This is a genomic window from Achromobacter sp. D10 (assembly GCF_035282245.1).
GTDB classification, from domain to species: domain Bacteria; phylum Pseudomonadota; class Gammaproteobacteria; order Burkholderiales; family Burkholderiaceae_B; genus Achromobacter; species Achromobacter insolitus.
In genome coordinates this window covers 396820-444824 of sequence record NZ_JAYJLE010000003.1, presented here as the reverse complement: position 1 = coordinate 444824, position 48005 = coordinate 396820, and the positions used below count along the sequence as shown (strand labels likewise).

The following is a 48005-nucleotide window of genomic DNA, read 5'->3' as shown; positions in this document are numbered from 1 at the left end:
CCACACTTATCGGTTGTTTAATTGTTAAAGAGCGGTACTGCTAAATTCGGTACTACTTACTGCCCACTGGCAGCGGCGCCTGCTTTCGCTAGCGCTGCGTTGTCAGCAGCAGAGAAACGAGATTATGAAGAAGTTTTTTTAGCTTGTCAAGTTAGCGTCACAACCTTCGTTTCGCTCACTTGGCTTGCAACCTCTTCAGGTCCGCCTCTCTTAGCAGCTATCGAAATATCAGGGTTAACCCTAAGTTTTCGGCAACTGCCAAGCCCAAGACTATAACACGATTTTTGCAGATTGCGCAACTGGCTTTTGCCTAACTTGCTGCAGTCCTTGCAATAACCGCTTGGCTTTCATTACTGGCCGCCTGGCGGCAGACCCGGCTGATTTCTCGTGCCCGGCCCGTTGTGCTTGCTTGGCTTCGCGGCTCAGAACTGCCCGAACTGCGAAGGAGCGAGACTATAGCACAAGTTTTGGACCGTGGGGGGCCAGTATCCGGACTTCCGTCTTCGCCCTTCGTCTCGTGCCCCCGCGTACCTATAGTGCTCGCCATGCGATCTCTATATATAGATAGTTGTCTCGCCCCGCCTGCCCTACGTTTACTATTCGCCTGTACGACGTACCCAACTGGAGACGAACACGCTATGCCCCCAGCCATCGCCCTGAGCGAAGATATCCTGATCAATGTCACCCCCTTTGAAACCCGCGTTGCGCTGGTGGAACAAGGATCGGTACAGGAACTGCACGTCGAACGCAGCATTCAGCGGGGCCATGTCGGCAACATCTACCTGGGGCGCGTGGTGCGGGTGCTGCCGGGCATGCAGAGCGCGTTCATCGATATCGGACTGGAGCGCGCCGCCTTCATCCACATCGCCGACCTGCGCGAGAACCGCGGCGAAAGAAGCCAGGGACTCACTCCCACGCCCATCGAAAAGCTGCTGTTCGAGGGACAGACCATCATGGTGCAGGTGGTCAAAGACCCGCTAGGCACCAAGGGCGCGCGGCTGTCGACCCAGATCAGCATGGCGGGCCGGATGCTTGTCTACTTGCCGCATGACCCGCATATCGGCATCTCGCAGAAAATCGATGACGAATCCGAGCGTATCCAGTTGCGCGAACGCCTGCAGGCCTTGATGCCCGCCGAGGAAAAAGGCGGATTTATCGTTCGCACGCAGGCAGAAGGCGCCAACGATGACGAACTGACGGCGGATCTGGAGTACCTGCGCAAGTTGTGGAGCAGCGTCCAGGCGGCTGCCCGCAGCCAGCCTGCCCCTGCCCTGCTGCATCAGGACCTGACGCTCGCGCAGCGCGTGCTGCGGGACATGGTCGGTCCGAACACCGGCGCCATTCTGGTGGATTCCCGCACAACCAGCGCGGCGATGCTCGAATGGGCACGGGTCTACACCCCTTCGGTAGTGGACCGGATCCAGCATTACAGCGGGGAGCGCCCCCTGTTCGACACCGCCAATGTCGACGATGAGATTGCGCGGGCGCTCTCACGCCGGGTCGACCTCAAATCCGGCGGTTACCTCATCATCGACCAGACCGAAGCGTTGACCACGGTGGACGTCAATACCGGCGGCTTCGTGGGCGGCCGCAATTTCGACGACACCATTTTCAAGACCAATCTGGAAGCGGCCCAGGCCATTGCACGCCAGCTGCGGCTGCGCAATCTTGGGGGCATCGTCATCCTGGACTTCATCGACATGGAGGAGCAGGAGCACCGCGAAACGGTCTTGGCCGAGCTGAAGAAGGCATTGTCGCGCGACCGCACCCGCATGACGGTCAACGGCTTCACGCAGCTCGGCCTGGTCGAGATGACCCGCAAGCGGACCCGCGATTCGCTGGCACATCAGCTATGCGAACCTTGCCCCATGTGCGAGGCGCGCGGCAACGTGCGTACGCCGCGCACCGTCTGCTATGAAATCCTGCGCGAGATCCTGCGCGAGGCGCGGCAATTCAATCCCAAGGAATTCCGCATCCTGGCCTCGCAAGAGGTGGTCGATCTATTCCTGGAAGAAGAAAGCCAGCATCTGGCGATGCTGGGCGACTTCGTGGGCAAACGTATATCGTTGGAAGTGGAAGGCGCGTACTCGCAAGAGCAGTACGACATCATCCTCGTCTGATTTCAGGAGATCCTGTCCGTGGTGCCGACAAATTCCAACGGGCAGTAAAAACCGCCGTGGAACTGAGCCGCGACAGGATCCTCCGGAATGTTCTGCGCCAGGATTTCGGGGGCAAACACCTCGGAGTCATCTTGCGGCGCATAGCCCAGGAACTTCGCGTTGGAATTGTCCCAGCGGTTGCGCAGGTTGTTCGACACCCCATAGACCACCGTGAAATGATAGGACTCGTGCTCCACGCAACGGGCCGCCAACTGCGCCATGTCGCGGTGGCTGATCCAGGTCAGGAGTTGCCGGGCTTCACTGGGGCGGTCCGGTGTGCGGAAGGTCCCGATCCGCAGGCAGGCGACTGACAAGCCGAACTTGTCTGCGTACATGCGGCCCAGGGCCTCGCCAAACACTTTCGACACGCCATACAGCGAGTCGGGCCTGGGCTGGACCGTGTCGTCGAGGAATCTTTCCCGCCGGTGATAGCCGATGGCGTGGTTCGAGCTCGCGAAAACCACTCGCCGCACGTTCTGGCGCCGGGCGGCCTCGAACACGTTGTAGCAACCCTCGATATTCATGGGCAGGATCTTTTCCCAGACATCGGCCCCGGGAATGCCGGCCAGATGGATGACGCAGTCGATGCCCTCCATGCAGCGCTCCAGGGACGCGATGTCCCTGACATCCATCGTGCAGACTTCCTCGTTCTCCGCTGCGGGCTCCTGCGCAGCGATGTCTGCCAAACGCAGCAAGGCGTAGCGCCCGCGCAGCTGCGAGCGCAGGCAAAGACCGATGTTGCCGGCCGCTCCGGTAATCAGCACGCGCAGATTCTCGGGTTTGTTAAAGGGTGTCATCAATCAGTCCAGTCTCTATTTAGAGTGAAGACGCGGCGGCGAGCAAAGCCGCGCGCGTCCATTACGGCTTCTGCTTGGCGGCGATCAGCGCGTCATACAGCGCCTGGCCATTGGGAGCTTCGCCGACGAGTTTTTTCACGACAGGCCGCGTGGCTTGCACCAGCGAATCAAGATTGCTGGGATAGACGATGGAGACGCCTTTCGTTTCCATCGTTTTCATGCCTTCGTCGTAGACCTTCTTGTAATAGTCACGCGCGTAGGCCATGGCTTCGTTCGCGGACTCCTTGATGATTTTCTGCTCTTCAGGCGAAAACCGGTCCCAGCGGTCCTTGGACATGAGCAGCAACGCCGGATGGATATTGACGTGCGTCATGTTGAAGTACTTGGAGACCTCAATGAATTTGTCCGAAACAAACTGGTCCGGGGTCGTTTCCCCGCCATCCAGAACCTTCTGCTGCAGAGCCAGGTAGAGTTCCGAATAGGCCATGGGCGTGGCTTGGGCCCCCAGAGCCTTATAGCTTTCGACATATCCCGGCGATTGAATGACGCGGATTTTCATGCCCTTCAGGTCTTCGGCCGAATTGACGGGTCTATTGCCGAAGACGTTGCGCTCGATTGCCGAAAACCAGCCCAGGCCGACCAGGCCGTACTTGGGAAGGACTTCCATGAATTTGTCGCCGGCAGGACCATTGAGGATCTGGTTGGCCTGCTCGACGCTATCGAACAGGAACGGCGAGTCAAACACCAGGAATTCCTTGACGATGCCGTTCAAGGTCGGCTGGCCCGTGATGACCAGATCGGTGGCGCCGGCCACGGCGCCCTGGATCATGGTCAGTTCACCACCCAGCTGCGAGTGCGGGAACACGGACACCGTGATTTTCCCGTTTGACTTGGTCTTCAGCACATCGGCGAACTTCTGCGCACCGACGTGAAAGGGACTGTCCGTCGTGAGCGTATGCCCGACGTCCATGTTCACCGCATGCGCCGGGGCGGCGCACACGAAGGCGGCCATGATGCTGGCACCCAGGATCTTCTTGAATATTTTCATTTTCCGTCTCCTCGATTTTCTAGCCGCCCCGGGGCATACGTCCCCATCGGGCAGCCGATTTATTCTTTATAAGAAAAAGGTACTTATGGCAGGCACATAAGAAATAATCAGCACATCGAGCACGAGCACGGCGAGGAATATCACCAGGTACTTCGCCAAGTGATGCATTTTCAGTTGGGCGACTTCGCACACGACGAACAGGTTTACACCGACCGGCGGGGTCACCATGCCGACCGCCAGATTGGTGATGACGATCATTCCGAAATGGATGGGATCGATGCCGAAAGCCACGCTGATGGGCGCCAGGATCGGCACGATGATCAGGATTGCCGCCAATGCCTCGATGAACATGCCGACCAGGAACAGCATGACGTTCACCAACAGCAGGAACACGATCGGATTGGTGGTCACCGAGCCAAGCATGGCGGCGACTTGCTGCGGCACCTGGTTGATCGTCAGCAGGTACGCGAACACGGCGGCGAACGCTACGATCAGCAAGATGATGGAAGACATCACTGCGGACCGCGCGAAAATGCCAAGCAGATCCTTGACCGTTATTTCCTTGTAGACAAAGAGCCCGAGCGCCAAGCCATAAAGCACCGCGATGCAGGAAGCCTCCGTTGCAGTGAATAATCCACCGTAAATGCCGCCCAGAATGATCACTGGCATCATCAACGCGAGCGTCGCATCCTTCAGGGCGATCAGGACGCCCTTCAGCCATCCCGTGAAGCTGACAGCGCTGACCTCATCGAAGCCCTGGATGCGAGCAACCAGGCAAACCGTGAGGATCAGCGAGACGGTAATCAGCAGTCCCGGCAGGATGCCCGCAAGAAATAGCGAGCCGACCGACACGTTCGCCGTCAGCGCATACACAATCATCGGAATCGATGGCGGAATGATTGCCCCCAGCTCTCCGGAAGAAGCGGCAATGGACGCCGCAAATGATCTCGGATAGCCCTTTTTCTCCATTTCCGGGATGAGCACGGAGCCGATCGCGGCGGTCGTCGCGGAGGAGGAGCCGGAGACTGTTGCGAACAACAACGACGTCAATACCGCAACCGCCCCCAGCCCGCCCCGGATCCAGCCAACGAAAGCATTCGCCAGCTGAACCAGGCGGGTGGCCACCCCGCCCGAGGACATCAGATGCCCGGCCAGGATAAAGAACGGCACCGCCATCAGGCTGAACGAATCCAGCGACTGGAACGCCATTTGCGCCACGATCAGAAGCGAACGGTCGCCCGCCTGCAAGGCGAATGCAGCGGACATGCCCAGGGCCGTGACAATGGGTGCGCCGATAATCAAGATCGCCGTAAACGATAAAAACAGGACCGGGATCACAGTGCCCCTCCTTCGCTATTCTGCATCGCCGCCGCGGCGCGCTCCGTCTCGCTACCCTCGCGAGACACCTCTACATTCGCGAGTTCCTTGACGACATGCGTGAGGGTATTCAGGCTCATCAGCACGCAGCCGATAAACATGAATACGTAGATATATGCCATGGGCATTTCCATCGCGGGCGAGGTTTGCCGCAGGCCGAGCTCTAAGAGCCTGATCGATTTCCAGGCCAGAAGGAGCGCAAGCATCAAAGTCAGCACATGCGCCACCACGCGCAGCCAGCGAGCGACCGACTCGGGCACCATTCCGATGAAAGCGTCCACGCCAATCAGGCGCAGGCGATAGGTAGCGACAGCACCGCCAAGAAAGACGCTGCCGACCATCATGAAACGGCCCAGTTCTTCCGCCCAGGGCGTGGAAAGCGGAATACCGGAATAGGTGTAAAGCAGCCGTACAAAAACAGAAATTGAAATCGCCAGAACCATTCCTATAAGAAACAGTCCGGCGCATTTTTCCGCCGCACCGTTTATCGAATTCATTATTCGCTGCAGCGTTTGAAACCTCTCGTGTGAGGCACAATACCCGGCCATGCGGAGCCCTCCCTTCTTGTCTCATTTATTTATTCACGCCTTTTTGAGCCAGGCGTTGGATAAGAAATATACTCAGCGGCATGCGATTCGTAAAATTCAAATAACGGAACATTCTTTTCAAAAAAATCGATGGCTAAGCCTTCACGCCAGGGAGCGGGGTTTCAATAATGTTGAGTGATCTCAAGCAGTTGCGCGCTTTTCTCACGATCGCCCGGCTGGGCAACTTCACCAGGACCGCGCATGAACTGAACATTTCGCAGTCGGCATTGACCATCCAGATCCAGCAACTCGAGTCCCATCTGCGCACGCGGTTGTTCGACCGGAACCACCGGAGCGTCAGCCTGACACCGCGGGGCCAGGAGCTCTACCCTCGGATCGAAAAACTGGTGGCCGAAATCGAGGATTTGGTCACCTACGCCCGGGACACCAGCGATCGCGAACGCGGCACCGTCACGGTCGCCGTCCTACCCTCCCTGGCAGCTGGCCTGCTTCCCCAGGCCATTCACCGGCTGAACCGCGACTACCCCGGCATCACCGTCTGTGTGCGGGACACAGTTGCCTCGCGTGTCAACGACATGACCCGCAGCGGAGAGGTCGATTTCGGAATAGGCAGTCCGATCAAGCGCGATCAGGAGCTGGTGTGGGAGCAACTGGTGACTGACCGCTTTTGCGCCTACATGGCCCATGACTATCCCTGGGCCGCGCCGGACTCGGTGACGCTCAAGGATTTGGCCGAACATCCGCTCATATTGCCGGTGCGGGAAAGCAGCATCCGCACCCACATCGAAGCAGCGGCAGACAAATTGAAGATTTCGCTGCCTGCAGCGTATGAAGTCGTCTACAACTCGACTGTTTTGGCGATGGCGGCGCAGGGCCTCGGCGTGGCCATTCTCTCTGAGCTGGCGGCCCGGGAAGGCGACACCAACCGCCTGCGTTGCGTTTCGATCAATACGCCGCCGCTATACCGCCATATTGGCATCTTGCGGCGGGCCGGCCGGTCACTGTCGCGTTCCGCTGAATTGCTGACAGCAGCATTGCGGGAAATCGCGACCCAGGAATGACCTATGCCCCTAGCAGGTGGCAAATGGAATTTCACTTCATTATGTGCGAATAATGTGACTTAATAATTCGATTGCAATCATTTCTGAAAGCGATGGCGGCAGAGAGGATGACCCGATAAGCTGCGGGCGCCTTCAGGGTATACCCTGACCATTTCTTTCGTTTCTCGGAGATTGATGCAATGAAGTCCCTATTCCGTCCGTTCCTGATACTGGCCGCAGCCCTGCCCCTGGTGCTGGCCGCTTGCGGCAACAAGGAACCTGAACAGCGTGCCGCGTTCACGCAGTTCCTGCAGACCCGCATCGTCGACAAGCCCGGCGTGCGTGTCCCGCAGTTGACGGAGGAAGAAAAGAAATCCTTTGGCGACTATGCGGCGCAATATGCAGTGATCACCGACTTCAACGCCGGCATGGACGCATCGGTCAAACCCTTGTCCGGCATCATGCAGAAAGGCTCCATGCGCTCGCTGAACGATATTGTGGCCCGCCGCGATGACCTGAAGGCCGTCCAGGCCTCGCTCAATGACATGGGAGCAGCGCTGAAGGAACAACAGGCCAAGGCTGATGCCGCGCGCGCTCAGCTCAAGCAACCGGAAGACCTGAAGGCGGTGTACGACAAAGCTTATGAGAAGACGGTCAGCCTCCCGGCCGACACCTTCCGCGATGTGCTGCCGCAATTGAACGCAACCTTCGACAGCAGCCTGAAGATCGCCGATTACGTCGCCGCGCACGCCGCGCAGATCGACATTTCCGGCCCCATCGTCAAGGTGCAGGATCCCGCCGTGCAGGCCGAATTGAACAAGCTGCTGCAGGATCTGAATGCGCAGGCCAAGAACGTGCAGCAGGCGCAGACCCGCATGCAAGCCGTCATGGTCGGCCGCTAACCGAAGCCTGGCAAAAAAGCCCCGCCGTGCTCATCGCGCGGCGGGGCTTTTTTTGCCGCCGGGCCGCCCCAAGGCAAAAAACGCCCCCTCGGGGGGCAGCAAGCCGAAGGCGCAGCGTGGGGGCCGTTCTTTTCAGCGATGAATCAGGCCTCGGCCACCGCCACACGGTTGCGCCCGGCCTTCTTGGCCCGATACACGGCGGCATCGGCCGCCTCGACGAGGCTCTCAGCGGTGCCGTCGGCCTGAGGAACTGCAGTTGCGACACCAACGCTTATCGTGACGACTCCGCCGTCGGCGCCTTCGTGCGGCATTTTCAGGGCGGCAACCGTCCGCCGGATGTTCTCGGCGATCTCCGCGGCGCGCTGGCGGCTGGTGTTGGGCAGCAGCACGACGAACTCCTCGCCTCCGTAACGCGCGACCAGATCGCGCGGGCGCCGCACCTTTTTCTTGAGCGAGAGCGCCAGCCGCTTGAGCAACTGGTCCCCTTCTTGATGGCCGTAGCGGTCGTTGTAGCGCTTGAAATGGTCTGCATCCAGGAACAGCAGCGATAACGGCGAGCGTTCGCGGCGCGCATTCTGCCACTCGCGCTGCAGCGCTTCGTCGAACGCGCGACGGTTGGCCAGCCCGGTCAAGCCGTCCGTATGGGCCTGTATCGCCAATTGCGTCTCGACCGCCTTTCGCAGAGTCATTTCCCGTCTGAACAGTACGATCAGCGCGACGACCGACAGCAACAATGCCGTGGTCACCGGGATGATGAACCACGCGCGGCGATTCCAGGGTTCAAGCAGTTCATCCACGTCCATGGCCACGTCGATGATGAGCGGCGTGTCCTCGATGCTTGCGAACGTGTAATAGCGGTTCACGCCGTCCGGAGACAACGCGCCCACGAACGAGCCCTCACGACGGATCAGGAATTGTTGGAATTCCAGCGCCATGCCGATGTCGCTACCCAGGTCATTCAAGGAGTATGGCGCTCGCAGCAGGACCAGGCCGTCATTGCGAAAGACGCTGATCTCGTCGCGCTCGCCGATCGACAACGCGGCGAAGCGGTCACGGAAATAGGCCAGGCGCAGCGAACCCGCGACCACGCCAGCGAAACTGCCGTCCGGGTTGGACAGCCGCCGGCTGATGGCGATGCTTTCATCGCCGTCGCGCAGGCGGCTGCGATAAGGCTTGCTGACGTACATGCCGACGTCGTCCGCATCGCGATGCACCTGGAAGAAATCCCGGTCGGCGAAACTTCCTGCTGGCGCATCCACGGAGCCCGAGTGATAGCGGATATTGCCCTCCTTATCCAGCACCACGACAGCGCCGAGGTACTCGGCCGCCGAGGGCCGGTCGAACAGGAAGCGGTACAGCGTTTCGGGCGCAAGCCGGTCCAGGCCGGGTTCACGCAGACGCTCGGCCATGCCTTGCAGCGACAAATCATAGACATGCAGGGTACGACTGATATCCGCGGACAGCACCCCGGTAATGTTGCGTGCCGAGGCTTGCGCGGCGTCCCAGGTGGCGCGCCGGTCGATCCAGAGCAGCGCGACCGCCGCCGCGCAGATACCGAGTGCGACGAGCACCGCCAATGCATACAGCGCGCGATGCATAAGCCCGCGAGACTTCAATACGGCGCTCCTGCACAAGAAATATCGGGAGTGGCTGCGCTCAGGTTACCGCTGCCGTGGCGATGCGGAACGGAAAGGCCTTCGCGCCCCGCACTTTGTCGGTCTCGCGGTGCGCGCTGATCGACCAAGCGGGGCCCGATCCGCCCGTGTGCGATACCAGCTGGCGCATGGAGCCCGCCGAGAACCCGCAGCGCAAGGCCGAGGCCTGCCGCCGGGCCAGTTCTACGCAAACAGCTTGCGGCGTCGTGGAAATCCGATCCGATTGCAGCATGGCAGCCCCCTGGCATATGCGCGTCAAAAAAGAAAAGTCTGTGCGGATAAATCTACCTTAGCCATCGGGGCTTGAGCATGAAATGATGCGAAAAGTAATGCAAAAATGACGAAATACTTGGTTACGCAGTTGGGCTGGCGGCGGCGCTCTCGGTTTCCCGGTCGGGTTTGTCGTTCTTGCCGTCCGGTGCGCTGGTCATGTTGCCGTACAGGAGCGAACGGCCAGCGAACAAGCCGCCTGCGACCTCCAGATCAAACCGTTCCGTGTCGCGCCTGCGGACGTCCTGCACGACTTCCGCGGCCTCGTCGGGGGGAACACCGATCACGCGCAGCGCAGCTTCGCCAAAAGCCAGCGCCGATTCCAGCGTTTCACGCACCTGGTAGTCCACCCCTTCCTTGGCCAGCGCCAGCGAATGAATGCGGTCGTAGGCGCGCACCACGACCCGCACCAGCGGAAACTCCGCCTTGATCAGCTTGACCATATGGTTGACCGCTTTCGGGTCGTCTATACAGATCAGGATGGCGCAGGCATTCTCGGCGCCGGCGGTGCGCAGCATGTCGATGCGGGTGCCGTCGCCGTAATAGACCTTGACACCCCACTTGGCGGCCGCCCGGATTGCATCGGTGTCGGTATCCAGGATGGAGACCGTCAGGTCGCGGGCAAGCATCGCCTGGGTCACGATCTGGCCGAAGCGTCCAAAGCCCACGATGAGCGCACAGCCCTCGAGGTCCTTGGCCACGTCCACGCCTTCCATCGAGGGCGCTTCCTTGGGCAGCAGCCAGCGCAGCGCCAGCACGCACAACGGCGTAAGCGCCATGGAAATTATGACGACCGCGGTCAGCACTGCGCCGGTATGGGCGTCGAAGATACCTGCGGCGGCGGCCGCCCCATACAGCACGAAGGCAAATTCGCCGCCCTGCGCCAGCAAGGCCGCGCGCGTCATGGCCTCGGCGTGCGAGGCTCGCAGCACCCGGGCCACCACATATACGCCCACCGACTTCACCAGCATGAACACCACCACCGCCGCCAGGATCAGCGGCCACTCGCGTACCACTGCCGACAGGTCCAGCGACATGCCGACGCCCAGGAAAAACAGGCCCAGCAAGATGCCGCGAAAAGGCTCGACTTCCGCCTCCAACTGGTGGCGGAAGGTAGATTCCGACAACAGCACGCCTGCCAGGAAGGCGCCCATGGCCATGGACAGGCCGCCCAGTTCCATCAGCAGGGCCGCCCCCAGCACCACCAGTAAGGCGGCAGCGGTCATAACCTCGCGCGCATGGGCGGCCGCCAGTAGCCGAAATAGCGGGTTGAGCAGCCAGCGACCGGCGGCCAGGAGGGCCAGGATGCAGGCCACCGCGATGGCCGACTGCGTCCATGGGTCGCCATGACTGGAAGCGTCCACCGGCGCGAGCAGGGTCGCCAGGGCCAACAAGGGCACGATGGCAAGATCTTCCAGCAGCAGGATGGAAACGATGCGTTGGCCCTGAGCACTGGCTGTTTCCCCCCGCTCGGCCAGGATCTGCATGACGATTGCGGTGGACGACAGCACAAAACCCATTGCCGCCATGAAGGCCGCAGGACCCGAGAGCCCGGCCAGCAGGCCGACCACCGTCAGCAGCGCGCCGCAGGCCAGCACTTGCGCCACCCCCAGCCCGAAGATCTCGCCGCGCAGCTTCCACAAGCGGGACGGCTGCATTTCCAGGCCGATGATGAACAGGAACATCACCACGCCCAGTTCGGCCACATGCAGGATGGATTTGGGATCGGAAAACAGGCCGATGCCGAATGGGCCGATTACCAGGCCTGCGGCCAGATATCCCAGGACGGATCCCAAGCCCAGGCGCTTGAACAGCGGAACCGCGACAACCGCAGCCCCCAGCAGGACGACGACATTGACTAGCTGATTGCCTTCGGAAGGCAGGGACATGGGGCGCTCCTGAGCACGGCGGAACAAAGCGCCTCGAGGCGCCCCCCGCGCAACAGGCGGGGCCGGGCCTGCCGTCAGGCCCGGCTCCATTTTCCGGCAATCCGGACACTTGGCAATCCGGAAATGCGACAGGAAGAGACAACCGGCAGGCGACCCGCTCCGGGCGCCCAGCGGCAGCAGATCAATCCTCGCGGAATTGCATCTTGTAGAGCGATGCGTACAAGCCGTTGGCGGCCAGCAGCTCGGCATGAGGGCCTTGCTCGACGATTTTGCCGGCGTCCAGCACGATGATGCGGTCGGCGTTCTGCACGGTCGACAGGCGGTGGGCGATGACCAGCGTCGTACGGCCCTTCATCAGGCGCTCCAGCGAAGCCTGGACCTGGCGCTCGGATTCGTTGTCGAGCGCGGACGTGGCTTCGTCCAGGATCAGGATGGGTGCGTTCTTGATCAATGCGCGGGCAATCGCCAGGCGCTGGCGCTGGCCCCCGGAAAGGCGAGCGGCATTTTCGCCCACCGGGGTATTGAGGCCCTGCGGCAACCCTTCGACGAATTCCAGCAGGTTGGCTGCGGCCAAGGCATCGCGCACCTTCTGTTCGCTGGACTTGCCCAGCGCGCCATAGCCGACGTTGGCGGCGATGGTGTCGTCGAACAGCACCACATCCTGGCTGACCAGCGATAGATGCGAGCGCAGGCTGCGCAGCGTCAGCTCGTCGATCGGCGTGTCGTCCACCAGGATGGAACCGCTGTCGGCCAGCACGAAGCGCGGCAACATATTGACCAAGGTGGTCTTGCCGCTGCCGGACCGCCCCACCAGGGCCACGGTCTGCCCAGGTTCCACGGTGAAGGAAATGTTATTGACGGTATCGCGGTCGGCGTCCGGGAAGCGGTGCGTGACGCCGCGAAATTCCACTTTGCCTCGCACGGGCTCGGCCAGTTCCTTGGTGCCAGTATCGTTTTCGGGCTTCTGGTCGATCAAGGTGAACACGCTTTCCGCCGATACCAGCATCTTCTGCATGCGGGCGGCCACGTTGGTCAGACGCTTGATGGGGTCGAAGATCTGGGCCAGGGCCGCCATGAAGGAAGCGAAACTGCCCACGGTCAGCGCCCCATGGTTAGCCTGGCTGAGCGCCACGGCAATGACCGCGCCGACCGAGATCGAAATGCAGACCTGGGTAAGCGGCGTCAGGGCAGCATCCGCCGTGGCGGTGCGCATGGCGAAACGGCGCAGGCGGCGGCTGACGAAATCAAAACGGCCGCGTTCGACTTCATAGCCGTCAAACAGCTTGATGACGCGTTGGCCGTCGATGCCTTCGCCGACGACGCGGGTCAACTCGGCGTTCATGTTCACGGTTTCGCGGTTGATGCGGCGCAGACGCTTGATGAAAAAGCGCGAGATCAGCACCGACACCGGCAGCATGATCAGGATGATCAGCGTCAGCACCCAGGACATGTACAACAGCACGCAGATCAGGGCGACCACCACCAGGGTTTCACGCACCAGCACCGTGATCACGTCGGTGGCGTAACCGGTGACGTTGCCCGCGTCGATGGTAAAGCGGTTGAGCAAGCGGCCGGTGTCGCCCTGTTTGAAGTCGGCGTCGGGCAGCCCGAGCAGTCGCTCGAACATGTCCTTGCGCATGCCCAGCAGCACGTTGTTGGCCACCCAGGCCAGCAGATAATCGCTGAAGAAGTTGCAGATGCCACGCAGCAGGATCAGCCCCACCACCGCCAACGGCAAAGCCCAGACGTAGTACGGTTTGGCGCCCGAAAAGCCCCCGTCCAGCAGAGGCTTCATGATGACGGCCAGCACCGGCTGGGTAGCCGCCGCACCGGCCATCAGCAGGACGGCAAGCAACAATCCCTTCCAGTAGGAGCCCACGCGGCTGTATATCCGACTCCAGAGTTCAGCTTTGACGGGTTGGGAACTCGCGGGCGCGTTGCGTGCGGCAGAATTCAAAGGGATCACTCGCTTTTATACAATCGTGGCGAGAATTGTACCGGCTGCGCGACAAGTCGCCCTCCGAGTCATGCCCCTTCAGCCCTAACGCGCCTAGCGCCCTTCCATGTCCGATATCAGCTGCCTGTACGTCCGGTTACCCAATTGGGTGGGCGATGTTTGCATGAGCCTGCCCAGCCTGCGCGCCTTGCACGCCAGCGGCCTGCCCCTGGTGATCTGCGCCCGCCCCTGGGCCCGCGACCTGCTCGACGGCGTGGCCAAGCAAGACTTCATACCCATGCGCGGCAAGGTCGGTCCCGACCGGGCGGCCGTCAGCGCGCACCGCCGCGGCCTGGGCGTCCAGGGACGCCGCGCCCGGGGACTGCTGCTGCCGGACTCCTTGTCCAGCGCGCTGGTGTTCCGGCTGGCGGGACTGCCTTCGGCCGGCTATCGCGACGACGGTCGCAGCTTTCTCTTGCGCTGGCCGTTTGCCAAGCCCAGCGACGCGCTGCACGCGGTCCAGTCCTGGCATCACCTGACCCGCGAGGCCCTGGCCCGCTGGGGCTTGCCCAGCGGCCCGGCCGAACCTGGCCCGACCCTGGATCTCCCCCTGACGTCCGCCCATCAGGGCGCCGCCGACCTGGCGATCGAAGCCGCCGGGCTGGCGGGGCAGCGTTTTGTGCTGATCGCGCCCACCGCCACGGGGCTGCACAAAGGCAAGATCAAAGTCTGGCCTGGATTCGATACACTTACCCGCGCCCTGCAGGCTCGCGGCCATACCGTGGTAATGTGCCCCCCTCCGGCCGAAACCGAGGAGGCGCTGCGCAATGCTCCCACGGCGCTGCTGCTGCCTCCCCTGTCCCTGGGCGCATTCGCGGCGCTGACGGCGCGGGCGGCGCTGGTGATTTGTAACGACTCCGGCGTCTCGCACGTGGCTGCGGCAGCCAATGCCCGCGAATTGACCCTGTTCGGCGTCACGCGTCCAGGACGAACCGGCCCGTGGTCGCCGCGTGCGGTATGCGTCGGCTCGGAGCATGCATGGCCGTCCGCCGAGGAAGTTGAGCAGCAAGCCAACCTCCTGCTGGACGAGACGCAGTAATCAGGATTTTTTTAAGATGCCTTTGTCCAGCTATCTCGCGAATCTGATCATTCCTTACAACTTATGCCTGACCCTGGTCGTTATCGGACTGGTGTTGGGACTGTTCCGCCTGCGCAAGACCGGCGGCGCCCTTATTGCCGCCGGCTTGCTCTGGGCGCTGGCCTGGTCGCTACCCGTCACCTCGCTGTGGCTGGGCGGCGCGCTGGAATCCCGCTATCCGCACCTTGCCCCGTCGGAATCCCCAACGGCGGATGCCATCGTGGTGCTGGGCGGCAATACCGCCAATGGCCGCGCCAACTGGTTCCTGCCCTACGACAAGGACACGGCAGTGGTGCGCGTGGATACTGCCGCGCAGCTCTATCTGGCCGGGCGCGCGCCCAAGGTCGTGCTGTCGGGCGGAGCGCTGGAAGGCGACGTCAGCGAAGCCCGCGGCATGGCACATGCCATCCGCCAGCAGGGCGTGCCGGAAACCGCGCTGATCCTCGAAAACGCCAGCCGAACCACCTATGAAAACGCGGCCCTGACCGAGGACCAGCTCAAGTCCCGCGGAATCGGCAAGGTCCTGCTGGTGACCTCGGCGCTGCATATGCCGCGCGCCATGGCGGCCTTCTCCAAGCAAGGCGTGGAGGCCATCGCCGCCCCGGCGCCCCCGCAAATCGTGGCACCCACGGATGGTTCGCTGCCCCTGTGGCTCCCTGACCAGCGCACCTTCGACGCCAGCCGCTCCATCATCAAGGAATACGCCGGCCTGTTCGTCTACTGGCTGCGTGGATGGGTCTGAACCAGCAGCCGGCGGCCGCACTGGCTTGCAGGCCCGGCTGCGGCGCCTGCTGTATCGCGCCGTCGATCACCCAACCGATTCCCGGCATGCCGCAGGGCAAGCCGGCGGGCGTGCCCTGCATCCAGCTCTTGCCGGACATGCGCTGCGCGATTTTCGGCCAGCCGTCGCGGCCGGATTTCTGTGGCGGGTTGCAACCGCAGGCCGAGATGTGCGGCACCGGCCGCGAGCATGCGATCCGTTGGCTGGGCGAGCTTGAGCAGGCGACGGCGCCAGGCCATTGAAACCGGCGGCGCAACCGAGCCGGCCCCCGATTCAGCCCCGCTCTTGCAGCACCTTGTCGTATAGCGCTTCGTAGCGCGCCGCCACCGTCTCCCAGCTCTGCTCGCGGGCGATCGCCAGGCCGCGTTCGGTCAAGGCCGCCCGCAGTTCGGGTTCGGAGCCCAGGCGCTCCAAGGCCTGCGCCAACTGAGCACCGTCACGCGGATCCTGCAGGATCAACGCGTCCTTGCCAGCCGACAGATACTGCGCAAAACCGCAATACGCCGGAGAACTCACCACCACGGGCAGCCCGTGCGACATGGCTTCCAAGGGCGCCATGCCGTAGCTGTCGTTGAGCGTCGGATGCGCGTAAATGTCGGCCGCGCTGAAGTAGCGGGCGACATCAGGCGTGGGGTCGATCAGGGTGACGCGGCTGGCGATGGCGCCGGACGCGCGCACGCGTTCACGGGTGGCATCGTCCGCACCGACCACCAGCAACCGGTACTGCGGCGGCAATTGCGCCAGCGCGTCCAATAACGCGGGCAATCCCTTGCGCAAGGGATTGCGGGCGACCAGCAGACAGCCTATGGTGCCGGCGTCCCAGCCCAGGCTGGCGCGAGTCGCCTCGCGCCCTTCCCTTTGCGCGGCAGTCGGCAGCTTGACTCCGGGCGCGATGATGTCGACCGGCAACTGGGGGCCATAGCTGCGGTGCAGCTGGTCCATGATAAGACCGGATACGGCCACTACCCGCCGCGCAGGCGCCTGACGCACGCGCAGCTTCTCCAGGAGAAGGTAGGTGGCCAGGCGCGGACTAAGCCAGGCGGTCAGGCGCTGCAAGGGCTTGACGCGAGTCAGCCGGTTGTAGCGCACGGGCGTCACATGCATGACCTGGATTTCGCCAGCCCAACCGTTCATGTGCGAATGCACGATGTCGTAACGGCCGCGGGTAAGGCGGTCGGCCCGCCAGGCGAAGTACAGCACCCGCATCCAGCTGGGCAGCCAGCCTGGAAAGCGCACGGGCAAAAATGGAAAAGGCAGATCGCTGTCGAAATCGCGCGCCACGACGGATACGTCATGGCGCTGGCCAAGCACCCGCATCAGTTCCACGCCGTAGGCTTCGGCGCCGCCAAACCGGTTGCCGAAGCGATCGACCAGCAGCGCGATGCGCAGCCGCCGCTCAACCGCGCCGGCGGGAGTCTTCATACCGGGTCAGGCACTTCTGCAGGAAACGGATGATATTGGTGGAACGCGACACCGTCACTCTCGGCAGCCCGAAAGGATCGTCGGTAGCGGCCGCCAGCCCGCGCTGGGTAAGCGTGGCATTGTCGTAGCCGGCCTCGCGCGCCATCGCCCGGTGTTCCGGGCCGTGATCGCCGTAGGGATAGCAAAAAGCGGTGACGGACGCGCCCAGGGCCTGCTCAAGCTCGTCCTTGGACTGGACGATCTGGCGGCGGGCCTCGTCGGGCGACATCTGGGGCAAATGCACGTGATCCAGCGTGTGCGAACCGACTTCGTTGCCGGCCTGCGCCCATTCCCGCATTTCGTTTACGGTCATCAGCGCCGAAAAAGGAATTCCCTTTTCCAGGTCCCATACGTTGCCGCCATCGAACTGGTGCGCAACAAAATAGTTGGTGGCGGTGAAGCCCAGTTCGCTCAGTACCGGCATGGCATTGTGGTGCACATTGCGGTAACCGTCGTCGAACGTAATGCCGAAAACCTTGCCTTGGCGTTCCCCGCGCACGTACGGCATGACGTCGCGCATGGACAGACCGCGATAGCCCAGCCTGCGCATCCAGCGCATCTGCCGGGCAAAGCTGTCGGGGTGCACCGTCAGCCCGCGAAACGGCGTGCCTTTGGGGTTGGGCTCGCCGATCTGGTGGTACATGAGTATGGGGATAGACATAGGGACAGATTATAAAGCCCGGTCTTGCCCCAGCGTGCGTCGGTATACGTCCAGTGTGGCGGCGGCGAAACGTTCCAGATTGAAGTCCCGCAGGCTGGTCTCCCGGGCCTTGGCCCCCATGGCGCGCACGGCGTCGGGATGGTCCAGCATGAAACGCAGCTTGGCGGTAATGGCGGGCACGTCGCGCGCCGGCACGATCCAGCCGTCGACGCCGTCGGTCACGTTCTCGGGCAGGCCGCCTGCGTCGCTGACCAGGGCGGGCAGACCCAGCCCCATGATTTCGCGGCAGGCAAACGACAGCGCTTCGCGATAGGACAGCACGAAGCCTGCGTGGCAGGATGCCAGCGCCGCCCGCACGTCGTCGAGCAGGCCGGGAAACCGGACTTGGTCGGTCATGCCCAGTTCGCGCACCCGCGCAAGCTTGGCCTCGTTGGGCGGATCGCCGGCCACCATCAGCAGCACGCGCGCGCGATCCTCGGGCGGCAAGGCGGCAGCCGCCGCCACCAGGTCCAGCCAGCCCTTGTCGTAGTCGGTGCCGCCAGCGCTGCCCAGCAACAGCTTGCCCTGCCAATCGGGCCCGAAGAAGATGGCGCGCAGCTTGTCCAGGCTTTCCGGCGGCGGCGGCGCGAAGAAATTGGTGTCGATGCCGTGGCGGATGGTGGTGATGGGACGCTTGCCGTAAGGCGACTGCTGCATCAGGCGGTGGACGTAATCGCTGACCGCGATGGCATGGTCGGTGGCCAGCGCCACCCGCAACTTGTGGCCGAAGCTGGTCAGCGGATGATCGTTGTGCTTGGTGAAAACGATGCGCGGCCGCTTGCGCATGCCCAGCGTGGCCAGCATGACCTGCTTATGGTCCGCAGACCCATTGGCGTGGATGATGTCGAAGCCGCCGGACTTGATCAGGCGGCGCAGCTGCGCGCGGTCCTTGAACCAGGACGACGGCCGTGTCGTGTACTGCATGTCCTCCACCCTCACGCCCGGAATCGCCTTGGCATAGCGGTGCAGGCGGCTGGTGGCCGGCGCGGCGACGGTGATCTGGTGGTCCTTGGACAAAGCCTTGGCCAGGTTGATGATGTAGGTGACGTGCCCCCCGCCATTGCCGGCGTGGAAGTTGGTGTAGAGGATTTTCACTTCTTCTTCTCGGCCAGGAACATCAGCTTCGAATAACGGAAGAAACTGCCGGCCGCGGCAGTAACGGCCAACACCAAGCCGTGCCTGCCATCCAGGAATCCGCGCCGGATCAGGTAGATGCGCACGAAGGTCCAGAAGCCGTGGCCCAGCGCGCCAAAAACGGACGTGCGCCGGCCCTTGGCGTACATCATGGCGGCGGCATCGGACGAATAGCGGTTGACCTTGGTGATCAGCGCATCCAGATTGTCGTAGGGATAGTGGTGGAAATAGCCACGCATCTGCAAGGGCTTGCCGTTGGCCGGCACCACCCGTTCGTGCACGGCGGCGTCCGAGAAGCGCGCCGTGCCGCGCTTGAACAGGCGCAGCACGTAATCTGGCCACCAGCCGCTGTGACGGATATCGCGGCCGCAGAAATTAGACAGGCGCGCGATTTCATACGTGTCCGACTGCGGCGCGCGCAGCACTTCCTGGATTTCCCGGGCCAGTTCCGGGGTGACGCGTTCGTCAGCGTCGATGGACAGGACCCAATCGCCCGTGGCGAGATCCAGCGCGCGGTTCTTCTGGGGACCGAAACCGGGCCAGTCCGCAGTGACTTCCACCCGCGCACCCAAGGCGCGGGCAACTTCAACCGTGCCGTCGGTGCTGCCCGAGTCCACGACGATGAATTCGTCGGCGAACGCCACGGACTTGAGGCAGGCGGCGATGTTGGCCGCCTCGTTCTTGGTAATGATGATGACAGATAGCTTCATCCGCGATTCCTGAGACGCTTTTTCCAGGCCTTCCAGGCATGAAAGCGCGGCCCCCAGAAGGGGTCGCGCGACAGCCAGATGCGCCGGTTCAGCCAGGAGCCCGCCTGGTTGCGCGCCGCGAAACGATAAATATGTTCGGGATCGGCGCCGGGGGTGTTCTGGCCAAAAGGGTCGGTAGTGTACAAGTGCCGGAACCCGGCCTCGCGCGCCGCGGCGACGTAGTCCGCATCGAAGTACCCTTGCGGCCAGCAGAGGTGGTCGCTGGCGGCTCCGAGGCGGCGGGTCAGGGTGTCGCGCGACTCCTGCAATTCCTGGGCGATATGGGCGCGCTTGGCGTCGACATCGGCGCCGCAAACCTTGTCCCAGCGGGTATGCGTATGCGTGTGGGAATGGAATTCGAAGGTGCCCGCCGCCTGCATGGCTTCGATCTCGCTCCAGCGCAGCATGGCCTCGTCGGCCCGGCCCTCCGCCACCAGCCGCTTGCAAGCGTCGTGGTCGGGGGTGGCCGGCAAGGCGCCGCCCTGGCCCGCATGCGGTCGCACCGGCCCGTCGCCAATCCAGCCGGTGATGGTAAACAACACCGCGCGCATGCCATGGCGCGCCAGCACCGGATGCGCATGCACCCAATTGTTCAGGTAGCCGTCGTCGAACGTGATCAGCACCGAACGCTCGGGCACCGCGCCACCGGCCAGATAGGCCGCGAACTCCCCAGCGGACAAAGACTGGTAACCGGCGCGGGCGAGGCGCGAAATCTGCGCCTCGAACACGTCGGGCGTGGCCGCGATCATGCCGCCCGCCGGCGTGACGTGGTGATACATCAGCACCGGGACGTTGGGCGCATTCATCCCGCGCGCTCCGCCAGCCACTTGGCATAGACGGCTTCGGTGGTTTCCGCCAGGCGGGCGGGCGAGAACACGCCTTCATCCCAGACCATTTTGCGGCCCGCTTCGCCCATGCGCTGCCGCAAGCCGGCGTCGTCGATCAAGCGCACCAGGGCGGCGCTCAGCGCCTCGGGATCCTTGGGCGGGACCAGGATGCCGGTTTCGCCGTCGCGGAACATTTCGGACACGCCGCCCACGTCCGTGCCGATGACCGGCAGGCCGCTGGCCTGCGCCTCCACGTAGACGGTACCGGACGCTTCCTGCTGCGTCGCCAGGGCGAAGAGGTCGAAGCCCGCCAACAGGTTGGGCACGTCGCGCCGCATACCCATCAGATGGATGCGGTCCTGCAACCCCAGTTCGGCCACATAGGCCTGCGTCTGTTCGAACACCGGCGAACCGCCGCCGACAAATACCAGATGCAGTTTGGGGCGACTGGCCATCAGGGGCGCAACCGCGTCGATCAGGTCCTTGTGCCCTTTGGTCGCGCGCATGACGGCCACGCAGCCCACGACGATGTCGTCGTCGGCCAGGCCCAGTTCCTCGCGCAGCGTGGAGCGTTCCACGGGCGGTGGCAGCACGATGGGCGAGTAGACGGTCGCGACCTTGCTGGCGGGAACGCCGCGGTCGATGAGATGTTGGCGCACATGGTCACTGACCGTCGTGACCCTGTGCGGCAGACAGGTGTAGGACCACAGCGATCCCACTTTGTTGGACAAGTGGCGGGTCCGCACGATAAGCGGCGTTCCTGCCAGCCGGCCGGCGGCAGCCGCGATGACCGTGTCGCGCCGGCTGTGGGTATTGAGCACGTCGAAGCGGCCTTCGCGCAGAATGCCGCGGATGGTCGCAATGCCTTTCAGGTAATTCACCGCGCCATCCATTTCCAGGGTGTGCACGGGAAAGCCAGCATCCGACAGACGTTCGGCCAACTGCGCCTTGGGCTGGCAGATCGCCTCCATGTGATGGCCGCGCGCGCGCATGGCGGTCATCTCCTTGAAGATCCGGCCTTCCTGGCCGCCGAAACTGGTAGCGGCTTCCGAGTGAACGATACGCAGGTTAGGCATCAATAAGTGACCTCCACGCCATCCGGCTTGGTCCATTCATTCAGGTTGGCGAGCAGCGTGTCGGCCATGCGAACGCGCCACTCCTCGCCCAGACGGACCGTGCACAGGAAATTATTCTTGGTATAGACGATATCGACCGGCACGCCGGGAATGCCGTTCTCGGGCTCGGCCCGGAAGGGATTCAGCATCTGCCGCAGGCGCGCCGCGTCGGCGCTGCCATTGAGCTTGACGCGCAGGGACTTGGCGCGGGCTTCGCGCGCCAGCTGCAGGTCGTAGAGCTGCTCGGCCACGATGCGCATGCCGCCCGAGTAGTCGTCGTTGCTGACCTTGCCCTGGACGATGACGAGTTGGTCCTCGCGCAGGCGGTTGCGGTGCTTTTCGTAGAGCTCGTTGAAGACCGAGATTTCCACCTGCGCCGTGCCGTCGTCCAGCACGGCAAAGACCATCTTGCCGCGGCGGGTCATCATGACGCGCACGCTGGCCAGCACGCCGCACATCCATTGCAGGTCGCGTTGCGGTTCCACGCGCACCAACTGCATCGGCACGATGCGGCGCACTTCGTCGCGCCACGCGTCAAACAGGTGGCCGCTGTAGTAATAGCCCAGCGCGGACTTTTCTTCGGTCAGCTTCTTGTGCAGATCCCAGGGCGCGACCTTGGCCAGTTCGCCGGCCACCACGTCGCCGCTGTCGTCGCCGAAGAGCGAAGCCTGGTTGGCGCTGCGGGCCGCCTGTTCGGCGGCTTCCATGGCGGTGGGCACCGAAGCCAGCATCGCCGCGCGGTTTGGTTCGATGGTGTCGAAGGCGCCGGCCTTGATCAGGGCTTCGATGGTGCGGCGGTTGACCGCGTGCTTGTTGACGCGGCGGCAGAAGTCGAACAGATTCTGGAAGGGGCCGCCTTCCTTGCGCGCGCGCAGGATTTCCTCGACCGCGCCCTGCCCCGTGCCTTTGACCGCGCCCAGGCCATACCGCATGGTGCGCGGCGGCTTGCCATTCTTGGTGTGCTTGTCGGCGACCGGCTCGAAGCGGTAGCCCGAGAAGTTCACGTCCGGCGGCAGCACCTCGACGCCGTTGTCCTGGGCATCGCGGCAGAAGATCTGGACCTTGTCGGTGTCGTCCATGTCCGAGGACATGGTCGCGGCCAGGAATTCCGTGGGATGGTAAGCCTTGAGCCAGGCGGTCTGGTAGGAGATCAGCGCATACGCGGCCGAGTGCGACTTGTTGAAACCGTAGCCCGCGAACTTCTCCATCAGGTCGAACAGTTTGACGGCCAGGTCCGGATCGTGGCCCTTTTCCTTGGCGCCTTTCTCGAACAACTCGCGGTGCTTGGCCATTTCTTCGGGCTTTTTCTTGCCCATGGCGCGCCGCAGCAGGTCGGCGCCGCCCAGTGAATAGCCGCCGATGATCTGCGAGATCAGCATCACCTGTTCCTGGTAGACGATGACCCCGTAAGTGCTCTTGAGGGTGTTCTCCAGGTCGTCGTGGAAGTAGTCCACCGCGGCACGGCCGTGCTTGCGGTTGACGAAGTCGTCCACCATGCCCGATTCCAGCGGCCCCGGTCGATACAGGGCCAGCATGGCGATGATGTCTTCGAAGGTGTTGGGCCGCAGCTTCTTCAGCAGCTCCTTCATGCCGCGCGATTCCAGCTGGAACACCGCCGTCGTGTTGGCGTCGCACAGGATCTTGTAGGCAGCCGGATCGTCCAGCGCCAGGGCCATGACGTCGAAGTCGCGTTTGTCCTCGTTGAACTGGCGCACGTAGCGCACGGCCCAATCCAGGATAGTCAGGTTGCGCAGGCCGAGGAAGTCGAACTTCACGAGGCCGGCGGCTTCGACGTCGTCCTTGTCGAACTGCGAGACTGCGCTGTTCTCCTGGCCCGGCTGGCAATACAGCGGGCAGAAGTCGGTCAGCTTGCCCGGGGCGATCAGCACGCCGCCGGCGTGCATGCCGATGTTGCGGGTCAGGCCTTCCAGCGGCTTCGCCAGGTCCACCAGCGCGCGCACTTCCTCTTCCTGCTCGTAGCGGTCCTTGAAGGCGGGCTCCTCCTTCAGGGTCCGTTCAAGGGACCAGGGATCCATCGGATTGAACGGGATCAGCTTGGACAGGCCGTCGCAGAACATATAGGGCATGTCCAGCACGCGGCCAGCGTCTCGGACCACGGCCTTGGCGCCCAGCGTGCCGAAAGTGGCGATCTGGCTCACGGCGGCTCGGCCGTATTTTTCCTTGACGTAGTCAATAACCCGTTCGCGGTTGTCCTGGCAGAAATCGATATCGAAGTCGGGCATGGAGACCCGCTCGGGATTCAGGAAGCGCTCGAACAGCAAGTCGTAGCGGATCGGATCCAGGTCGGTAATGCCCAGGGCATAGGCCACCAGCGAGCCGGCGCCGGAACCCCGTCCCGGTCCCACCGGCACGCCGTTGTTCTTGCCCCAGTTAATGAAGTCCTGCACGATCAGGAAGTAGCCCGGGAAGCCCATCTGGATGATGGTCTTGCATTCCCAGCGCAGGCGTTCGTAGTACTGTTCGCGCTTGGACTCGCGTTCGGCCTCGTCGGGGAACAGGAACGCCATGCGCTTTTCCAGCCCCTCTTCCGATAGCTGGACCAGATAGTCGTCCAGGCTCACGCCGTCCGGCGTGGGGAAGTTGGGCAGGCGCGGCTTGCCCAGCACCAGGCTGAGGTTGCAGCGTTTGGCGATTTCCACGGTGTTGGCCAGCGCCGAGGGCACATCGGCGAAGCGCCGCGCCATTTCCTCGGAACTGAGCAGGTACTGCTCCTTGCTGAACCGGCGCACGCGGCGCGGGTTGGCCAGGATTTCGCCTTCGGCGATGCAGACGCGGGCCTCATGCGCCTGGAATTCGAATTCGTCCAGAAACTGCACCGGATGCGTCGCCACCACCGGCAGGCCGGCCTCGCTGGCCAGGCGCATGGCGGCCTGGGTATAGGCTTCGTCGCCGTCCATGCCCGCGCGCTGCAATTCGATGTAGTAGCTGCCCGGGAACAGGTGCGCCCATTGGCGAGCCAGCGCCAGCGCCGACACGGCGTTGCCCGCGTCCAGCGCCTGCCCCACGTCGCCGCCGCGTCCGCCCGACAGTGCGATCAGCCCCTCCTGCCCCTGCAACCATTCGCGGCGGATTTCCGCGCGGCCCCTGCCCTGGTTCGTCAGGAAGGCCTTGGTCAGCAATTCACAGAGATTGAGATAGCCCTGGTGGTTGCGCACCAGCAGCAGCAGGCGGAAAGGCTTGGCAGGGTCGTCATCGTTGGACAGCCAGACATCGCAGCCAGCGATGGGCTTGATGCCGGCGCCGCGCGCGCCCTTGTAGAACTTGATCAGGCCGAACAGGTTCGACAGATCCGTCAGCGCGACGGCAGGCTGGCCCAGCTTGGCCACGCGCTTGATGAGGTCGGGGATGCGCACGATGCCGTCCACGACCGAAAATTCGGAGTGTACGCGCAGGTGAACAAATGGGGACGGGGTTGTTACGGCTTCTTCGGACATAAGGGGAATTGTACCTAGTCAACGCGGTCCAAGCCGAGGCCCCTGCGGTTGCGCAAAGGACTATGCGGGCGCCTGTGTAACAATACACGTTGCACGTCATCGCCCACTGCTGACATGAGATTTACGCACGAGATTCACCTATGAAATGGCTAATTCCCGGGATCTGGCTGAGCGCCATCCTGTTCGCGCACTTCCGAGGCCGCGTCAAGCTTCCGCTGGGCCGGCAATTGCTGGACCATTCCGTGCTGCTCGCCCCCATCAATGCCTTCATGGTGCTGACCTCGCGGGTACCGACCACGCCCTACCTCACCACGAGCGAAATTGCCGAACTCAAGGTGCTGGACGACAACTGGGAAACGATCCGCGAAGAAGCCGAACAGATGGCCGAGCTGCGCCGTATCAAGGCCGCCGATACCCATAACGACATCGGTTTCAACTCGTTCTTCAAGTACGGCTGGAAGCGTTTCTACCTGAAGTGGTACGACGCCCGCCACCCGTCCGCCGAGGAACTTTGCCCCAAGACCGTCGCCATCCTGAAGACCTTGCCCAAGGTCAAGGCCGCGATGTTCGCCGAACTGCCTCCGGGCGGCCAGTTGAACCCGCACCGCGACCCGTTCGCGGGATCCCTGCGCTACCACCTGGGCCTGGTCACCCCGAACGATGACGGTTGCCACATCATCGTGGACGGCGAGCACTACAGTTGGCGCGACGGCGAAAGCGTGGTGTTTGACGAAACCTACGTGCACGAGGCCTACAACCACACCGACCAGAACCGGATCATCCTGTTCTGCGACGTGGAGCGCCCGCTCAAATGGCGCTGGGCCGAAGCCTTCAACCGGTGGTTCGGCCGCGTCGTCATGTCGGCTGCCAGCTCGCCCAACGATGGCGGCGACCAGACCGGCGCCATCAACAAGCTGACCCACGCCCACTGGGTCATCGACCAGAAGCGCAAGGCCTTCAAGGCCTGGAACCGCACGGTCTACAAGGCTACCAAGTATGGCCTGATCGTCCTGGTCATCGCAGGGTTCCTGGCTCTGTAAAACAACTCTGTAAAACACTAAAGGCCGCAAGCAATGCGGCCTTTAGTGCATTGGGCCCTAGCGCTGCAAGGATTCCCAGCTCTTCATCAGGCGCTTGACCGAAACCGGCATGGGCGTGCGCAACTCCTGCGCGAACAGCGCCACCCGCAGCTCCTCGAGCAACCAGCGGAATTCATCCAAACGCGGATCCGGCGCCCCCTTCAATGCCGAGCGCGCGCGCTGGTACTGGGTCAGCAACGGCGCCATTTCGGCCACCAGCTTCGCATCCCGCGCGGGATCCGCGCGCAGCTTGTCGATGCGCGCCTGTACCGCCTTCAGATAGCGCGGGAAATGCGAAAGCTGCGCATAGGGCGTGTCGCGGATGAACCACTTGGGCATCAAGGCGCCCAGTTGCGCTTGCAAGTCCGCGTAGGCCGCCGCATGCGGCTTGGCCTGGGGCAGCTTGCGCTGTACCGCCGCGTACTCCGTCAGCACCGCGCCCGCCAGGCGCGCCACTTCCTGCGCCAGCAAGCCCAGCCGGCCCTTGCCTTCGGCCCGCCGGGCCTCGAACTGCTGCTCGTTGACTGGCCAGGGGTCGGCCAGGCAGGCCTGCCCCAGCGCGCAATCGATGATCTGGTCGCGCAGCTCTTCCTGCGTGCCCAGCGTCATGTAGAGCATGCTGATCTTGGTCAGGTCGGCCAGGTTCTTTTCCAGGAACTTGACCTGCTCGCGCAAGCCCAGGCGGAACAGCCTGAGCAGGCCGGCGCGATGGTGCTTGCGCGCTTCGTCCGGATCATCGAACACGTCCAGGTCGCAATGCGCGCCCCGGTCCACCAGCGCGGGATAACCGATCACCGACTGTCCACGCCGCTTGATTTCCATGATTTCCGGCAAAGGTCCGAAAGACCAGGAAGTCAGGTTCTCGTGCGCCAGCGCCTGGGCGACCTGGGTGTCGCTGGCCGCCAGTTGCTGGAACGTGGCCTGCGCCTGCTTGCCGAATTCGGCGCGCAGCTGCGCCAGGTTGCGCCCGGCCGCCAGCATGCGGCCATGCTCGTCCACCACGCGGAAATTCATGAATAGGTGGGCCGGCAGGGTCTCCAGCTTGAAATCGCCCGGCGCTGGCCGCACCTGCACCTGGTCCCACATATCGGCGATGATCGCGTCCACCAGCCCCTGCTGCGGATCGGCCAGGCGCTCGAACCAGCGGTCGTAGAAGCCCGCGGCGTAGTCCGGCAGCGGCACGCAATGGCGACGCAGCTTCTGCGGCAGCGACTTCAGGAGCAAGTGCACCTTTTCCTTGAGCATGCCGGGCACCAGCCATTCACAGCGCGCCGGGTCGATCTGGTTGAGCGCGAACAAGGGCACCGACAGGGTCACGCCGTCACGCGGCGAACCGGGCTCGAAATGGTAGTCCAGCGCCATCGACACGCCCTGCCATTCCACCTTCTTGGGGAAGACATCGGTCGTGACGCCCGCGGCTTCATGCCGCATCAGTTCGTCACGCGTCAGCATGAGCTTGGCGGCCGTGGCCTTGTCCAGCCCTGATACCCACTTCTCCAGCGTGGCCGTCTGCGAGATGTCGGCCGGCAGTTGGCGGTCGTAGAAGGCGTAGATCAGCTCGTCGTCGACCAGGATGTCGGGACGTCGGGTCTGATGTTCCAGCTTTTCGATGCCGGCGATCAACTTGCGGTTGTGCGCCACGAAAGCCAGCCGCGTGTCGATCTCGCCGGGCACCAGGGCCTGGCGTATGAACAATTCACGCGCGTGCGTGGGATTGACCCGGCCGTAATGGATGCGTCTGCCGGTATAGATGGTCAGGCCGTAGAGCGTGGCCCGCTCGTTGGCCACGACCTGGCCGGCCTTCTTTTCCCAACGGGGGTCGGACCAGTTCTTGCGAATCAGATGCGCGCCCACCTTTTCCAGCCATACAGGGTCGATTCGCGCCACGCAGCGCGCATAAAGCCGCGTGGTCTCGACCAGTTCGGCCGCGACGATCCAGCGCCCCGCCTTCTTCACCAGGCGCGAGCCCGGATGAATGTGGAAGCGAATTTCGCGCGCGCCCTGGTAGTGGCCGCCCTCGTCGCTCTTGAAGCCGATATTGCCCAGCAGGCCCGACAGCAGCGCCATGTGCAACTGTTCGTAGGTGGCCTCGGTCTGGTTGAGGCGCCAGCCCTGTTCGCCCACCAGCGCCGCCAGCTGGGTATGCACGTCGTGCCATTCGCGCAGCCGGATCGGCGACAGGAAATTCTGGCGCAGCAAGGCCACCAGCTTGCGCTGCGAGGCCTTGTGCTGCACCTGTTCGCCGTACCAACGCCACAATTTCAGGAAGGAAATGAATTCGGACTTGTCGTCGGCAAACTTGGCATGGGCCGCCTCGGCGGCCTCGCGCTCCTGCATGGGGCGATCGCGCGCGTCCTGCACCGACAGGGCCGACGCGATGATCAGCATTTCCGCCAGACACTGGTGTTCGCGCGCCGCCAGGATCATGCGGCCGATGCGCGGGTCCACCGGCAGCTTGGCCAATTCGTGGCCCGTGCGCGTCAAGACAAAGGACGAGCCCGTGCGGGAAGCATCGGCGTCGTCGTCCGAAGCCGACGCCAGCTCGATCGCGCCCAGCTCCTGCAGCAGGTGGTAGCCGTCGGCCACCGCGCGGCCCGGAGGGGCTTCGACGAAGGGGAACTGCTCGATGTCGTCGAGCTTGAGCGACTTCATCCGCAGGATGACCGAAGCCAGGGACGAGCGCAGCACTTCCGGATCCGTGAACGGCGCCCGGTTGTTGAAATCCAGTTCGTCGTAGAGGCGGATGCAGACGCCCGGGCCGACCCGGCCGCAACGGCCGGCGCGCTGGTTGGCAGAGGCCCGGCTGATAGGCTCGATGCGCAGCTGCTCGACCTTGTTGCGCCAGGAATAGCGCTTGATACGAGCCAGGCCGCTATCGACCACGAAGCGGATGCCGGGCACGGTCAGCGATGTTTCCGCCACGTTGGTGGCCAGCACGATGCGCCGGGCGTTGGTACGTGGATGGAAAATCTGCTCCTGTTCGGCCTGCGACAGGCGCGCGTACAGCGGCAGCACCTCGGTGCCGGCGGGATGGCGTTTGCGCAGCGCCTCGGCGGATTCGCGGATCTCGCGCTCGCCAGGCAGGAACACCAGTACGTCGCCCGGTCCATGACGCGCGCATTCGTCCACGGCGTCCACGATGGCATCGATCAGGTCGCGCTCTTCGTCCCCCGACATGCGTTCGCGGTCGCGGCCGGACTTGGCCGGCGCGGCTTCGTCTTCGTCCAGTTCTTCGCGTACGGGGCGGTAGCGGACTTCGACCGGATACAGGCGGCCGGACACTTCGATGACAGGCGCCGGCCGGTCCTCGGAGACGCCGAAGTGCCGGGCAAAGCGCTCGGCGTCGATCGTGGCCGAGGTGATGATGATCTTCAGGTCCGGGCGGCGCGGCAGCAGCTGCTTCAGGTAGCCCAGCAGGAAATCGATGTTCAGGCTGCGCTCGTGCGCCTCGTCGATGATGATGGTGTCGTAGCGGCGCAAGAGCGGGTCGCGCTGCGACTCGGCCAGCAGGATGCCGTCGGTCATCAGCTTGATGGACGCGTTGGGGCCGGTGCGGTCGTTAAAGCGCACCTGGTAGCCCACGACCTCGCCCATGGGCGTGTTCAGCTCTTCGGCGATGCGCTTGGCCACCGAGGTCGCGGCCAGGCGGCGCGGCTGGGTGTGGCCGATCATCTTCTGGCGGCCGCGCCCAAGTTCCAGGCAGATCTTGGGCAGCTGGGTGGTCTTGCCCGAGCCGGTTTCCCCGCTGACGATCACCACCTGGTGGCCGGCGATCGCGCGCGCGATCTCCTGGCGCCGCGCACTGACGGGCAGGTCTTCGGGATAGGTCACCACGGGTATGGGCCGCTCGGGACGCGGCGCGCGGCGCGCATTCTGCGCATCCGCGGCTGCCGCCGGAGCCGCCGGGTCCGCGGCCTTGGGCGCACGCGGGCGGGAGGATTCAGGCATGTACGATTTGTCCGGTTAGCCCGGCATTATAAATTTCCACGGGCCTCCTGCTGGCGCGGCGAGCGCAAACCGGAAAATCCGGCACCAAATTGGCACTCTTTTCCTCCTGTCGCGGCGTGCGACGGTCATATAATTTCGCCACGCCGTCGCCTGGCGGCGCTACGGCGCGGCCCTCGCCGCGCTTTTACCGACTCTCAGGAATCCTTCCACCCATCATGCCCGACCTGGAACCAGACACCGTCTCCGCCCTCGAAGCCCCAGAATTCGCACCCGCCCAGTTCGTCCGATGGTTCCGAGAAGTGGCGCCCTATGTGCATGCGTTCCGAGGCAAGACATTCGTGGTGGCATTTGGCGGTGAACTGGTGCAGGCCGGCGCGCTGAACGCGCTGGTGCAGGATCTGTCGCTGCTGTCCTCGCTGGGCATCCGCCTGGTGCTGGTGCACGGCTCCCGTCCGCAGGTCAATGAACAGCTGCGCCTGAAGGGCTTTACCCAGCAATTCGACCGTGGCCTGTCGCCCACGGACGCCGCCGCCCTGGAATGCGCCAAGGAAGCCGCCGGCGAGATCCGCCTGGACATCGAAGCCGCCTTCAGCCAGGGGCTGCCCAACACGCCGATGTCCCACGCCCATATCCGCGTGATTTCCGGCAACTTCGTCACTGCCCGCCCCACGGGCGTGCTGGACGGCGTGGACTACAAGCACACCGGCCAGGTGCGCAAGATCGACGTCGAGGCGCTGAAGTTCGCCATCGAAAAGGGCTCTTCCGTGGTGCTGTTGTCGCCCCTGGGCTTCTCGCCCACTGGCGATGCCTTCAACCTGGCCATGGAAGACCTTGCCACCAGCGTCGCCGTGGCGCTACGCGCCGAGAAACTGATTTTCCTGTCCAATTCCCAGGGCGTGCTGAATGACGACGGCACGCTGGACACCGAACTGGCCCGCGTTGACGCCGACGCGCTGCTGGCCGGCGGCGAACTCGACGAGGAAACCCACTCGTTCCTGCAATACGCCTCGCTGGCGGTCAAGCGCGGCGTGGCACGCGCCCACCTGTTGCCGTTCGCCCTGGACGGCAGTGTGCTCCTGGAAATCTTCACCCACGACGGCGTGGGCACCATGGTGGTGGAAGACACGCTGGATGACCTGCGCGCCGCCACCATTGACGACGTGGGCGCCATCCTCAGCCTGATCGAACCCCTGGAAGCGGACGGCACCCTGGTGCCGCGCCCGCGCAGCGTGGTCGAGCGCGACGTGGAAAACTTCACCGTGCTGGAACACGATGGCGTCATCTACGGCTGCGCGGCCCTGCACAACTTCCCCGAAGAGCAGATGGCCGAGATGGCCTGCCTGATCGTGCATCCGGAATGGCAGGGCTCCGGCGAAGGCGAGATCCTGCTGCGCCACATGGAATCGCGCGCGCGCGCCGTTGGCGCCAAGCGCTTGTTCGTGCTGACCACGCGCACCTCGCACTGGTTCATGAAGCGCGGTTTCGTACAGGGCGGCATCGCCGACCTGCCCCGCGAAAAGCAGAACAACTACAACCGTTCGCGCAACAGCCTCGTCTTTATCAAGAAGCTGTAGCACGGGGGCTACCCGCAGAGTCCGCAGGGGCTTGGCGCCGCCAACGCGCCAAGCCCGTTAAAATGCAGAATTACTCATTTCTTCCGGCAGCGAACCATGGCCCGTATCGTCAACTGTGTGAAATTGAAGCGTGAAGCCGAAGGGCTGGATTTTCCGCCTTACCCCGGCGAACTCGGCACCAAGATCTGGCAGAGTATTTCCAAGGAAGCTTGGGAAGAATGGAAAGGGATCCAGACCCGCCTCGTCAACGAAAACCGCCTGAATCTGGCGGACGCGCGCGCCCGCAAGTACCTGCAACAACAGATGGAGCGCTTCCTGTTCGAAGACGGCACCGTCGAAGCACAGGGCTACGTCCCGCCCTCGGCCTGAACCCGCTGCGGTTCTCGTCCTGGCTGGAGCCGCGAACGGCTGCCGGCCTGATCGGGCCCCTCGCTTGCGAGGGGCTGTTCGTTTCCGCCTCCAGCGCCCCGCCGGCGCGGCATTAAGATTCGAGCATTGCTGGTCGTATCATCGCTGTCATGAAACAAGAATCGCGCCCGCCCTCCACCGCCGCCTCCTCCCCCATCGAACGCGCGCTTGGCATCGCGCCCGACCGCCGCACAGGCACGCTGCAGGACGTGCAGCACGTGGTGATCCTGATGCAGGAAAACCGGTCTTTCGATCATTATTTCGGTACATTGCCCGGCGTGCGCGGCTTCGCGGATCCGCATCCCGCGCCCACGCTGGCGGGCGATGTGTTGACGCAGGTGGATGGCGCGGCACGGACCCGTCCCTATGCCTTGCAGGCCGAGTACGCCAGCGATGCGCAGGTCGGCTACATCACGCCGCACACCTGGGACGACGCGCAGCGAGCCTGGAACGACGGCCGCATGGACCAATGGCTGCCCGCCAAGAGCCGGCTCGGCATGGGCGCCTACCGGGGTGCGGAAATACCGTTCCAGACCGCGCTGGCAAATGCGTTTACCTTGTGCGACGCCTATCACTGCTCGATCCACGCCGGCACCAATCCCAACCGCCTGTTCCTGTGGACCGGCACCAATGACCCGCAAGGCCTGGCCGGCGGCCCGGCCTTGGTCAACACGTTTGACCGCCTGGGGCCCGCCGGCGAGGGCTACGCCTGGACCACCTACCCTGAACGCCTGCATGGCGCGGGCGTGGACTGGCGCATCTATCAGGACATGGCGGATAACTACCACGACAACCCGCTGGCCGGATTTCGGCAGTACCGCCGGCAGCACGTGGGCGGCAATGCCGACGCGCCCTTGCGCGACCGCGCGCTGTCCACGCATACGCTCGACGATCTGGCCCGCGACGTCGCCAGTGGCACGCTGCCGCAAGTCTCGTGGATCATCGCGCCCACGGCCGACTCCGAGCATCCCGAGGTCTCTTCCCCTGCACGGGGCGGCGCTTATACCGAACGCGTGCTGGACATCCTGACGCGCAATCCCGAGGTCTGGAGCCGCTGCGTGTTCTTCGTGACCTATGACGAGAACGACTGCTTCTTCGATCACATGCCGCCCCCAGCGCCGCCCGCCCGGACGGCGGACGGCCAATCCGGCGGCCTGTCCACGGTCGAACTGGACGGTGAATACCACGACGCCCGTCGCGGCCCCAGCGCCAACACGCCGGACGACCCGGCGAGCCTGCATGGCCGTGGGTTCGGCCTGGGACCCCGCGTGCCCATGCTGGTGGTATCGCCCTGGAGCCGCGGCGGCTGGGTTAATTCGCAGGTGTTCGACCATACGTCGGTAATCCGTTTCCTGGAAGCACGCTTCGGCGTGCTCGAACCCAACATCAGCGCTTGGCGGCGCGAAGTCGCCGGCGACCTCACCTCGGCCTTCGATTTTGCCTTGGCGCGCAACCCGGGCGACGGCAAGCAGCGCCGGGCCTGCGCCTTGCCGTATGCCTTGGATGTCCAGGGCAGAATGGCGGCGGATGGCGGCCATTACCGGCTGACCCTGCGCAACCAGGGCGCTGCCGGCGCGGTGTTGCATGTCTATGACCGTCACGCGCTGGAGCATGCCCCGCGCCGCTACACCGTGGGCGTCGGGTCGCGGCTGGACGACGGCTGGCGCCTGCACGGCGGCGGCGCCTATGATTTATGGCTGCTGGGCCCGGACGGCCTGCACCGGCAGTTTCGCGGCGATGCTCGCGATGCCGGGATGCTGGAAGCCCAGCTCGTACCGGCCGCTGCGGGCGTGCTTGTGCGCCTGATCAATCGCGGCGAGGAACCGCAGCCGGTGAAATTGGAGTCGCGCATGGGCGACGGTTGGTGCGCCATGGCGCACGTGCAGGCGGACGGCACGCTGGACCTTGCCTATGGTGGTTGCCAAGGATGGTATGACGTGGAAATCAGCGCGCCCGCGATGCCAGCGTTCGGCCGCAGGCTGGCGGGCCGCATCGACGCAAGCAAGCCCGGTTTACCGGACCCGCGCCTGGAGGCCGGCGCCGCGCTACCCCTGGACTGACGCCGCAAGCCCGGCCGGCAAAGCTGCCGGCCTTCCGGCTACAGGCGTTTACTCTTCCGACTCTTCTTCGCCGCGCGCCAGGCGCTCGGTGTTCTTCACGCCAGTGTGACGTACGTCGGCACCCTTGACCATGTAGATTACGCGCTCGGACATGTTCTTGGCATGGTCGCCGATGCGCTCCAGCGCGCGCGCAATGAAGATCATGTCGATGGCGCGCGAAATGGTGCGCGGATCTTCGATCATGTAGGTGATCAGGTGGCGCAGCGCCCCCTTCCATTCCTTGTCCACTTCCTTGTCGCTACGCACAACGGCGGCGGCCAGGATGGGGTCCAGCCGGGCGAACGCGTCCAGCGCCTGATGCAGCATGGTGCGCACATTGGCGGCCATGTGGCGCAGTTCGATCACAGGAATATGGCGCAGTTCGGCCTCGTGGATGCGGCGAGCGACGGTGGCGACTTTTTCAGCCTCATCGCCGGAACGTTCCATGTCGGTCAGCATCTTGGACACGGCCATCAGCATGCGCAGGTCGATGGCGGTGGGCTGGTGGCGGGCCAGGATGCGGCTGATGCTCTCGTCGATTTCGACTTCGTGGCGGTTGACTTCCTTTTCCCGCTCACGGACCTTCTCGACCAGGGAAATGTCTCCGCTGGCGAGCGCGTCGATGGCTTCCTGGATCATGGCTTCCACCAAGCCGCCCATTTGCAGGAACTGCGAACGGACACTTTCCAGATCCGCATCGAACTGCTTGTTTGTATGCTCCGACATCCGGGCTCCCTGCGTGGTTGATCTCATTGCATTGCCCTGAAAAAAGGATATTACGAGATGGGCCTGCACAACCCGCAAGGTTATGACCCAAGTGTGACAGGATTATGAATGCGGACCCCGCCCCCTACAAGACGAGGCGGCCGGGGTCATGCCGGAGGCGGAGCGGGACTCAGGCGCGGCGATCCAGGCGGCGGATGCCGTTCTGCGTGGCGAGCAGGGCCACGTCGGCGCCGGCGATAGCGAACAGGCCGCAGGTCACCACGCCAGCCAGGTTGTTGACTCGGGCTTCCAGGCCCGGCGCATCCGTGATGGACAGGCCGGAAACGTCCAGGATGACGTTGCCGTTATCGGTGACGAATCCCTCGCGCAACCGCGGCTGCCCGCCCAGCGCCGCCAGGGCGCGCGCCACGGACTCGCGAGCCATGGGGATGACTTCCACGGGCAAAGGGAACTTGCCCATGGTCTGCACCAGCTTGGACTCGTCGGCGATGCAAATGAAACGTTCGGCCACCGAGGCCACGATCTTCTCGCGCGTCAGCGCGCCGCCGCCGCCCTTGATCATGTGCAGGTTGCCGTCGATCTCGTCCGCGCCATCCACGTAGATGGGCATGGTCGTGATGTCGTTCAGGTCCAGCACCTTCAGCCCATGCGCGGCGAGCCGGGCGGCGCTGCGCTCGGAACTGGCCACCGTGCCGCCGATCCGGCCCTTGAAACGGGCCAGGCCATCGATGAAAAGATCCGCCGTGGATCCCGTGCCCACGCCAATGATGGCGTCCGGACCGGCGACTTGTTCAACGAATTCCAGGGCCGCGTCGGCGGCTTGCTGCTTGAGTTCTTGCTGGGAAAGCATGGCGAAAAATGCGGGAAGGTTTGTCCAGCGGGGAAATTTAGCATGCGGCGGCAGGCCACGCCCGCGCAAGGATGGCCTGCGCGTCCGTGCCGCCCGCCAATTCGCCGAACACGCCGCCGCAGGCGCCCAGGCGACTGGCGACGAATGCCTGCGCCACCGCCCCGGGCGCATGCTCGATCAGCAAGGCGGCCTGCCAAAGTCGGGCCAGGCCGCCAGCGATGCGGCGCGCCTGGAACTCGGCCTGGGCGCCGTCGGCCAGCAGCGTCCGCCAGCGCGCCAGCGCGTCGTCGAAGTCCCGGTACTGACCCGTCGCCCGCGCAAGTTCGCGTTCCAGGGCGGGCAAGGCCCCCGCTTCACGCTGCAAGGCCCGCAGCACATCCAGCGCCATCACGTTGCCCGATCCTTCCCATATGGAATTAACCGGTGTTTCGCGGTACAGCCTGGGCATGGGGCCTTCCTCTACGTAACCATTGCCGCCCCAGACTTCCATGCACTCGGCCACCGCGGCGATGGCACGCTTGCAGACCCACAGCTTGGCCGCCGGGGTGCCCACGCGAACCAGGGCGCGCGCCCGGTCATCGGCGCGTTCGTCCACGGCGCGCGCCAGCCGCAAACCCAAGGCCATGGCGGCCTCGCTCTCGAGCGCCAGATCCGCCAACACGTTGCGCATGAGCGGCTGTTCGATCAAGGGCTTGCCGAAGGCATGCCGATGCCGGGCGTGATGCGCGGACTGCACCAGCGCCTGTCGCAACAACGCCGCGCTGCCCAGCACGCAATCGAGCCGCGTGGTGGCGGCCATTTCCAGCAACACTGTCAGGCCGCGGCCCGGCTCGCCCACCATCACGCCCCAGGCATCCTCGAACTCGACCTCGGCGCTGGCATTGCTGCAATTGCCGAGTTTGTCCTTAAGCCGGCGCACGCGCACGGCATTGCGCGGGCCGCCCGGTATCCAGCGCGGCACGAAAAAGCAGCTGAGCCCCTCATCGGTCTGCGCCAGCACCAGATGCGCGTCCGCCTGCGGTACCGAGAAAAACCATTTATGCCCCACCAGCAGATAGGCGCGCCCCCGGCCCGGAGCATCCATCGGCGTGGCGCGCGTGGTGACCGCGCGCAGATCCGAGCCTCCCTGCTTTTCGGTGAGCCCCATGCCGATCAGGGCCGAGCGCTTGGCGCCCAATGGCGCGTCAGCGCCATCGAACTCTCGCGAATACAAGGCATTCAGCCACTGTCCGCCAAAGTCCACCGCACCCGCCGGCTCGCGTTGCAGCAGCGGCACGGCGGCAAAAGTCATGGTGGTCGGGCACAAGGTGCCCGCCTCCACCTGGCCCTGCATGACATACGCGGCGGCCCGCGCCACCTGCGCGCCCGGCTCGGACTGCGCCCAGGCGCGGCTGTGCAGGCCACGCGCCATGATGCCGCCCATCAGTGCATTCCATGAAGGGTGGAACTCGACGCGGTCGACGCGATGGCCGCTGCGGTCGTAGCTGATCAGGCGCGGCGGGCAGCGGTTGGCCTGCGCGCCGGCCTCCAGCGTCTGCGCCCGGCCCAGCCAGGCGCCGTGCGCCGCTAGGTCCGCCGCCCAGGCTTGCGCGCCTTCGCGCGCCACCGCCTCGCGCAAGGCAGGATCGGTTTCGTACAGGGAATAGTCTTCCAGGGGCGGCACCTGGTTGGATACGGTGTGCGTCACGAACGATGACATGGTCCCCCCTGGATCGATCCGTAGTCGCGCCGCCTGCCCGCGGCGCAGTCAGCCCCTTCCCTACCTGGCCATCGGCGCCACCAGGGCCCAGGGCCGCAGCGCTTCGACCTGCGCCGCCAGTTCCAACAACAGCGCCTCGGTACCCAACGGCCCCATGATTTGTATGCCGATGGGCAGGCCGTCGGACGACATGCCGAAGGGGATGGAAATGGCGGGCATGCCGGTCAAGTTGGCCAAAGGCGCAAAAGGCGAATAGCCAATGACGCCCTTCTTGCCCAGACGGTAGGCCAGGTAATCGGCGTTGTCCATGGCGTAGCGGCCTATGGGAGCCGGCGGCAGCGCCAGCACGGGGCTTAGGAACAGGTCGTAACCCTGTGCGCCGTCGCGATGCAGAAAGCGGCCGACCCGGCGCGTGATCTCATGGCAGGTATCGACGCAAGCCACGTACTGCGCCCCGGAAATGGCACGGGCGTACTCGCGCGCGCCCAGCGTGGTCGGCTGCAATTCATCGGCCGCCAGACGCCGGCCCCGGGCCGCCACGAAGGCGTCGATGGCATTGGCCGCTGCGCTAGCGATAAGCGGCAGCATGGGCGACAGCACCTCCTCGGAGCCGACCGGCGGCGCGGCCGGCACAAGCTCATGGCCCAGCGAGGCGAAAAAGCGCGCGGCTTCGTCCACCGTGGCCGCGACTTCAGGATGGATGGACTCGCCTTCGTACGTCGTGTTGACGAAAGCGATGCGGCGTCGCGCCGCGGACTGCGGATCGGCGGCAACGCGCGCGACCACGGCGCGGTAGGAGTCCACGGGCTGGGCGGGCGCCGCATAGGGCGCGCCCACATCGGCCCCGGCACTGATATCCAGCGATGCGGCGCAGTCGCGCACCGACAGGGTCATCATGTGCTCGGTTGCGAGGCCGCCCCAGCCCTCGCCCTTCAGCGGGCCCAGTGGCATCAGCCCGCGCGAGGGCTTCAGGCCGAGCACCCCGCAGCAGGACGAGGGGATGCGAATCGATCCACCGCCGTCGCTGCCGTGCGCGATGCGCACCATGCCGCTGGCCAGCGCCGCGCCCGCGCCGCCGCTGGAACCGCCCGCGCTATGGCCTGCCTTCCAGGGATTCTGGGTCGCCGGCCCGTAGGCCGGGGATTCGGTAGTGGGGCTCAGGCCCAGTTCGGCGCTGGTGCTGCGGCCGAACGGAATCAGGCCGGCACGGCGATAGCGCTTGACGATTTCGGAATCGACATTCCATTCGACCTGGCCATACAGTACCGAGCCCATGCCGCTGGGCAAGCCCAACGCGGCGGTGCCCAGGTCCTTGAGCAAGGTGGGCACGCCCAGGAACGGGCGGTCCTGCAACCGCGCCAAACGCTGTTCCTGCGACAAGCCGGCAAGTTCTTCGTCCAGCGACTGCGCCAGGCGCAGTCCGATTTCCGGCTGCAGGCCGCAGGCCGCGTTGATCGAGGGATTGCGGGCCGCCACCCGGTCCACTGCCTGCTGCATCGCAGCAAGCGCAGTGGTGGCCCCGCGCGCGATGTCGGCGCCCAGCGCCGTCGCGTCGAGGGTAGAGGAATCATGGCGTTCAGCGGTGCTCATGCTTGCAATGCTCCAGGAGTCGACGGCGGATTGCCGCTATGCGCCAGGATATCGGGTGCGGCACCGGGCAACAAGCTCAGACGGTTCGTGCCGCGCACTGCCACGCCCCGGCAGCCGTATCAGTTCGCTCCGGTGGCTGGGGCGTCCTGTTCCTCGTCGTCCTCCGCGTCGGCCTCGTCAGCGCCGCCCAGCAGGAGCCGGGCATCGGCGTCGGGCAGCGCCTCGACGGCCTTGAGATTCTTGAGCATGGCGCGGGTTCGGACTTCCGTCTGCCCGATCTTGTTGCTGGCGGTGTCCAGCGTCTTCTTGACGCTGGCCAGGGATTCGCCGAACTTGCCGAATTCCGTCTTGACCGCGCGCAGCACCTGCCAGACTTCGGAAGAGCGCTGCTCGATCGCCAGCGTGCGAAAGCCCATCTGCAAGCTGTTCAGCAAGGCAGCCAGGTTGCTGGGGCCCGCCACGTTGACGCGCAGGTCGTGCAGCTTGTCCAGCAGGCCCGGCCGGCGCAGGACTTCGGCATACAGGCTTTCGGTGGGCAGGAACATGATGGCGAAGTCCGTGGTGTGCGGCGGAGCGACGTACTTACCGGCAATCAGGCGCGCCTGCAATTCCACGGCACGGCCCAATGCGGCGCCGGCGCTCCTCACGCCCTCGGCGTCGGCCGCTTCCTGCGCGTCCATGAGGCGTTCGTATTCTTCCTTGGGGAACTTGGCGTCGATGGGCAGCCAGACCGGCTCGCCGCCGTCGCCACGGCCCGGCAGCCGGATGGCGAATTCCACCACCGCGTCGCTGCCGGGAACGGGCTTGATATTGCTGGCGTACTGGTCGGGCGTCATGTTGTCTTCTATCAGCCTGGCCAGTTGCACTTCGCCCCAGGTGCCGCGCGATTTCACGTTGGTCAGCACCCGTTTCAGGTCGCCCACGCCGGCTGCCAGCGCCTGCATTTCCCCCAGCCCCTTGTGCACCGCCTCCAGGCGATCCGACACCAGCTTGAAGGATTCCCCCAGACGTTGTTCCAGCGTGGCGTGGAGCTTTTCGTCCACGGTACGGCGCATTTCGTCGAGCTTGGCGCTGTTGTCGGTTTGCAACGATTGCAGGCGCTGATCCACCGTGGAGCGCACTTCCATCAGACGCCGCTCGTTGATCTGTATCAGCCCCTGCAACTGCTCGGAAAAACCCGCGGCAAATCGCGCCAGGGATTCCGCCGATTCCGCTCGCGCGGCTTGCGCGTCGCGCGACAACCCGGCGCGCAGGTCCCCGTGCGACTGCGACAGCTCCACCCGCAAGGCGCGTGTCGAGTCCGCGAATTCACTGCGCAGGCCGCGTTGCCCTTCCGCGATGTCGGACCGCAACGCGCGTTCGGTGCGTTCCAGGCTCTCCAGCAGCGCGTCGAGCCGCGCATCCGGCGCCGGCCGGCGCAACCAGGCCAGCAAGGCAGCCAAAAATGCCAGCACAGCGCCGCCCGCGGCGATCCAAAGCAGATGAATGTCGTTCAAAAGATACGTCTCCAAAGCCAGGATTGTAGGACCCGGGCCACGTCAGCCGCAGCGCATCCCTTCAGAAGCCTGCATTGTCAGACTAGTTACCTGGAACAAGGGATTAAACTCTGATATATCCAAACAGGTTCCTCCGCCCTTGAATCCTGCAGACCCCTTCCCCTGTATCCCCGCGGCGTCATTCCAGTCCATATTTGGCCCGCTGGACCTGAACGCCGCCACGCCGCTCGCCTCTGGCCACGACAGGCATATCTTCCAACACCCCAACATGCCATCCTTGCTCGTCAAGGTCATGGATATGCGCGCCCGCGCGATCTATCTGGAAGCACGGCCGTTCAAGCGCTGGTATAAGCAGTACCAGCGTGAAAGCGCCTACCGCGTCTACCTGACGGAGATTTCGGAATACGTCACCACGACGACCCGCCCGTCAGGCGTGTGGCAAGTGCCGATGGCGCGCATCCTCGGGGTCGCGCAGACCACCCTCGGCCTGGGCCTGGTGGTCGAGAAAATCTGCGACGCGGACGGCAACCTCGCGCCCACGGTCACGGACCTGGCCAAGCAGGGCAAGCTGGACGACGCCCTCAGCGCCCAGCTGGACGAATTCTTCCTGGATCTGGCCGATGCCCACGTGGTGCTGCATGACGTCTCCGCCAGCAATATCGCCTGCGGCCTGAACGCCGATGGCAAACAGGGCCTGTACCTGATCGACGGTTTCGGCGGGCTGCCTCTGATACCGCTATATGCCTGGAGCAAGCGCCTGAACAGCCGCCGCATTCATCGCAAGTACACGCGCATGCGCGCCGCCCTGGCCGAGCGCATCGCCACGGGCGGCTTCTGAAACGCTCCTTCGAAGCGTGGGCGCCACCAAGGCGCCTATAGCCCCGGCGCTTCCGGCAGCACGACGCCCTGGCGGTCCACCCACACATAGTCATGGCCGGCCCGCTGCCCGCGGCGCAAGGGATTGCGCGTGCAGAAGGCAGCGTAGGCCGGATCCACATAGCGGTAGTGCAGGTGTTCGTCCCGTCCCGGGGGGATGCCAAGCCGCGTGGTGCAGATAAGTGCCTCGGGCGATTGGCCCACATCTTCCACATACAGCGCTTGCGGATCGAAACGGCGCGCGTCCCAATCCGGCACTTTCAAGCCCAGCGCCCGGCACAGCAGGGTCTGGCCGGCGCACAGGCCTGAAACGGGCCTGGGCCGCCCCTGCGCATCGGGGTTCAATTCCAGCATGCGGGCCAGCGCCTGCGGGCCGGAGACCCCGTCGGTCCAGGGATAGGCGGATTTGATCAGTACGGCGTTGCCGGGCCCTGCGGCGCTGAAGTTCAGCGAATCCCCGCCGCGGGCGTAATACATGTAGACCGTGCCGCCGTCCATGAACAGGGCGCGCCGCTTGTGGGTGTAGCCCAATGACGCATGGCTGCCCTTCTCTTCCAGGTAATACGCCTCGGTCTCGATGATGCGGGCGGACAGCCACAGGTCGCCGACGCGATGGCGTATGACCTTTCCCGGCAATTCGCGCGCCAGCTGCGCGGCGTCGCGGTCGAAGAAGGCGTCCGGCAAGGCCCGGCCGGTGGGGCCTTGCGCGCGGTCCCGCCGAGGCCGGGCCTCAGGCGAAGCGTTCGCCGTAGCGTTTTTCGCTGAAGCCAACGCTCACCTCGCCATCGGGCGTCACCGTGACCGGACGGCGCACCAGCGCCGGGTATTCGGCAATCAGCTGGCTCCATTGGGCATCGGTGTGCGCGGTCTTGCGCTCTTCGGGCAGGTTGCGCCAGGTCATGGACGTACGGTTGACCAGCTTTTCCCATCCGCCAACCTGGTCCGCCCAGGATTTCAGGGTGGCGGCGGGCACTGGATTATCACGGTAGTCCACGAACGCGTGATCGACGCCATGCGCGGTCAGCCAATCGCGCGCCTTGACGCAGGTGCTGCACTTCGTCAGGCCGTACAGGGTGGTTTGCTTCATTTGGGTTCAGACTCCTTGCGCCATTGCATGCGATTGGCCAGGATCACGCAGGTTCCAACCGCCAGAATGAAGAGGGTCGCCAATGCGTTGATCTCGGGCTTGAGGCCCAGGCGCACCCGCGAAAAGACTTCCATCGGGAGCGTGCTGGAGCTGGGGCCGGATAGGAATGACGCCAGCACCACATCGTCCAGCGACAAAGTGAAGGACAACAGCCAGGCCGAAGCCAGCGCCGGCGCGATCAGCGGCAGCGTGATCTTGAAAAAAACGGTCATGGGCGTGGCGCCCAGATCCAGGGCGGCCTCTTCCAGCGAACGGTCCAGGTCGCGGATGCGAGTCTGGATGACGACCGCCACAAAGGCCATGCACAGGGTTACGTGGCCCACCCAGATCGTGAAGATGCCGTTTTCCGCGGGCCACCCGAGGCTGCCGCGCAGTTCCACGAACATCAGCAGCAAGGAAATGCCCAGCACCACTTCGGGAATGACCAGGGGCGCGCTGAGCATGCCCACGTACAGCGCAAAACCGCGAAAGCGTCCCATGCGGCCCAGCACGTAGCCGGCCCAGGTGCCAATGATGACCGCTGCGGTGGCGGTCATGGCGGCGATGCGGAACGAGAGCCAGGCCGCGCGCAACAGCGCGTCGTCGTTGAACAGCGAGTGATACCAACGGAACGAAAAACCGGTCCAGGACGTGACGGTGGGCGATTCGTTGAATGAGAACACCATCAGGCTGATGATGGGCACGTACAGGAAGAAGTACCCCAGCCCCAGCACCACGGCGCGCAAAGTCTTGTTGGGACCGTTCATTTGCGGCCTCCGTTCGCCTGCTCCTGCTGCTTGACCTGGTTGTACTGGAAGACCACCAGCGGCACCAGCAACAACAGCACCATCACGCAGGTCACGGCCGACGCCATGGGCCAGTCGGCGTTGTTGAAGAATTCATTCCACATGACGCGGCCCATCATGAGCGTATTGGCGCCGCCCAGCATTTCCGGGATCACGTATTCGCCCACGGCCGGGATGAACACCAGCATGGCGCCCGCGATCACGCCCTGGCGCGACAACGGCACGGTGATCTGCCAGAACGCCTGCCAGGGCTTGGCGCCCAGGTCGTAGGCGGCTTCGAGCAGGCGCAGGTCCATCTTCACCAGCGTGGCGTACAGCGGCAGGATGAAGAACGGCAGGTAGGCATACACCATGCCGATGTAGACCGCGATGTCCGTGCGGTAGATTTCCAGCGGACTGGAGATAATGCCCAGGCCCTGCAGCAGGTTGTTGAGCAACCCATCGTTGCGCAGGATACCGACCCAGGCGTACACGCGCAGCAGCAGCGAAGTCCAGAACGGCAGGATCACGCCCAGCAGCAACAGGTTGCGCACCGAAGGCGAGGAGCGCGCAATGTAGTAGGCAATTGGGTAGCCGATCAGCACGCAGCACAGCGTGGTGACGGCGGCAATCTTCACCGAGTTCAGATAGGTGGCGAAGTACAGGCTGTCCGTAAACAGCAGGATGTAGCCGCGCAGATGCAGGCTGAACTGCACCGCCTCGTCCTTGAACTCCGCCAGCGACGTGTACGGCGGAATGCCGAATTTAAGCTCGGCAAAGCTGATCTTCAGGACCAGCAGGAACGGCACCAGCAGGAACAACACCAGCCAGGCGAATGGCGGCACCACCGCCAGCGCCCGGCCCGACGGCAACCAGTCGCGGGGCGAAATGCGGATCATGACGCCAGCACCGTCGCGCTGTCGGCGTCCCAGCTGACGAAGATTTCTTCGTCAATGCCAGGCGCATCCATCTGGACGAGCAATTGGCTGGGCACGCTGGCCTCCACCGTCTTGCCGGAATCCAGGCGGATCTGATAGAGCGCATAGCTGCCCATCCACGCCATGTGGCTGACCATGCCGTGGGCCCAGTTGTATTCGGCGTCAGGCTGCTCGCGCGACACGACCAGCCGTTCCGGACGGATGGAGACGTGCACCTCCATGCCCAGCGGTTCGCTCACACCGTGGTTGACGAAGAGCGGACGGGTCAGTTCGCCGCATTCGATGGCGACGTGGTCGGGCTCATCGACCACAATGGTCCCGGTGAACATATTGGTCGACCCGATGAAACTGGCCACGAAACGGGAATTCGGGAAGGCATAGACGTCCTGCGGCGTGCCGCATTGGACGATCTGGCCTTCGGTCATGACGGCCAGGCGGTGCGCCATGGTCATGGCTTCTTCCTGATCGTGCGTGACCATGATGCAGGTCACGCCGACCTGCTCGAGGATCTTCACGAGCTCGATCTGGGTCTTCTGGCGAATCTGCTTGTCCAGCGCGGACATGGGTTCGTCCAGCAGCAGCAGCTTGGGCCGCTTGACCAGGCTGCGCGCCAGCGCCACGCGCTGCTGCTGCCCGCCCGACAGCTGGTTGGGCTTGCGGCGCGAATAGCCGGCCATCTGGACAAGATCCAGGGCCTCGAACACGCGATCATGGATTTCGGCCCGGTCCACGCCTTCCTGCTTCAGGCCGAAAGCCACATTGGCCTCCACCGTCATGTGCGGGAATAACGCGTAGGACTGGAACATCATGTTCACGGGTCGCCGGTACGGCGGCACATGGGTGATGTCCTCGCCGTCCAGGAAAATCTGGCCCGACGTGGCTTCCTCGAAGCCCGCCAGCATGCGCAGCAGCGTGGACTTGCCGCTGCCGGAACTGCCGAGCAGGGCGAAGATCTCGTTGCGCTTGACCGCGAGATTGACGGAACGGACGGCGACCACATCGCCGAAGATCTTTACGACATCGGAAATCCGGACGAACTCGTCCGGATCGGCCGAATGCTGCGCCGAGTAACGGCTATCGCTCATGATGACTTATCTTCCAGACTTCAGCTCGGACCACATCCGGTTTTGCAGGCGTTGGATGTTCAAGGGCAGCGCCTTGATCACGTACAAGGTCTTGGAGACCTCCGCCGGCGGGTAGATCATGGGATTGTCGGCCACGTCCTTCACCACATACTGCCGCGCCTCTTTGTTGGCGTTGGGGTAGAACATGGTGTTGGTGATGGCCGCGTGCACCTTGGGCGTTTCGATGTAATTGATGAAGGCCAGCGCCTCTTCGGGATGCGGAGCATCCTTGGGGATGACCATCAGGTCGAACCACGCAGGCGCGCCGCCCTTCGGAATGAAGTAGTTCACTTCATAGGACTTCTTGGCGTCCTGGGCGCGCTTGCGGGCGATCATGACGTCGCCGGAAAAGCCGTAGACCATGCACAGGTCGCCCACGGCCAACTCGTCGATATAGCCCGACGAGCTGAACTGGCGGATATACGGGCGGATCTTCATCAGCACGTCCAGCGCGGCTTTGTAGTCGTCCGCGTTGGTGCTGTTGGGATCCTTGCCCAGGTACTTCAGCACGGCCGGGAACACCTGCGCGGCTTCGTCCAGCATGGAAATGCCGCATTCCTTCAGCTTGGCGGCGTTCTCGGGCTTGAAGATCATGTCCCAGCTGGCCAGGTCCACGCCGTCGCCCATGATCTGCTTGACCTTGGTGACGTTGTAGCCCAGGCCGTTGGTGCCGTAGCCCCAGGGAATGGCGTGCTCGTTGCCCGGATCGACGGAGGCGACCAGCGCCATGATTTCAGGATCCAGGTACTTCCAGTTCGGGATCTTGGACTTGTCCAGCTTCTGGAACAGGCCGGCTTCGATCTGGCGCGAGGCGTAATGCGTGGACGGGACAACGACGTCATAACCCGACTTGCCGGCCAGCAGCTTGGCTTGGAGGGTGTCGTTGCTGTCGTAAACGTCATAGCGGACCTTGATGCCGGTTTCCTTTTCAAAACCGGGAATCGTGTCCGGGGCCGTGTATTCGGCCCAGTTGTAGACGTTGACGACTTTGTTCTGCGCCATTGCCGCCGAGGAGGCCGCCGTGACCAGCATCGCTCCAAGCGCCCAGCGCATACCCGCCCGTAATTTCATCACCAGCCCCCTTTGCGTTATGCCGTATGTGACAGGAGTACCAAAAGGCGAAATGATAAAGCTTTTTAGCGATGACCTGCCCAACTTTGCGGGGTAATTGGCGCGAATTGGGCCCGAGGGCGGCAAACTGCCGCCCTCGCGCGAATCAGGGCTGGATTCCGACGCCCCAGGCCGTCCAGTAGCTGTCGCGCAGCCGCAGCCAGAAGCGCTCGCCCTCTTCCCCGGCCACCTTGCGCAACGACCGGCGCAGGCGCTCCAGGTTGGATAGCCGCTGCCGCTCGGACAGGGAGCCCTGCGTGCCGCGGTCGAAATCGATCAGCCAGACGCGGCCGTCGCTACCCACCAGGATGTTGAAGGCGTTGAGATCGGCATGCCATACGCCGGCCCTGTGCATGCGCACGATGGCCTCGGCAGCCGCCTGCCAGACCGGTTCGGCCAGCGTCTGGGCCAGGGGCCGCACGCCGGGAATGCGCTCGACCACGATAGCGGCGCGATAGATCGGGCCCTGCCGCCAATAGGCGGCGGCCAGCGGAGCGGGCACTGCCAGGCCCTGGGCACGCATGGCGGCCAGCAGGCGGTACTCGCGGAAACTGCGGGTGCGGGCCTCGCCGTTCCAGAGATAGGCATCGCGGCTGATGCGCGCGATCATCCCGCCCCGGCGGTAGCGCCGCAGCACGCCCTGCCAGCCCGCGCCCTGCACGAACCAGGCCGCCTGGCGCCCGCCGGCGTCCACGGGCCGGGCCCGATCGCCGTAATGCGCGGGGTTGAATAGCTCCGGACCGGCCTCGGCCAGCCGCGAGGGATCGCTGAGCATGGCTCCGCCCAAGGGGCCGGACCACGCCTGGCGCCGCTCGCCGGATTGGGAATCGCCTTCAGCCTTCACGGTTGCGCATCCAGTCGGCCACGCCGTAGAAAGATTGCAGCAGGCGTTCGACCAGGGCAGGTTCTATGCCCTGGTCCTCCATGGCTCGTCCAATGCAGGTGACCCATTGATCCCGTTCGACCTCGCCTATCGAGAACGGCAGGTGCCTGGCGCGCAGCCGCGGGTGGCCGAAGCGTTCTATATAGTGGTCCGGGCCGCCGAAATAACCGCACAGGAACCAGAACAGCTTGTCGCGTGCCTGGTCCAGGCTGGGGCCATGGGCGGCGCGCAACGCTTTCAGGTCGGGCTCCATGTCCATCAGGTCATAGAAGCGGTCCACCAGGGCGCGCACGCCAGGCTCGCCCCCAAGTAGGTCAAAAATGCTGCTGGAATTTTCCACGGGTTCGGTAATCGTATGGACGCGCGTCGGCATCAGGTTTCTCGTAGGGTGACCAGGGGCGGCGTGCGCAACACGCCCCGCAGGGCCAGAGCGCCTCCGGCCCAGGCGCCCAGCATGCCCGCGCCGATACCCGCCAGCCACGGCCAAAGGCTAAGAGTAATAGTGAAATCAAATACCTGGGTTGACAAAGCCCAAGCGATCGCGGTGGCGCCGGCCGCCGCCAGCAGGCCAGCCAGGCCGCCCACGGCCCACAATTCGATACGCTGGGAGCGCGCCAACTGGCTACGGGTCGCGCCCAGCGCCCGCAGCACGGCGGCTTCGCGCATGCGTTCGTCGCGTGTGGCGGTCAGCGCCGCGGACAGCACCAGCACGC

The 48005-nt window shown here is 64.3% G+C and carries 41 protein-coding genes (1 of these 41 running past the window's edge); 11 read left to right on the top strand and 30 right to left on the bottom strand.

Annotation, left to right across the window (positions count from 1 at the left end):
- The first annotated feature begins 656 nt into the window (after positions 1-656).
- A complete protein-coding gene (rng, locus tag VCS63_RS12285; protein WP_042796885.1) occupies positions 657-2120 on the top strand; it encodes a ribonuclease G in 1464 nt (487 codons plus the stop codon).
- A gap of 2 nt (positions 2121-2122) precedes the next feature.
- Here the strand turns inward: rng and VCS63_RS12280 are convergent, their stop codons facing one another.
- From VCS63_RS12280 to VCS63_RS12265, 4 genes are all read right to left on the bottom strand, one after another.
- On the bottom strand, positions 2123-2956 hold the full coding sequence (locus VCS63_RS12280; RefSeq protein ID WP_323879895.1) for an NAD(P)-dependent oxidoreductase: 834 nt from the start codon (positions 2954-2956) through the stop codon (positions 2123-2125).
- 61 nt (positions 2957-3017) lie between these two features.
- Entirely contained in the window at positions 3018-4004 is a 987-nt protein-coding gene (locus tag VCS63_RS12275; RefSeq protein ID WP_042792753.1) for a TRAP transporter substrate-binding protein, read from the bottom strand.
- A 66-nt stretch (positions 4005-4070) separates the two neighbouring features.
- Positions 4071-5342 (bottom strand): TRAP transporter large permease, encoded by a 1272-nt coding sequence (locus tag VCS63_RS12270; protein ID WP_042792752.1) that lies wholly within the window; start codon positions 5340-5342, stop codon positions 4071-4073.
- Positions 5339-5878 carry a TRAP transporter small permease gene (locus VCS63_RS12265; RefSeq protein ID WP_323879894.1) on the bottom strand — a complete coding sequence of 180 codons (540 nt, stop codon included), beginning with the start codon at positions 5876-5878 and terminating at the stop codon, positions 5339-5341. The genes VCS63_RS12270 and VCS63_RS12265 overlap by 4 nt, the downstream gene beginning before the upstream one ends.
- Before the next feature lie 218 nt (positions 5879-6096).
- Here VCS63_RS12265 and VCS63_RS12260 point away from each other — a divergent pair, with 218 nt between their 5' ends.
- Both VCS63_RS12260 and VCS63_RS12255 read left to right on the top strand, forming a co-directional pair.
- Positions 6097-6990 carry a LysR family transcriptional regulator gene (locus tag VCS63_RS12260; RefSeq protein ID WP_042792750.1) on the top strand — a complete coding sequence of 298 codons (894 nt, stop codon included), beginning with the start codon at positions 6097-6099 and terminating at the stop codon, positions 6988-6990.
- Between the two features lie 179 nt (positions 6991-7169).
- A complete protein-coding gene (locus tag VCS63_RS12255) occupies positions 7170-7871 on the top strand; it encodes a DUF3053 domain-containing protein (protein WP_042792749.1) in 702 nt (233 codons plus the stop codon).
- Positions 7872-8014: 143 nt separating this feature from the next.
- On the opposite strand, the gene VCS63_RS12250 is transcribed toward VCS63_RS12255, so the two are convergent.
- From VCS63_RS12250 to msbA, 4 genes are all read right to left on the bottom strand, one after another.
- Complete coding sequence (locus tag VCS63_RS12250) at positions 8015-9487, bottom strand: diguanylate cyclase (protein WP_167380330.1); 1473 nt, start codon at positions 9485-9487, stop codon at positions 8015-8017.
- 40 nt (positions 9488-9527) lie between these two features.
- Positions 9528-9758 (bottom strand): hypothetical protein, encoded by a 231-nt coding sequence (locus tag VCS63_RS12245; RefSeq protein ID WP_042792747.1) that lies wholly within the window; start codon positions 9756-9758, stop codon positions 9528-9530.
- A gap of 121 nt (positions 9759-9879) precedes the next feature.
- Positions 9880-11685, bottom strand: a complete 1806-nt coding sequence (locus VCS63_RS12240) for a monovalent cation:proton antiporter-2 (CPA2) family protein (RefSeq protein ID WP_042792746.1) — start codon at positions 11683-11685, stop codon at positions 9880-9882.
- A 181-nt stretch (positions 11686-11866) separates the two neighbouring features.
- Positions 11867-13642 carry a lipid A export permease/ATP-binding protein MsbA gene (gene msbA / locus VCS63_RS12235; RefSeq protein WP_063642299.1) on the bottom strand — a complete coding sequence of 592 codons (1776 nt, stop codon included), beginning with the start codon at positions 13640-13642 and terminating at the stop codon, positions 11867-11869.
- A 106-nt stretch (positions 13643-13748) separates the two neighbouring features.
- Between msbA and VCS63_RS12230 the strand changes: the two genes are divergently transcribed.
- The 3 genes from VCS63_RS12230 to VCS63_RS12220 are packed head-to-tail and all read left to right on the top strand — an operon-like array spanning position 13749 to position 15782.
- Positions 13749-14720, top strand: coding sequence for a glycosyltransferase family 9 protein (locus VCS63_RS12230; RefSeq protein WP_063641586.1), 972 nt, complete (start codon positions 13749-13751; stop codon positions 14718-14720).
- Between the two features lie 16 nt (positions 14721-14736).
- The gene (locus tag VCS63_RS12225; protein ID WP_063641587.1) at positions 14737-15501 is read left to right on the top strand and encodes a YdcF family protein; all 765 of its coding nucleotides are present in this window, start codon (positions 14737-14739) and stop codon (positions 15499-15501) included.
- Positions 15492-15782, top strand: a complete 291-nt coding sequence (locus tag VCS63_RS12220; protein WP_323879893.1) for a YkgJ family cysteine cluster protein — start codon at positions 15492-15494, stop codon at positions 15780-15782. The genes VCS63_RS12225 and VCS63_RS12220 overlap by 10 nt, the downstream gene beginning before the upstream one ends.
- A 31-nt stretch (positions 15783-15813) precedes the next feature.
- Here VCS63_RS12220 and VCS63_RS12215 read toward each other — a convergent pair whose 3' ends face one another.
- From VCS63_RS12215 to dnaE, 7 genes are read right to left on the bottom strand one after another with little or no spacing between them, the layout of a single operon-like run.
- The gene (locus VCS63_RS12215) at positions 15814-16962 is read right to left on the bottom strand and encodes a glycosyltransferase family 4 protein (RefSeq protein ID WP_042792742.1); all 1149 of its coding nucleotides are present in this window, start codon (positions 16960-16962) and stop codon (positions 15814-15816) included.
- Positions 16937-17662, bottom strand: coding sequence for a polysaccharide deacetylase family protein (locus tag VCS63_RS12210; protein WP_088607549.1), 726 nt, complete (start codon positions 17660-17662; stop codon positions 16937-16939). Before VCS63_RS12210 ends, VCS63_RS12215 begins: the two co-directional genes overlap by 26 nt.
- Before the next feature lie 9 nt (positions 17663-17671).
- On the bottom strand, positions 17672-18796 hold the full coding sequence (locus tag VCS63_RS12205; protein ID WP_042792739.1) for a glycosyltransferase family 4 protein: 1125 nt from the start codon (positions 18794-18796) through the stop codon (positions 17672-17674).
- A complete protein-coding gene (locus tag VCS63_RS12200) occupies positions 18793-19545 on the bottom strand; it encodes a glycosyltransferase family 2 protein (protein ID WP_042792738.1) in 753 nt (250 codons plus the stop codon). The genes VCS63_RS12205 and VCS63_RS12200 overlap by 4 nt, the downstream gene beginning before the upstream one ends.
- Positions 19542-20390: a polysaccharide deacetylase family protein gene (locus VCS63_RS12195; protein ID WP_323879892.1), complete on the bottom strand. Its 849-nt coding sequence runs from the start codon at positions 20388-20390 to the stop codon at positions 19542-19544. Before VCS63_RS12195 ends, VCS63_RS12200 begins: the two co-directional genes overlap by 4 nt.
- Complete coding sequence (locus VCS63_RS12190; RefSeq protein WP_042792735.1) at positions 20387-21487, bottom strand: glycosyltransferase family 4 protein; 1101 nt, start codon at positions 21485-21487, stop codon at positions 20387-20389. The genes VCS63_RS12195 and VCS63_RS12190 overlap by 4 nt, the downstream gene beginning before the upstream one ends.
- On the bottom strand, positions 21487-24981 hold the full coding sequence (gene dnaE / locus VCS63_RS12185) for a DNA polymerase III subunit alpha (RefSeq protein WP_063641591.1): 3495 nt from the start codon (positions 24979-24981) through the stop codon (positions 21487-21489). Before dnaE ends, VCS63_RS12190 begins: the two co-directional genes overlap by 1 nt.
- Positions 24982-25121: 140 nt before the next feature.
- Here dnaE and lpxO point away from each other — a divergent pair, with 140 nt between their 5' ends.
- Complete coding sequence (gene lpxO / locus VCS63_RS12180) at positions 25122-26021, top strand: lipid A hydroxylase LpxO (RefSeq protein WP_042792734.1); 900 nt, start codon at positions 25122-25124, stop codon at positions 26019-26021.
- A 57-nt stretch (positions 26022-26078) separates the two neighbouring features.
- Here the strand turns inward: lpxO and hrpA are convergent, their stop codons facing one another.
- Positions 26079-30008, bottom strand: coding sequence for an ATP-dependent RNA helicase HrpA (hrpA, locus tag VCS63_RS12175; protein ID WP_063962021.1), 3930 nt, complete (start codon positions 30006-30008; stop codon positions 26079-26081).
- A 215-nt stretch (positions 30009-30223) separates the two neighbouring features.
- Here hrpA and argA point away from each other — a divergent pair, with 215 nt between their 5' ends.
- From argA to VCS63_RS12160, 3 genes are all read left to right on the top strand, one after another.
- Complete coding sequence (gene argA, locus VCS63_RS12170; protein ID WP_063641593.1) at positions 30224-31582, top strand: amino-acid N-acetyltransferase; 1359 nt, start codon at positions 30224-30226, stop codon at positions 31580-31582.
- A 96-nt stretch (positions 31583-31678) separates the two neighbouring features.
- Positions 31679-31951 (top strand): oxidative damage protection protein, encoded by a 273-nt coding sequence (locus tag VCS63_RS12165; protein ID WP_042792733.1) that lies wholly within the window; start codon positions 31679-31681, stop codon positions 31949-31951.
- Between the two features lie 149 nt (positions 31952-32100).
- On the top strand, positions 32101-34050 hold the full coding sequence (locus tag VCS63_RS12160; protein ID WP_280134505.1) for a phosphocholine-specific phospholipase C: 1950 nt from the start codon (positions 32101-32103) through the stop codon (positions 34048-34050).
- Positions 34051-34098: 48 nt separating this feature from the next.
- Here the strand turns inward: VCS63_RS12160 and phoU are convergent, their stop codons facing one another.
- The 5 genes from phoU to rmuC form a co-directional block, all read right to left on the bottom strand.
- Entirely contained in the window at positions 34099-34815 is a 717-nt protein-coding gene (phoU, locus tag VCS63_RS12155; RefSeq protein WP_063641595.1) for a phosphate signaling complex protein PhoU, read from the bottom strand.
- Between the two features lie 169 nt (positions 34816-34984).
- Positions 34985-35665 (bottom strand): ribose-5-phosphate isomerase RpiA, encoded by a 681-nt coding sequence (gene rpiA, locus VCS63_RS12150; protein WP_042792731.1) that lies wholly within the window; start codon positions 35663-35665, stop codon positions 34985-34987.
- 37 nt (positions 35666-35702) lie between these two features.
- A complete protein-coding gene (locus VCS63_RS12145) occupies positions 35703-37364 on the bottom strand; it encodes an isovaleryl-CoA dehydrogenase (RefSeq protein ID WP_323879891.1) in 1662 nt (553 codons plus the stop codon).
- 60 nt (positions 37365-37424) lie between these two features.
- Positions 37425-38954 carry an amidase gene (locus VCS63_RS12140; protein WP_042792729.1) on the bottom strand — a complete coding sequence of 510 codons (1530 nt, stop codon included), beginning with the start codon at positions 38952-38954 and terminating at the stop codon, positions 37425-37427.
- Positions 38955-39073: 119 nt separating this feature from the next.
- Complete coding sequence (gene rmuC, locus VCS63_RS12135) at positions 39074-40450, bottom strand: DNA recombination protein RmuC (RefSeq protein ID WP_042792728.1); 1377 nt, start codon at positions 40448-40450, stop codon at positions 39074-39076.
- A gap of 139 nt (positions 40451-40589) precedes the next feature.
- Between rmuC and VCS63_RS12130 the strand changes: the two genes are divergently transcribed.
- Positions 40590-41288, top strand: a complete 699-nt coding sequence (locus VCS63_RS12130; RefSeq protein ID WP_088607550.1) for a PhoP regulatory network YrbL family protein — start codon at positions 40590-40592, stop codon at positions 41286-41288.
- A gap of 35 nt (positions 41289-41323) precedes the next feature.
- On the opposite strand, the gene VCS63_RS12125 is transcribed toward VCS63_RS12130, so the two are convergent.
- The 9 genes from VCS63_RS12125 to VCS63_RS12085 form a co-directional block, all read right to left on the bottom strand.
- A complete protein-coding gene (locus tag VCS63_RS12125; protein WP_063962289.1) occupies positions 41324-42010 on the bottom strand; it encodes a DNA-3-methyladenine glycosylase in 687 nt (228 codons plus the stop codon).
- A 46-nt stretch (positions 42011-42056) separates the two neighbouring features.
- Complete coding sequence (locus VCS63_RS12120) at positions 42057-42413, bottom strand: arsenate reductase (protein WP_042792727.1); 357 nt, start codon at positions 42411-42413, stop codon at positions 42057-42059.
- On the bottom strand, positions 42410-43219 hold the full coding sequence (locus VCS63_RS12115) for an ABC transporter permease subunit (protein ID WP_042792726.1): 810 nt from the start codon (positions 43217-43219) through the stop codon (positions 42410-42412). The genes VCS63_RS12120 and VCS63_RS12115 overlap by 4 nt, the downstream gene beginning before the upstream one ends.
- Positions 43216-44136, bottom strand: coding sequence for an ABC transporter permease subunit (locus tag VCS63_RS12110; RefSeq protein ID WP_042792725.1), 921 nt, complete (start codon positions 44134-44136; stop codon positions 43216-43218). The genes VCS63_RS12115 and VCS63_RS12110 overlap by 4 nt, the downstream gene beginning before the upstream one ends.
- Positions 44133-45260, bottom strand: coding sequence for an ABC transporter ATP-binding protein (locus VCS63_RS12105; protein ID WP_042792724.1), 1128 nt, complete (start codon positions 45258-45260; stop codon positions 44133-44135). The genes VCS63_RS12110 and VCS63_RS12105 overlap by 4 nt, the downstream gene beginning before the upstream one ends.
- A gap of 6 nt (positions 45261-45266) precedes the next feature.
- Entirely contained in the window at positions 45267-46370 is a 1104-nt protein-coding gene (locus VCS63_RS12100; protein WP_042792723.1) for a polyamine ABC transporter substrate-binding protein, read from the bottom strand.
- Between the two features lie 145 nt (positions 46371-46515).
- The gene (locus VCS63_RS12095) at positions 46516-47184 is read right to left on the bottom strand and encodes a 3-deoxy-D-manno-octulosonic acid kinase (protein ID WP_243759452.1); all 669 of its coding nucleotides are present in this window, start codon (positions 47182-47184) and stop codon (positions 46516-46518) included.
- Positions 47185-47242: 58 nt separating this feature from the next.
- Positions 47243-47665, bottom strand: a complete 423-nt coding sequence (locus VCS63_RS12090; RefSeq protein ID WP_042792721.1) for a group II truncated hemoglobin — start codon at positions 47663-47665, stop codon at positions 47243-47245.
- Positions 47665-48005: the 3' portion of an ABC transporter permease gene (locus VCS63_RS12085; RefSeq protein ID WP_063962288.1), read on the bottom strand. 2191 nt of this gene lie beyond the right edge of the window; 341 of the gene's 2532 nt are visible here — the last part of the coding sequence; its start codon lies off the right edge, out of view — the gene reads right to left on this strand; its stop codon occupies positions 47665-47667. The genes VCS63_RS12090 and VCS63_RS12085 overlap by 1 nt, the downstream gene beginning before the upstream one ends.

Excerpts from the sequence above, each read along its gene's own strand:
- VCS63_RS12215 (WP_042792742.1), bottom strand. The coding sequence starts at position 16,962 with ATGAAGACTCCCGCCGGCGCGGTTGAGCGGCGGCTGCGCATCGCGCTG.
- VCS63_RS12165 (WP_042792733.1), top strand. The coding sequence starts at position 31,679 with ATGGCCCGTATCGTCAACTGTGTGAAATTGAAGCGTGAAGCCGAAGGG.
- VCS63_RS12210 (WP_088607549.1), bottom strand. The coding sequence starts at position 17,662 with ATGTCTATCCCCATACTCATGTACCACCAGATCGGCGAGCCCAACCCC.
- VCS63_RS12145 (WP_323879891.1), bottom strand. The coding sequence starts at position 37,364 with ATGTCATCGTTCGTGACGCACACCGTATCCAACCAGGTGCCGCCCCTG.
- VCS63_RS12225 (WP_063641587.1), top strand. The coding sequence starts at position 14,737 with ATGCCTTTGTCCAGCTATCTCGCGAATCTGATCATTCCTTACAACTTA.
- VCS63_RS12090 (WP_042792721.1), bottom strand. The coding sequence starts at position 47,665 with ATGCCGACGCGCGTCCATACGATTACCGAACCCGTGGAAAATTCCAGC.
- VCS63_RS12245 (WP_042792747.1), bottom strand. The coding sequence starts at position 9,758 with ATGCTGCAATCGGATCGGATTTCCACGACGCCGCAAGCTGTTTGCGTA.
- VCS63_RS12260 (WP_042792750.1), top strand. The coding sequence starts at position 6,097 with ATGTTGAGTGATCTCAAGCAGTTGCGCGCTTTTCTCACGATCGCCCGG.
- VCS63_RS12120 (WP_042792727.1), bottom strand. The coding sequence starts at position 42,413 with ATGAAGCAAACCACCCTGTACGGCCTGACGAAGTGCAGCACCTGCGTC.
- VCS63_RS12100 (WP_042792723.1), bottom strand. The coding sequence starts at position 46,370 with ATGAAATTACGGGCGGGTATGCGCTGGGCGCTTGGAGCGATGCTGGTC.
- VCS63_RS12275 (WP_042792753.1), bottom strand. The coding sequence starts at position 4,004 with ATGAAAATATTCAAGAAGATCCTGGGTGCCAGCATCATGGCCGCCTTC.
- VCS63_RS12140 (WP_042792729.1), bottom strand. The coding sequence starts at position 38,954 with ATGAGCACCGCTGAACGCCATGATTCCTCTACCCTCGACGCGACGGCG.
- hrpA (WP_063962021.1), bottom strand. The coding sequence starts at position 30,008 with ATGCCTGAATCCTCCCGCCCGCGTGCGCCCAAGGCCGCGGACCCGGCG.
- argA (WP_063641593.1), top strand. The coding sequence starts at position 30,224 with ATGCCCGACCTGGAACCAGACACCGTCTCCGCCCTCGAAGCCCCAGAA.
- VCS63_RS12160 (WP_280134505.1), top strand. The coding sequence starts at position 32,101 with ATGAAACAAGAATCGCGCCCGCCCTCCACCGCCGCCTCCTCCCCCATC.
- dnaE (WP_063641591.1), bottom strand. The coding sequence starts at position 24,981 with ATGTCCGAAGAAGCCGTAACAACCCCGTCCCCATTTGTTCACCTGCGC.
- VCS63_RS12255 (WP_042792749.1), top strand. The coding sequence starts at position 7,170 with ATGAAGTCCCTATTCCGTCCGTTCCTGATACTGGCCGCAGCCCTGCCC.
- VCS63_RS12105 (WP_042792724.1), bottom strand. The coding sequence starts at position 45,260 with ATGAGCGATAGCCGTTACTCGGCGCAGCATTCGGCCGATCCGGACGAG.
- rpiA (WP_042792731.1), bottom strand. The coding sequence starts at position 35,665 with ATGCTTTCCCAGCAAGAACTCAAGCAGCAAGCCGCCGACGCGGCCCTG.
- VCS63_RS12115 (WP_042792726.1), bottom strand. The coding sequence starts at position 43,219 with ATGAACGGTCCCAACAAGACTTTGCGCGCCGTGGTGCTGGGGCTGGGG.
- VCS63_RS12265 (WP_323879894.1), bottom strand. The coding sequence starts at position 5,878 with ATGAATTCGATAAACGGTGCGGCGGAAAAATGCGCCGGACTGTTTCTT.
- VCS63_RS12195 (WP_323879892.1), bottom strand. The coding sequence starts at position 20,390 with ATGAATGCGCCCAACGTCCCGGTGCTGATGTATCACCACGTCACGCCG.
- VCS63_RS12095 (WP_243759452.1), bottom strand. The coding sequence starts at position 47,184 with ATGCTCAGCGATCCCTCGCGGCTGGCCGAGGCCGGTCCGGAGCTATTC.
- phoU (WP_063641595.1), bottom strand. The coding sequence starts at position 34,815 with ATGTCGGAGCATACAAACAAGCAGTTCGATGCGGATCTGGAAAGTGTC.
- lpxO (WP_042792734.1), top strand. The coding sequence starts at position 25,122 with ATGAAATGGCTAATTCCCGGGATCTGGCTGAGCGCCATCCTGTTCGCG.
- VCS63_RS12110 (WP_042792725.1), bottom strand. The coding sequence starts at position 44,136 with ATGATCCGCATTTCGCCCCGCGACTGGTTGCCGTCGGGCCGGGCGCTG.
- VCS63_RS12190 (WP_042792735.1), bottom strand. The coding sequence starts at position 21,487 with ATGCCTAACCTGCGTATCGTTCACTCGGAAGCCGCTACCAGTTTCGGC.
- VCS63_RS12280 (WP_323879895.1), bottom strand. The coding sequence starts at position 2,956 with ATGACACCCTTTAACAAACCCGAGAATCTGCGCGTGCTGATTACCGGA.
- VCS63_RS12220 (WP_323879893.1), top strand. The coding sequence starts at position 15,492 with ATGGGTCTGAACCAGCAGCCGGCGGCCGCACTGGCTTGCAGGCCCGGC.
- VCS63_RS12200 (WP_042792738.1), bottom strand. The coding sequence starts at position 19,545 with ATGAAGCTATCTGTCATCATCATTACCAAGAACGAGGCGGCCAACATC.
- VCS63_RS12240 (WP_042792746.1), bottom strand. The coding sequence starts at position 11,685 with ATGTCCCTGCCTTCCGAAGGCAATCAGCTAGTCAATGTCGTCGTCCTG.
- VCS63_RS12230 (WP_063641586.1), top strand. The coding sequence starts at position 13,749 with ATGTCCGATATCAGCTGCCTGTACGTCCGGTTACCCAATTGGGTGGGC.